This is a genomic window from Mycolicibacter sinensis (genome assembly GCF_001673565.1).
GTDB classification, from domain to species: Bacteria; Actinomycetota; Actinomycetes; order Mycobacteriales; family Mycobacteriaceae; genus Mycobacterium; species Mycobacterium sinense_C.
In genome coordinates this window covers 1-57,017 of record NZ_LZMF01000073.1, presented here as the reverse complement: position 1 = coordinate 57,017, position 57,017 = coordinate 1, and the positions used below count along the sequence as shown (strand labels likewise).

Sequence of the window (57,017 nt, the reverse complement as noted above, 5' to 3'; positions counted from 1 at the left end):
GCGCCCCGGCCGGCCCGGACCAGCCGACCGCACCGGCGTCCAAGGCGCTGCCCGAGGTCTCCAACGCCAGCACGGCGGCGGCCGCGGTGACGCTGGACAAGGCGATCTCCAACGGGCTGACCTACGACTTCACCTTCGACTTCAAGAAGGCGGGCCCGATCCGGGTGGCCGTGCCGATCTCGGCCGGCGCCCTGACGCACCACTGACTCCTCGCGTAGCCCGCACTCACTGTCACACCCACCGGATACCGTCAGCGGGTGGCTAAAACCTCCAGGGCTCGATCGCTGTATCGCTGTGCGGAGTGCGGGCACACCTGCGCGAAATGGCTGGGCCGCTGCCCGGAGTGCGGCAGTTGGGGCGGCATCGATCCGGTGGCCGAGGCGGCCGTACCGTCGCACGGACTGCAGCCGGCAGCGCCGGCCCGGCCCGCCGTTCCGATCAGCTCCATCGCGCCCGGCCGCGCACACCCGCAGCCGACCGGCGTGGCCGAGCTCGACCGAGTGCTGGGCGGCGGGGTGGTTCCCGGCTCGGTGACCCTGCTGGCCGGAGATCCCGGCGTCGGCAAGTCCACACTGCTGCTCGAGGTGGCCCACCGGTGGGCGCTGGCGGGGCGGCGGGCGCTGTACGTCTCCGGCGAGGAGTCCGGCGGGCAGATCCGGCTGCGCGCCGAACGCACCGGGTGCAGCCACGACGAGATCTACCTGGCCGACGAATCCGACCTGCAGACCGTGCTGGGCCACATCGAGGCCGTCCGGCCCACGCTGGTGGTGGTGGACTCGGTGCAGACGATCTCCGCGGCCGACACCGACGGGGTGGCCGGCGGGGTGACCCAGGTGCGGGCGGTCACGGCCGCTCTGACCGCAGCCGCCAAGGGTGGCGATGTGGCGCTGATCCTGGTCGGCCATGTGACCAAGGACGGGGCGATCGCCGGCCCACGTTCACTGGAACACCTCGTCGACGTCGTGCTGCACTTCGACGGCGACCGCAACTCGGTGCTGCGAATGGTGCGGGCCGTGAAGAACCGCTTCGGCGCCACCGACGAAGTGGGCTGTTTCCTGCTGCGCGACAACGGAATCGAGGGCATCGCCGACCCGTCGGGGCTCTTCCTGGAACAGCGCAGCGAACCGGTGCCCGGCACCGCGATCACCGTCGCGCTGGACGGCAAACGTCCGTTGATCGGCGAGGTGCAGGCACTGCTGGCAGACCCGGTGGGCGGGTCGCCGCGCCGGGCGGTCAGCGGCATCGACCACGCCCGGGCCGCCATGATCACCGCGGTGCTCGGCAAGCACGCGCAGCTGCCGATCGCGGCCGCCGACATCTACCTGTCCACCGTGGGCGGCATGCGGTTGACCGATCCGTCGACGGATCTGGCCGTGGCAATCGCGCTGGCGTCGGCCTACTCCGGTCTGCCGTTGCCGGCGACCACGGTGGTGCTGGGCGAAGTGGGGCTGGCCGGCGACCTGCGCCCGGTCAGCGGCATGGATCGCCGGCTGGCCGAGGCCGCCCGGCTCGGGTTCACCACCGCGCTGACGCCGCCGGGCGCCCCGGCCACCGTGGGCGGTCTACGCACGGTCGCGGCGGCCAATATCGTTGCGGCGCTGCGCAGTCTGGTCGACATCGCCGGCCATCGCCCCACCAGGCCGGCGCCGTTACGACTGCTGGACCCGAGTTAGGGCCGATCAGTTGCCCGGCGGCAGGGCGTCCGGCGCCGGGAAGTTCTCGACCGGCGGCGGAGCATCCGGCGAGGCCTCGGTCAGCATGAACGGCACCGTCGCCGATCTCAGATTGCCCAGTTGAACCACGAGGTTGTAGGTGCCCGGACCGATCGGCTGTCGCGGCAGCGGGCATTGCGGCGCCGAACCCATTCCCGTCCAGGTCACCGTGGTCGTCACCTGCTCGCCGGGATCGAAGGTCTTCACCAGGGTCTCGTTCGAGGGCGCGCAATCGAGGTTCGACCACAGCCGCTGGTTGTCCAGCGAGTAGACGTAGGCCGCCAGCACGGCCGCCCCCACGTCCCGCTTGCAGGCGACCAGGCCGATGTTGGTGACCACCATGGTGAACTGGGGCTGCTCGCCCACCACGTACTGGGGACCGGTGATGCCCTTGACCGCCAACGTCGAATCGGGGCAGTCGTCACCCTCCTTGAGCACCGGAGGCGGGATCACCGCCGCGGTCGGGGTCGCCGAAGGCGGCGGCGCCTGCTCGGCAGGCGGCACCACGGGCGTCTTGACCTCTTCTGGTGCGGCGCCTTGCGGGTTGGCGTGCTGCCCGGCGGCCGGCGTCTTCGTGTCGGTGTTCTCGGCGCCCGCGCTGCCGTGGACGACAGCGAAGACGATGGCCGCAATCACCCCGATCACGGCGACGGCGATGCCCAGCGCCAAGCCGCGGCGTCGCCAGTAGATCTGCGATGGCAGCGGGCCCTGCGGTTCCAAATCGAGCACGTTCTCACGGTAGGACGTGCTCAGGCAGAGTTGTCCGACCCTTCCCGGCGTGTCGTTGCCGCGTTGTGACCTCGCCCGAGTAATCGGCGTGAACGCGGCCCGGCCACCAGAACCAGCGGCCCAACAGCCTCACCAGCGATGGCATCACGAAGGTCCGCACTATCAGGGTGTCCAGCAACAACCCGATGCAGACCGTCACACCGATCTGCGAGATACTGCGCACGGTGCTGTCTGCCAGCGCGAACATCGTGATTCCGAAGATGATTCCGGCGGTGGTCACCACGCCGCCAGTGCCGGCGAAGGCACGGATCATGCCGGTGCCGAGGCCGGACCGTGCCTCCTCTTTGATCCGCAACGCCAACAGCAGGTTGTAGTCGGTGCCCACAGCTACCAAGGCGATAAACGCGATCGGGGCCACGGCCCAGTGCAGTGGCATGCCGAGCAGGTGCTGCCAGAGCAGCACGCTGACCCCCAGCGCCGATGCGTAGGAGACGATGACCGTGCCGACCACCACCAGCGCGGCCACCGGACTGCGCAGCATCACCGCGACGATGGCGAAGATCAATGCCAGCGTTGCCACCACCAGCAACACAATGTCGCCCCGGACCAGCCCTTGCAGGTCTCGGGTGGCCGGCCCCACCCCGGCCAGCTGTACCGACGTCGGGGCTACGGTGCCCTCCTTGGTCGCCTCCCGCACCGCGGTCTGGATCAGCTCCGCACGCTGGGCTCCGTCCGCCCCCCATTCCTGACCGTCCCCGTACACCAGCAGCAAGGTCGCCCGGCCGTCCGGTGACATCAACGTGCGGAGCACCTCGGCGTACCTCGGGTCGGATAGCGCGCGGGCCGGCAGGTAGAAGCCGCCTGCCGCACTGCCCTGGAAATCGCCTGCGACCGCGCCCAGGTAAGCGGTGAGTTCATGCAGCTGCGCCGGCAGCGCATCGCCCACGCCGCGCAGCTCGCCGGTAGCGGCCCGGGCCTGGCCCAGCACATCACGCAGTGACGCCACCGCGTCCGGGAGCCCGGCCAACGCGGCCGTCGCGGTACCCGAACCAGACGTCAGTTTGACTGCGCCATCGGACAGTTCGGTCGAACTGCGAACGACGTCGTCGACCGGCTCGATAACCCGTTCCGCGACCGAGCAGATCGGGTTGACCTCGCAGTCGGGAGTGTTGCCGACGAACCTGCGCAGCGGGCCGAGGTATCCCGAAATCGCCTCGACGTTGTGCCGCAGACCGTCCATGCCGGTGCGCATATCGGCGGCTGCCGAATCGATTTCACGCAGGCCGGACGTGCCACCGGTCAGTGCTCGGTCCAGCTGGTCCATCGCCGAGGACACTTGTGATAACACGGAATCCAGATCGACCACCCGGGCCAGCCGGTTAGCCAGTGAATCGACGCCGGCGCCAAGTTGTTCGCCGAGCATCCCGGACTGATGACTCAACGTGGCCTCATGCGGTACAGCGCCGGCCGGACGGCTCGCCGATTGAACACTGCGCACTCCGGGAATTGCCATCAGCGCTCGGGTGATTCGTTCCACAGCGATCAGACCGGCCGGATTACGCAGATCGTGATCGGCTTCGACGGTGACCATGACCGGCAGTAGTTGATTCGCCTCGAAGTGCCGGTCCATCGCGGCGTAGCCCCGGTTGGATTCGATGTCTGCCGGAGTCGCCGACGGTTCGTTCCAGTCGGTCCGCATACCGACCAGCGGCACGGTCAGGACGAGAACCACCCCGACACTGGCGGCCATGATGGGGCCGGGCCAGCGCGCGACGGCAACCCCGAGCCGCCGCCACCGTCGGGTGATCGTCGACCGGCGAGGCTCGAGCAGGCCACGCCGTACGGCCAGCGCGATCAGCGCAGGAGTCAGCGTCAAAGCTGCCGCCACGCCTACCAGAACTCCTATCCCGCAGGGTATTCCGGCGCTGCGGAACATGCTGATCCGGGCTAGGTTCAAACACGCCAACGCCGCTGCGATGGTCAGCCCGGAGCCGATGATGACCGGGGCGACACCGCGATAGGCGGCAGTCAGAGCAGCTGCAGGCTCGATCCCGTGGCGGCGGCCCTCGTGGTAGCGGCCGATCAGAAAGATCGCGTAGTCGGTGCCCGCACCCAGGATCATCGCCGCGATCAGTGCGACGGTGAACAGCGACACCTCGACCATTCCGTGGTCACCGAGCAGCGCGACCACCGGCCGGGCCACAGCCAACGCCAGGCCCACCGAGATCAGCGGGACCGCAGCCGTTACCAGCGAGCGGTAGACGACCAACAACAGCAGCATGATCACCACCACCGTGGCACCGGTGATGGCCAGCATCTGGTGGTCTATCGCCGCAAATTCGTCGACCAGGGTGGCGCCCGGCCCGGCGACGGACACCTGCAGGCCAGCGGGCGGACCGAGCCGGGCCACCGTATCGCGGACCGCGGTGACGGAGTCCGCGGCGGCCGATGTTCCCAACGCCCCGGAGAGCCGCAGCATCAAATTGACCGCCCGATGATCACGGCTCTCGGACGCGGACGCGGTGAGCGGTGACGTCCACAGGTCGGTCACGGCATTCACGTGGCGGGAATCGGCTCGCAGCGCGGCCACCAGCTCCTCGTAGTAGCGGCGATCCGCCGACTGCAGCGGCTGATCCCGCTCCAGCACAACATAATTCAGGTTGTTACTGGGCGCATCGCCGAACAGCTGCGCGGACCGTACGGCCGCGACGTTGTTGGCCGCGTCGGCGGGCATGAACGACCCGGAGTGCGATGCGACCACCCGTTCCAGCTGCGGCACGGCCAGATTGGCGAGACCCGCGGCGGCAATCCACGCCAGCAGAACCGCGGCCGCCCAGCGCTGGGTGAACCGGGCTACCGGGCCCAGCAACTCAGGCAATGGTCTGCAATCCAAAGGGCAGACCGTCGAACAGCATCGCTATGCCGGGTTCTCGGTTCTGCAGCCGACGTACCCTCTCCGATCGGAGGGCCGCGGCATCCAGTAGGGCACGAAGCCCTGGCTGCTGTTCGGCCAGTTCGGCTCTGGCCAGCTCGGCCGGCACGCCGTCATAGTGGGCTTGATCGAGCTTTGCCGCCAACGCGGTCATCCAGCGCTGCTGCAACGCCAGCAGTAGACCTTCCTCGCTGCCGAACAGCCGCTCTACGTCTGAGGCGTTGCCGTTGAAATGCAGTGCCGAACCAGGGTCTTCGGCTGCGCGCTCGATCATGTCGGTCATAAACGCCATCCGCTGGTGAAATTGGTTCCAAGTCATGTCGATAACGCTAGGAATCATCACCGGGCTCGACATCGTGCCGCGGTTCGGTTTTGCTTTTCCTACTCCGGTCGGAATGTGTGTCCGACCGCGGGAGGATGTGTACGGCGGATATCGCTTCTACGATGAGGCGATGTCGGGTGTGGCGTCCGGGTTTGTGCGCGATCGGCTCCAGCAGCGCGGTGCGCTCATCCCATCCGGCTACTCCTGGTCGTTCGTCCTGCTGGTCGACGGCTGCATGGTGATAAGCCTGGTCGCTTCGGCCCTACAGCGTACCCGCGCCGACCTGCCGGCTTCCGCCGCCGCGGCGCTGCTGGCGCTCGCACCGTTGGCGCTGTTTTTTCTGGCCGGAGTCAAGTTCCTCCCCGCCCTGGTGTGGTCGACTTCGTTCGCGGCGACCGCCATTCTGCTCTTCGCGACCTCCACGCCGGTCGAGGGGGATCTGGCGCCGGCCCTGCTGGTGGTGGCGCTGGGGTCGTTCGCGGCACTGGGACCACCGCTTTACGGGCCGCTTGCGCTGGTATCGGCGGTGGCCTTGCTGACGGCGGCGTCCGCGCTGCACCGCCTCGACGCGCTACCGCTCTATCTGGGTATGGCCGCGATGGGTTGGCTGGTCGGGATTCTGACCCGTATTCAGGCCCAGCTGCTCGTAACCCAACAACAGATGCAAATTGATCTGGCCGCGCACGCGGCCTCCGACGAACGGCGGCGCATCGCCCGCGAAGTGCACGACGTCATCGCGCATTCGCTGTCCATTACCCTGCTGCACGTCACCGGAGCGCGGCATGCACTGCAGCAGGACCGCGACGTCGACGACGCGGTGGACGCGCTGACCGACGCCGAGCGACTCGGCCGCCAGGCGATGGCCGACATCCGCCGCACGGTCGGGTTGCTGGAGGACGGCCCGGCCGGCACCGCCCCGGAGCCCGGGATCGCCGACATCGGCGACCTGATCGCCGATTACGCGCAGGCTGGGCTGAAGGTCACGCTGCGCACCGACGGGTCGAGCGATCCGGTGTCGGCGGCCACCGGGCTGGCGTTGTACCGCATCGCCCAGGAGTCGCTGGCCAATATCGCCAAGCATGCGCCTGACTCGAAAGCCATGGTGACCGTGGTCGTTTCTCCCTCCACAGCACTGCTGTCCATTGTCAACGAGATGCCGGCTGCGGTGACCTCGGCATCTCGGGATGGCCGCGGTCTCGCCGGGATGCGCCAACGCGTCGAGTTGCTCGGCGGGACCATCGATGCCGGGCCGTGCCCACAAGGATGGTCGGTGCGGGCCGAAATCCCGTTGACCGAGCCGGGCTCCCGGTTGTGGCGGTGCCCGCGCTGACATGGCCAACCCCGAGATTTCCGTGCTGCTGGTCGACGACCAGGACCTGGTCCGCTCCGGTCTGCGCCGGATTCTGCGTCGCAAGGACGGGTTCGTCGTCGCGGCCGAATGCGCCGATGGTGACGAGGTTCCCGGCGCGGTCGCCGTGCACCGCCCGGATGTAGTGGTGATGGACCTGCGGATGAAGCGGGTCGACGGGATCGAAGCGACCCGCGGACTTGCCGCCGCGCCGGACTCACCGCCAGTCCTGGCACTAACCACGTTCAATGAGGACGAGCTGCTGTCCGCGGCGTTGCGGGCCGGCGCATCCGGGTTCGTCCTCAAGGACTCGCCGGCGGAGGAGCTGATCCGCGCCGTGCGCGCGGTCGCCGGAGGCGACGGCTACCTCGACCAGGCGGTCACCGCGCGAGTACTGAGCACCTACCGGATCGTCGCCGCCGAACATCGCGCGGCGACTGTCACGGAGCTGACCGCGCGCGAGCGCGATGTGTTGAAGCTGATCGCCCAAGGGCAGTCCAACGGTGAGATCGCCGACAACCTCTACATTTCGGAGGTGACGGTGAAAAGCCACATCGGCCGCATCTTCGCCAAGCTCGGCCTACGAGACCGCGCAGCGGCCATTGTCTATGCCTACGACCATGGCGTCGTCACACCGCGGTACGGCAGCTGAGCGGCTGCCTATTCCCCGATGTCGCCGAGATACTCGCGGGCCTGCACGCGCCCGTCGGACAGGTGGTAGGTGGCGCCTACGATCGCCAGCGTCCCGGCCTCGATCTGCTCGGCGATGACGGTCGATCGGCTCGCTAGTTGCCGCACGGTCTCGTTGACGTGGCAGGTCTCGAACTCATCGATGCTGCGCAGGCCTTCGCGCCGGCCCACCAGGATCGACGAAGCCACCCGTTCGGCGATATCACGCAGGTAGCCGCCTGGTACGGCACCGTCGTCGAGAGCCGCCAGCGCGGCCTTGACCGCCCCGCAGCTGTCGTGACCGAGCACCACAATGAGCGGCACGTCGAGGACCGCCACCCCGAACTCGATCGAACCGAGCACAGCTGCATCGATGACATGGCCGGCGGTGCGGACCACGAACATGTCGCCCAGGCCCTGATCGAAGATGATTTCGGCCGCGACCCTGCTGTCGCCGCAACCGAACACCACCGCGGTCGGCTTCTGACCGCCGGCCAGCTCGGCGCGCCGCGCGACGTCCTGGCTCGGGTGGAGGGGTTCGCCGGCGACGAAGCGCTCGTTACCCTCCTTGAGTGCCTTCCACGCGGATATCGGGTTCGAATTCGGCATACCCGACATTGTGCACGGCCGGCCGATGAGCATCGACGCCGGCGACCTGCTCGGCTGGTTCGACGTCGCCGAACGCGACCTGCCCTGGCGCGCGGACGGTGTGACCCCGTGGCAGATCCTGGTCAGCGAGTTCATGCTGCAGCAAACCCCGGTGGCGCGGGTGCTGCCGCTCTGGCCGGAGTGGGTGGCGCGCTGGCCGACACCCTCGGCGACAGCGGCCGCGATCCCCGCCGAGGTGCTGCGGGCGTGGGGAAAGCTCGGCTACCCGCGCCGGGCCAAACGGCTCCATGAGTGCGCGACGGTGATCTCCCGCGAATTCGCCGACGTGGTACCCGGCGACGTCGAGGTCTTGGAGCAACTGCCGGGGATCGGTAGTTACACCGCGCGGGCGGTGGCCTGTTTCGCCTACCGCAAACCGGTTCCGGTGGTCGACACCAATGTGCGCCGGGTGGTGGCCCGCGCCGTGCACGGACGCGCCGACGCCGCAGCCCCATCAGCGAAACGTGACCATGCCGATGTCGGTGCCCTGCTGCCTGATGCCGCTCGGGCCGCCCGCTTTTCGGCGGCGCTGATGGAATTGGGCGCCATGGTGTGCACGGCCCGGACGCCGCGCTGCGCCGCATGCCCCTTGCGTTCCTGCGCGTGGCGAGACCGCGGATTCCCACCCGGCAGCGCCGCCAAGCGGCCCGCCCAGCGCTATGCCGGCACCGACCGCCAGGTCCGCGGGCGCCTACTGGATGTGTTGCGGGACAATGCGTTTCCGGTAACCCGGGCCGAACTCGATGTGGCATGGCCGGTCGATGAGCTCCAGCGCGAACGCGCTCTGGCCTCCTTGCTGGACGACGGCCTGGTCGAACGGCTCACCAACGACCGCTTCGCGCTGCCCGGTCAGGACAGAAACGACTCGACGGCCTCCCGATAGCGCTGCGGCGCCTCGTCGTGCACCAGGTGACCGGCATCGGGAACGCGCAGGTAGGTACTGGCAGAGGCGATGCGATGCATCTCGCTCATCTGGCCCGGGGGCGTCACCGAGTTCCCGGCCTCGATCAGCAACGACGGCACCTGCACCGCACGCCACTGGTCCCAGTAGTCGCGGGTGCCCCACTCGGCGGCGATCTGCACCCAGCGCGCGGGTTGACCGTGCAGCCGCCAGCCGGTCGCGGTGCGGTCGAAGGCCTCCAGGAAGTACCGCCCGGCGATGTCGCCGAACTCGGCCACCACCTCATCTGCCCGGGCGAACTCGACAGGCAGGGCATGCACCCACGGTTCCCACGGCCCGGTGGTGCGGCCCCGGAAGTCTGGCGCCATGTCTTCAACCACCAGCGCGGAGACCAGCTCCGGATGGCGGGCCGCCAGGCACCACGAATGCAGCGCACCCATCGAGTGACCCACCAGGCGCACCGGCCCCGGCAGCTGCTGGACCGCGGCGGCCAGGTCGGCCACGAAGCGCTCGGTGGAGATCGGATGCGGGTCGACGACGTCGCGGCCACGGTGCCACGGCGCGTCGTAGGTGTAGACCGCCCCCAGCCGGGTCAGCCACGGCAGTTGCCGCGGCCAGGTGCTGCCGCGACCCATCAGCCCGTGCACCAGGACCAGCGGCGTCCCGTGGCCACCGCGATAGGTCAGCAGCTCGCTCGGCCCGGTGTCCACCCGGGGCACGGTAGCCTAGGCCGCATGGCAGTGGTGAAGATCAACGCAATCGAGGTCCCCCCGGGCGCCGGTCCCGAGCTGGAGAAACGGTTCGCCAACCGAGCGCACACGGTGGACTCTTCACCCGGTTTCCTGGGCTTCCAGCTGCTGCGGCCGGTCAAGGGCGAGGACCGCTACTTCGTGGTCACCACGTGGGAATCCGATGAGGCGTTCCAGGCCTGGGCTACCGGGCGCAGCGCCGAGGCTCACGCCCAGGCCAGCAAGAACCCCGTCGCTACTGGTGCCAGCCTGCTGGAATTCGAGGTCGTGTTGGACGTTGCCGGAACCGCCGCCCAGGCGTAGGTCCGTGCGGCGACACCTGGCGGTATGGACGGCCACGGTAAGCCTGGCGGCCCTCGCTGCCACATCCGCTGCCGGCTGCGCGCCCTCCCCCGCATCACCTTCGGAGCCGGATACCGGCCCGGTGACGATCTCCACCAAGACCCCGCCCGGGCTGCGCGCCAAGCAGACCATGGACATGTTGAACTCCGACTGGCCGATCGGCCCGGTCGGGGTGGCCACCCTGGCCGCACCGGACAAGGTGGACCAGGTCGTCACCACCATGGAATCGCTGTGGTGGGACCGACCGTTCCGCCTCGACGGCGTCGACATCCGCGCCGGCGCGGCCACCCTGCACCTGACGACCTCCTACGGTGCCCGCCAGGACATCCGGATCCGCACCGACGACAACGGGATGGTGGACCTGTTCAAACCCACCACCGAGGCCCCACCCATCCACTCCTGGCGGGACGTCGACGCGGTGCTGAGTAGGACCGGCGCCCGCTACTCTTACCAGGCCTCGCGCATCGAGGGCGGCGCGTGCACGCCGGTGGCCGGCACCAACACCAGCCAGTCGCTGCCGCTGGCATCGATCTTCAAGCTCTACGTGCTGCTGGCGGTGGCCAACGAAGTGAAGGCCGGAAGGGTGTCCTGGGACGACCCGCTGACCATTACCGGCCGGGCCAAGGTGGTCGGGTCATCCGGGCTGGAGAAACTGCCCGAGGGCGCCCACGTCTCGGTACGCAAGGCCGCCGAGAAGATGATCGCCACCAGCGACAACATGGCGACCGATCTGCTGATCGGCCGGGTGGGCACCCGTGCCGTCGAGCAGGCACTGGTGACGGCCGGGCACCACGACCCGGCCAGCATGACGCCGTTTCCCACCATGTACGAACTGTTCTCGGTGGGCTGGGGCAAACCGGACCTGCGCGAGCAATGGCAACACGGCTCACCGCAGCAGCGGGCGAAACTGCTGCAGCAAGCCAACTCCCGGCCGTATGAACCGGATCCGGTCCGCGCGCACATTCCGGCCTCGGCGTATGGCGCCGAGTGGTACGGCAGCGCCGAGGACATCTGCCGGGTGCACGTCGCGCTGCAAGCCGGTGCGGTGGGCAAGGCCGCGCCGGTCAAGGAGATCCTGTCCGCGGTGCGCGGCATCGACTTGAGCCGCGCCGCCTGGCCCTATATCGGCGCCAAAGCCGGTGGGCTGCCCGGCGATCTGACCTTCAGCTGGTACGCCATCGATGCGACCGGCCAGCCGTGGGTGGTCAGCTTCCAGCTCAACTGGCCGCGTGACCACGGCAAGAGCGTCGGCAGCTGGATGCTGCAGATCGCCAAGCAGACTTTCGGCCTGCTGCCGGTAGCGCGCTGAGCGGGCGAGCAGTCGCGAAAGCCCCCATTTCCGTGAGGAATTGGGGGCTTTCGCGACTGCTCGGCGGCTATTCGGCCGGCGCGCCTGCCTGAGCGAGGTCCGCCTCGGCCGGCTTCTGGCTGCCGACGAAGGTGAACACCGCGCCCTCGGTGGGACCCTCGCCGTCCCAGTTGTCGACGTCGACGGTGACCAGCTGGCCGGGGCCGACCTCCTCGAACAGGATCTTTTCGGAGAGCTGGTCCTCGATCTCGCGCTGGATGGTCCGCCGCAGCGGACGCGCACCCAGCACCGGGTCGAAGCCACGCTTGGCCAGCAAGGACTTGGCCTTGTCGCTCAGCGCGATGTCCATGTCCTTGGCCCGCAGCTGCTTGGCCACCCGCCCGATCAACAGGTCGACCATCTGGATGATCTCTTCCCTGCTGAGCTGGTGGAAGACGATGATGTCGTCGATGCGGTTGAGGAACTCCGGCCGGAAGTGCTTCTTGAGCTCGTCGTTGACCTTGAGCTTCATCCGCTCGTAGTTGTTCTCCCCGCCGCCCTGGGTGAAGCCCAGCCCGACCGCCTTGGAGATGTCGGAGGTGCCCAGGTTGGAGGTGAAGATCAGCACGCAGTTCTTGAAGTCGACCGTGCGACCCTGACCGTCGGTGAGGCGGCCGTCCTCGAGCACCTGCAACAGGCTGTTGTAGATCTCCTGGTGCGCCTTCTCGATCTCGTCGAACAGCACCACCGAGAACGGCTTGCGTCGCACCTTCTCGGTCAGCTGGCCGCCCTCCTCGTAGCCGACGTAACCCGGAGGAGCACCGAACAGCCGCGACGCGGTGAACCGGTCGTGGAACTCGCCCATATCGATCTGGATGAGCGCGTCGTCGTCGCCGAACAGGAACTCCGCCAGCGCCTTGGACAGCTCGGTCTTACCGACCCCGGACGGGCCGGCGAAGATGAACGAGCCGGACGGCCGCTTCGGGTCCTTCAGCCCGGCCCGGGTGCGGCGGATGGCCTTGGAGACCGCGTTGACGGCGTCGTTCTGGCCGATGATCCGCTTGTGCAGCTCGTCTTCCATCCGCAGCAGGCGGGTGGTCTCGGCCTCGGTCAGCTTGAACACCGGGATACCGGTCCAGTTGCCCAGCACCTCGGCGATCTGCTCGTCGTCGACTTCCGCGACCACGTCCAAATCGCCGGAGCGCCACTGCTTCTCGCGCTCGGCGCGCTGCGCGACGAGTTGCTTCTCCCGGTCCCGCAGGCTGGCGGCCTTCTCGAAGTCCTGCGCGTCGATCGCAGACTCCTTCTCCCGGCGAGCGTCGGCGATCTTCTCGTCGAACTCGCGCAGGTCCGGCGGCGCGGTCATCCGGCGGATCCGCATCCGGGCACCGGCCTCGTCGATCAGGTCGATCGCCTTGTCGGGCAGGAACCGGTCGTTGATGTAGCGGTCGGCCAGGGTGGCTGCCGCCACGATGGCCGAGTCGGAGATCGAGACCCGGTGGTGAGCCTCGTAGCGGTCCCGCAGGCCCTTGAGGATCTCGATGGTGTGCTCGACGGTGGGCTCACCGACCTGCACCGGCTGGAACCGGCGCTCCAGTGCGGCGTCCTTCTCGATGTACTTGCGGTACTCGTCGAGGGTGGTGGCGCCGATCGTCTGCAGTTCGCCGCGGGCCAGCTTGGGCTTGAGGATCGAGGCCGCGTCGATGGCGCCCTCGGCCGCGCCCGCCCCGACCAGGGTGTGCAGCTCGTCGATGAACAAGATGATGTCGCCGCGGGTGTTGATCTCCTTGAGGACCTTCTTCAGGCGCTCCTCGAAGTCACCGCGGTACCGGCTGCCAGCGACCAGCGAACCCAGGTCCAGGGTGTAGAGCTGCTTGTCCTTCAGTGTCTCGGGGACCTCGCCGGCCACGATCGCCTGCGCCAGCCCCTCCACGACGGCCGTCTTGCCGACCCCGGGCTCGCCGATCAGCACCGGGTTGTTCTTGGTGCGCCGCGACAGCACCTGCATGACCCGCTCGATTTCCTTCTCCCGGCCGATCACCGGGTCGAGCTTGCCCTCCATGGCCGCGGCGGTGAGGTTGCGGCCGAACTGGTCGAGCACCAAAGAGGTGGACGGCGAGCCGGACTCCCCGCCCCTGCCGCCCGTGCCGGCCTCGGCGGTCTCCTTGCCCTGGTAGCCGCTCAGCAGCTGGATGACCTGCTGGCGCACCCGGGTCAGGTCGGCGCCCAGCTTGACCAGCACCTGGGCGGCGACGCCCTCCCCCTCCCGGATCAGGCCGAGCAGAATGTGCTCGGTGCCGATGTAGTTGTGGCCGAGCTGCAGCGCCTCACGCAGGCTCAACTCGAGCACCTTCTTGGCGCGCGGGGTGAAGGGGATGTGCCCGGACGGCGCCTGCTGGCCCTGGCCGATGATCTCTTCGACCTGGCTGCGCACGCCCTCCAGGGAGATGCCCAGCGACTCCAGCGACTTGGCGGCCACGCCTTCGCCCTCGTGGATCAGGCCAAGCAGGATGTGCTCAGTCCCGATGTAGTTGTGGTTGAGCATCCGCGCCTCTTCCTGCGCGAGGACGACAACCCTGCGGGCCCGGTCGGTAAATCTTTCGAACATCGGCGGCTACCTGCTCTCCCTCACCATCGGTACTTGGTCGGCCTCGGCTCGGCCTCGCGTACCTGCCGTCCACTGTAGTGGGCGGCCGGGCGCGCTGTGACCTGCCGGGCGCTGCGTACTGAATCGACAACATGCGGTGGCAGACCCAGAAGGCCCAGCACCTGATGCAAGAGAGCAACGCTGGGGCCCCGGAATGCGTTCCGATGGGGCACCCGGTTCGCCAGGAGCGAAAAGCCCGGTTCGTCGAGCCTCGCTAAACCGCCGGGTCAGGTGGCAGCGTGAAATGCGTCGATGATATCGGCCGGGATACGGCCGCGGGTCGACACGTTGTGGCCGTTGCGGCGGGCCCATTCGCGGATGGCGGCGCTCTGTTCACGGTCGATCGTTCCGCGGCGGCCGCCCCCGGACCGTCCCCGCCGGCGCCCACCGACGCGACGGCCCGCGTCGGCCCACTTCTTCAACTCCGCGCGCAGTTTCGAGGCATTCTTGCTTGAAAGGTCGATCTCATAGGTGACCCCGTCCAGCCCGAATTCGACCGTTTCGTCGGCGGCACCCTCACCATCGAAATCATCGATCAAGGTGACGGTCACTTTTTTCGCCATTGGTAGCCCCTCGGTTAGCTTTCAGCGTGCAAACTGTGCGCAAAGCCGCATTCGACCTCGCGGACCAATGTGCCATAAAAATACGCCTGCTTCAACACAACCGGCGAGCGGGCCGATCAGTTGCCGTGACGCCGAACAATCGGGAACAAAACAGTCTCGCGAATTGACAGACCCGTCAAGACCATCAGCAGGCGGTCGATACCCATTCCGGTGCCCGTGCACGGCGGCATCGCGTGTTCCATCGCCGCCAGGAAGTCCTCGTCGAGCGGCATCGCCTCGTCGTCGCCGGCCGCCGCGGCACGCGCTTGGGCGGCAAAGCGTTCGCGCTGCACCACCGGGTCGATGAGCTCGGAGTAACCGGTGGCCAGCTCGACGCCGCGCATGTACAGGTCCCACTTCTCGGTGACACCGTCGATACTGCGATGCTGGCGGGTCAGCGGCGTCGTCTCCACCGGGAAATCCCGGACGAAGGTGGGTGCGCTCAGGGCATTGCCCACCGCGTGTTCCCACAACTCTTCGACCAGCTTGCCGTGCCCATAACCACGGTCTCGGGGAATTTCGACTCCCCGCTCGTCGGCGACGGCCCATAACCGATCGACGGGGGTCGCCGGAGTGATCTCCTCACCGATCGCTTCGGACAGTGACGGATACATTTCAACCGTCGCCCATTCGCCGTCAATGTCGTAGATGCTGCCATCGGGCAACGGCAGTTGACGAGTGCCGATCACCTCGTCGGCGACGTCTTGAATAATCTCCCGGGTAGCCACGGCCGAGTCGTCGTAGGTGCCATAGGCCTGGTAGGTCTCCAACATCGAGAACTCGGGCGAATGGGTGGAATCGGCGCCTTCGTTCCGGAACACCCGATTCAGTTCGAAGACCCGGTCGAAGCCGCCGACAACGCACCGTTTCAGGAACAGTTCGGGTGCGATTCGCAGGTAAAGGTCGGCGTCGAGCGCGTTCGAATGGGTGACGAACGGCCGGGCGGCCGCCCCACCGGCCAACGTCTGCAACATCGGTGTTTCGACTTCGAGGAATCCGCGGCGCTCCAGCGCGGAGCGGATGGCCCGAATCACCAGGATCCGCTGGCGGGCCACGGTGCGCGCCTCCGGGCGGACGATCAGGTCGACGTAGCGCTGCCGAACGCGGGATTCCTCGCTCATCTCCTTGTGCGCGACCGGCAGCGGCCGCAACGACTTGGACGCCATCTGCCAGGCGTCCGCCAGCACCGACAGCTCGCCGCGGCGGGAGCTGATCACCTCACCGCGCACGTAGACGATGTCGCCGAGGTCGACGTCCGCCTTCCACGCCTCCAACTCCTGTTCGCCGACGCTGGCCAGGCTGATCATCACCTGCAGCTGGGTGCCGTCACCCTCCTGCAGGGTGGCGAAGCACAGCTTGCCGGAGTTGCGGGCGAACACCACCCGGCCGGCGACGCCGACGACATCGCCGGCGGTGGTGTCGGCGGCAAGGTCGGGGTAGGCGGCCCGGATCTCGGCGAGCGTGTGGGTGCGATCCACCGCGACCGGGTACGGGTCACGGCCCTGCTCCAGCAACCGCGCCCGTTTGTCGCGGCGGATCCGGAACTGCTCGGGGAGGTCGGGATCCTGTTGCGGCGACGTGTCTGGGGTATCGGCGGAGCTCACGACGTGCCAGCTTAATCAACCGGCAAAAGCTCAGCGCGCCGGCCGCAGCCTGCCCCGTCGACTGTCCCGGTTGCGTTCGAAGACCAATCGCAGCCCGTCCAGGGTGAGGTTGGCGTCGTAGTGGCCAACCGTTTCCAGATCGGCGAGCAACAGCGGCGCGGTGTGCCCGGTGGCCACCACGGTGGCGTCGGCCAGACCGGGCGTATCGTCGCGCACCCGGCGCACCAGCCCGTCGACCAGTCCCGCGAAACCGAACACCGCACCGGCCTGCATGCATTCGACGGTGTTCTTGCCGATCACCGAGCGCGGGCGGGTGAGCTCCACCCGGCGCAGCCCCGCCGAGCGGGCCGCGGCGGCATCCGAGGAGATCTGGACACCCGGTGCGATGGCGCCGCCCAGGAACTCCCCCTTGGCCGAGACGACGTCGACGCAGATCGACGAACCGAAGTCGACGACGATCGCCGCCGTGTTGAACTTGTGGAAAGCGGCCAGGCAGTTGACGATCCGGTCGGCGCCGACTTCCTTGGGGTTGTCGACGAGCAGCGGGATCCCGGTGCGGACGCCCGGCTCGATCAGCACCGAGGGAACCGAAGGCCAGTACTGGTCGAGCATCAGCCGCACTTCGTGCAGCACCGACGGCACGGTGGACAACGCCGCAGCGCCGGTGAGCTGTTCGCCGTCGTCACCGATCAGGCCGTCCAGGGTCAGGGCCAGTTCGTCGGCGGTGATCTCCGCTTCGGTGCGAATCCGCCACTGCTGCACGACGTTTCCGTGCTCACCCGACCCGGCGATCAGACCGATGACGGTGTGGGTATTACGGACGTCGATAGCCAGCAGCACGGCTACCCCACGCTTCTGGGCGAAAGCAGGTCGGCTACGTCATCCGGAACGAAGGCCGGGTCGTTGCCGAGGTCGACCTGCTTGTTGTCGGAGTCGACGAACACGATCCGCGGCTGGTAGCGGCGCGCCTCGGCGTCGTCCATGGTGCCGTAGGCGATCAGGATCACCAGGTCACCGGGATGCACCAGATGCGCTGCGGCACCGTTGATTCCGATGACACCGGTGCCGCGCTTCCCGGTAATGGCGTAGGTGACCAGTCGGGCGCCGTTGTCGATGTCGACGATCGTCACCTGCTCGCCCTCGAGCAGGTCGGCGGCCTCCATCAGATCGGCGTCGATGGTCACCGAGCCGACATAGTGCAGGTCGGCGTGGGTCACCGTGGCACGGTGGATCTTCGACTTGAGCATCGTCCGAAACATCAATTCCTCCGGTTTTGTGCGGCGGGATATCCATCCGAACCGACCGACGCCGAGGCGGCGGTGGTGGAAAGTCCGAGCGTTATGGCGGCGTTGTCGATCAATCGGGTGGTACCGACACGGGCGGCGATCAGCAGCCGCGCCGGCCCTTCGTCGGGGACCGGACCGAGATCGACACCGCGCACCTGCACGTAGTCGACGTCGACCCCCGGCACCGCGGACAGCACCGCGTTAGCGGCATCGAGCGCCGCGGCCGCCCCCGCCGACGCGGCGTGCTCAGCGGCGGCCAGCGCCGCCGACAAGGCCGCCGCGGCTTCGCGCTGCACCGGGTCGAGGTAACGGTTGCGCGACGACATCGCCAGGCCGTCGGGTTCGCGCGCTGTCGGCACGCCCACCACGGTCACGTCCAGGTTGAGGTCGGCGACCATCTGCCGCACCAGCACCAGCTGTTGATAGTCCTTCTCGCCGAAGAACACCCGGTCGGGTCGCACGATCGACAGCAGTTTGCCCACCACGGTGAGCATGCCGGCGAAGTGTGTGGGGCGGGCGGCGCCTTCGAGCTCGGCCCCCAGCGGACCCGGGTGCACCGCGGTGCGCGGACCGTCGGGATACATCGCACCGGCGGCCGGGGTGAAGGCCAACTCGACACCTTCGCCGCGCAGCAGCGCCAGGTCGTCTTCGAGGGTGCGCGGATAGGCGTCGAGGTCCTCGCCGGCGCCGAACTGAAGCGGGTTGACGAAGATCGACACCACCACCACCGAGCCGGGCACCTTGCGTGCGGCACGCACCAGCGCCAGATGGCCGTCGTGCAGCGCCCCCATCGTCGGCACCAGCATCACCCTGCGGCCGGTCGAGCGCAGCGCCCGGGTGACGCGGGCGATCTCGTCGGGCCGCGAGTACACGTTGAGCCCACCGGGGGTGAAGCTGGGCGCGTTCGGCCTCACCGGGCCAGCACCGTCAACACGTCGTCGGCGGCGTCCGCGCAGTGCGCCGTGCGCAGCGCGTTGGTGCGGTAGGCCTCGGCCAGATCGGGATCCACGTCGGCCAGCGCTTGCAGGTGCCGGGCCAGGGTGGCCGAGTCGCCCCGGGCCACCGGCCCGGTCAACGCGGCCCGCCCGTCGAGCAGGGTGTTGGCCAGTGCGGCCCGCACCAGCGGCCCGAGCACCCGCTCGGCGACGCCGTCGGGGTCGTTGATCCCCAGGCCACCGGGCAGTGCCGCCCGCAATGCTGCCAGGGCGTCGTCGATCACGGTGACCACGTGGTTGCCGCCGTGACACAGCGCAGCGTGGTAGAGGGTGCGCGCGGTTTCGTCGACCCGGAACGGCTCGGCGCCGATCTCCAGGGTCAGCGCCTCGGCGATGGCATAGCCGATTTCGTCGCCGGCGGTGATGCCGAAGCAACTCTCCGTCAGCCGGTCGATGTCGGAGTCCGCACCGGTGAACGTCATCGCGGGGTGGATCGCCAGCGGCAGACAGCCCTGCTCGGTCAGCGGCGCCAGCACGCCGATCCCGGTGGCACCGGAGGTGTGCACGACGATCGTCCCGGCCCGCACCGTGCCGGTGGCGGCCAGGCCGGACACGATGCCGGCCAGTTCGGTGTCGGGAACCGACAGCAGCAGTAATTCCGCGTCGCCGGCGACATCGTGGGCCGGCCGCACCAGGGAGTCGGGCAGCCGCCGTTGGGCGCGCTGGCGCGACTCTTCGGAGATGGCGCTGCACGCCACCACGACGTGGTCGGCCCGCTCCAGGGCGACACCCAGGGCGGTGCCGACCCGGCCCGCCGAGATGACGCCTACCTTGAGTCGGGCGGGCCGCAGTCCGTCGAACTGCACCATCGCAGACGACCTCGCAAGTTCTCTTGGTTCGTTCCAGTCCCGCGCTGCGGGTACCGGACGGTCGGGCAGAGTCTATCCCGCTCGGCCACGGCTCGGGGAGTGACGTTCGTCGCAGGCGCGGGTGTTACTCCTCGCGACGGCGGCGCCGGCGGCCCTCGCTGGGGGTGGCCTGCAGCCGCGCCAGCAGTTCGGCCACCGACTGTCCGCCGGTGGTCGGGTCGGCCTCGGCTCCCGGCTCGGCGCCGGCGGAATGCCGGGCCGCGGGGGCGCTGGCGGGCTCCGCCGGCACCGGCTGGGCAGGGCTGCCGGGCGCGTCCGCCGCGTGCCGGGAGCGCGCCCGCCGGCGTCCCTCACCGTCACGGGGTGCGGCTGCGTCGGCACCGTTCACCGGACCGCCGGCCGGCTCCCCGGGTTCGGCGTGGCGACCGTGGCGGGACGGTGCCTCGGCGCTGCGCTCCGGCGCCGGTTCGCCGGCATGCCTGGGCTCGGTGACACCGTGCCGGCCGGAGTCCGCGGGAGTAGCTGGGGTTGCCGGGGTTTCTGGGGTTTCTGCGGCCCAGTTGCTGCCCGGCGTGCCCGGCGGAAGCCATTCGCCCTCGGCGCCAACCGGTTTCCAGGTGGGAGCCGATGCCGCCGGCGCGACCCAGGGTGGCGGCGGCGCCGTCGGAGCGGGCGGCGGTTCGGGCTCGCGGCGGGACTCGGACTCCCTGCGGGGCTCGGGCGGGACGAACGGCTGCGGCGGTTGCCCCCAACGACCCGCGGGTTGCTGGACTTCTTCCGCGGCCCGGCGCGGCGGCTCTTCCGCGGCCCGGCGCGGCGGCTCTTCCGCGGCCCGGCGCGGCGGTTCTTCGGCGGCCCGGCGGTGCGAACCCCGGTAGGGGGTCTCGGCGGCCGGCGCCTGGGGCGCCTGGGCCGCCTGCGGCGTCTGCGGCTGAGGCATCGGGATTCCGCCGGTCGGTATCCGCACCTCGGGAACATCGATGATGGGGTTCTCGGCGGTTTGGCTGACCGAGTCCTCGGGGTAGAACGACGCGGCGGCCGGTGTGACCCGGGTCGGGCCGGATTCCCCGCCCGAGCGCGCCCAGTCGCTATAGGCCCGAACTGTGGTGCGGTCGGGCTCCAACGCCGGCCGGTGACTCAGGTCGGCGTCGAAGAGGATCTCCAGATTGGTTCGTAGCGCGGCCAGCTCGCTGCGCAACCCGGCGACCTCGTCGGCGGCCTGAGCCCGCAGCTCGGAGGCCAACTCGCGGCGCAGCTGCGACTCCACCGTCAGCTCGTATTCACGGCGCGCTGAGATCTCCCGGTCCAGTTGCAGGTCGTAGACCAGCTTCAGGTCGCGGGCCCGAGCCTGGTCCACATCGCTTTGCCGCCGGTAGATCACCGAGACGAACGCGGCGGCGACCGCAGCCCACAGCGCCACGATGACGGCGAGCTTCAACAGCTCCACCCGGCTGGTGAACACCAGTGCCGAACTGGCCGCGATCGCAAGGATCAGCAACGCCGTCATCAACGTCCAGCCGGGCCTGCGAGCACCACGCCGACTTGGGGCGCGGGACAGGACCGAATTCATCTGCGCCGCTCCACCTCGTCGCTTCGCTCATCGTTGCCGGCCGGCATTGCCCGACTGTACCTGGACGAGGTCACTTGGCGTGTCGCCCCGCTCCGGCGATTCTCAGCCGGGTTGGTTTCCGGTCAGTTGCCCGGTCTGGCCGGGATCCTGCGGAGACTTGCAGCAGTTCTGCAGCCACAGCGCGGCGACGAGCAAAGCCAGCGCGCTGGCCGCGGCCACCACAGCGCCGGCGGTGTCCTCGGCGGCGACGTGCAGGGTGGACCGGTGCGGCAGCAGGTAGCCCAGCACGCCCAGCCAGAAGCCCAGCACCAGCGCCCCCATCCAGGCCGAGGCCTTGGCAACCACCACGGTGCGGGCCACCGCCAGCGGATGCAGCCACCCGGACCCGACGCCGATCTGGCCATCATCGATCTTGGCGCGGACGTAGCGGCCCCAGGCCGCCTCGGCGATCGCCGCCACCAGCAGCGATATCCCGGTCCACACCGTGATCGGCGGGAACCAGCGGTACAACAGCTGCACCGCCAGGTAGCTGAGGAGGGCGGCAGCCGCGGCGGCCGCGGCCACGTCTCGTTTACGGGTCGGGCCCATCAGCCGTCTCCAGGCACGTCGCGCCGCTGCAGCACCAGATCGGTCCGCCGCAACCCGTCGCGGTCGGCGGGGTCCAGTTGCTCGAGCAGGTCGGTCACCGCGCAGCGCCGGCCGGCCACCATCAGCTGCGCCTCCGGTTCGACCTCCAGCCACGGGATCATGACGAAAGCCCGCAGATGGGCCAGCGGGTGCGGCAGGGTCAGCCCCTGGTCGCGGGAGATCAGCTCGGTCGATGCGCCGGCCTGGGTGTCGCGGCAGCTGATCACGTCCACGTCCAGGGTTCGCGGCCCCCACCGTTCGCCGCGTACCCGGTCGGCGGCGTCTTCGAGTTCGTGCGCCCGGCGCAGCCAACCGTGTTCATCGATCGCCGGATCTTCCACGATCAGCACCGCGTTGAGGAAGCGCCCCTGGTCCAGGACGCCCCACGGTTCGGTCTCATACACCCCCGACACCGCGCGCACCGCCGCGCCGAACCCGTCGAGGGTCGACTGCAGCCGGGCCAGCCGATCACCGAGGTTGGACCCGATAGACAAGACAGCGCGCGTCACGCCGGCACCACCGTCCCGCGCCGGTCGCGCCGGGAGCGCCGCGCCACCACCGCGACGTCGGCGAAGGTCAGCGGGATCGGCGCGTGTGGCTTGTGCAGCGTCACCTCGACGGCCTGCACCCGGGTATCGGCCATGACCTCCTCGGCGATCTCGGCGGCCACGGTCTCGATGAGATCGCGGGCCGGGCCGGTGATGATGTCCGCGGCCCGCTGGGCCAGCACCCCGTAGTCGTAGGTGTCGGCCAGGGCGTCGCTGGCGGCCGCGGCGGACAGGTCCATCCACAGCGTGATGTCGACGATGAAATCCTGACCGTCGGCCCGCTCGTGGGCGAACACGCCGTGGTTGCCGCGAACCTTCAGGCCCCGCAATTCGATTCGATCAGTCATCGCTTGTGCCTCCTTGACCCCGGGCTGCAGTCCAGGCTTCGACGACCTTAAGCGCTTCGACAGAGCCCCGCACGTCGTGCACCCGCACACCCCAGGCGCCGTGCAGGGCGGCCAGCGCCGAGACCACCGCGGTGGCCGTCTCCCGCTCGTCGGGCGGCCGCGGCGCGCCATCGGCCCCGGACAGCAGCGTACCGAGGAACCGCTTGCGTGACGCCCCGACGAGCACCGGTAGGCCGGCATCGACCAGCTGCGGCAGGCCGTTCAGCAGAGCCCAATTGTGTTGCGCCGTTTTGGCGAAGCCCAGTCCCGGATCGACGATCAGCTTCGCCGGATCCACGCCGGCGGCCACCGCGGCGTCAACGGAGGCGAGTAGGTCGTTGCGGACCTCGGCGACGACGTCGCGGTAGTCCGGGACGCGATGCGGGTGTCCGGGATCGACCGGGCGCCAATGCATCAGCACCCACCGGGCGCCCGAGGAGGCCAGCAGCGACGCCATCGCCGGATCGGCGCACCCCCCGGAAACGTCGTTGACGATCCTGGCACCGCAGTCCAGCGCGGCTCCCGCCACCGCGGCGTTCATCGTGTCGATGCTGACGGTAATACCCTGGGCGGCAAGTTCTTTCACTACCGGAATAACCCGTTGCGCTTCCGCGCGCGGATCGGCACGCACCGCGCCGGGTCGGGTCGATTCACCGCCGACGTCGATGATCGCCGCGCCCTGGGCTGCCAGTGCCAAGCCGTGTTCGACGGCGCGACCGGCGTCCAGATAGCGGCCGCCATCGGAGAACGAGTCGGCGGTGACGTTGACCACCCCGACGACCTGGGCGCGTGTGGGGCTCACCTCCGCCGGATGAGTTCCAGGGCTTCGGCGCGCGACGCGCTGTCGGACTTGAACTGGCCGCGCACCGCCGACGTCGTGGTGATCGCGCCGGGCTTGCGCACACCCCGCATCGCCATGCACAGGTGCTCGGCCTCCACCACCACGATGACGCCGCGCGGGTCGAGTTTGCGCATCAGGGCGTCGGCGACCTGACCGGTCAACCGCTCCTGCACCTGGGGCCGCTTGGCGTAGAGATCGACGACCCGAGCCAGCTTGGACAGGCCGGTGATCCGGCCGTCGTCGCCCGGGATGTAGCCGACGTGGGCGACGCCGTGGAACGAGACCAGATGGTGCTCGCAGGTCGAGTACAGCGGGATCTCCTTGACCAGCACCAGTTCGTCGTGCTGCTCGTCGAAGGTGGTCTCCAGCACCGTGTCCGGGTCGGTGTAGAGCCCGGCGAACATCTCCTGGTAAGCCCGAGCCACCCGCGCCGGGGTGTCGAGCAGACCCGGGCGGTCCGGATCTTCCCCCACCGCATACAGCAGTTCGCGCACCGCCGCCTCGGCGCGCGCCTGATCGAAGACTGTCGAAGCCATCGCCGATCCCACTTTCTCAGTCGCCGGAAGGCGGTTCAGACCGGTTCTTCTCGGCGCCACGCTGATGGCCGTCGCCCTCGCCGGGCGGTCCCGGCGGTGGCGGCGGGGCTGCGGGATACGGCTGATAGGGCGGGTAGTGCTGAGCGGGCGGGTAACCCTGCTGCGGCCACTGCTGAGGCGGGTACCAGTACCCGCCCTGCTGCCCCTGCTGCTGCGCGGGCGGTGGCCAGCCCGGCGCATGCCAGCCCGCCGGGGCGCCGTAGTCGGGCTGAGTGCCCGCCGCGGCGTCGCCGGTGGGCGAGCCGTTGCTGCCACTGGGCGGGCGACCGGCGTCTTCGGAAGACCGAGCCGCCTCCCGCGAGGCCTGGGCGATAGCGGCCTTGAACGCCGGCTCCGGGATCGGCTGCGGCCACGGCTCGCCGCGCTCGATGGCCAGCTCGCCGGGAGTCTTGATCGGCGGCTTGTCGGACGGGACCCGCCCGCCGAAGTCGTCGAACATGGTCAGCCGGGGCCGCTTGCCGACGTCGCCGAAGATCTTCTCCAGGTCGGCGCGGTGCAGCGTCTCCTTCTCCAGCAGCTCCCCGGCCAGGGTGTCGAGCACGTCGCGGTACTCGGTGAGAATCTCCCAGGCCTCGGTGTGGGCCGCCTCGATGAGCTTGCGCACCTCGTCGTCGATGTCGCGGGCCACCTCGTGGGAATAGTCGGGCTGGGTGCCCATGGTGCGGCCCAAGAACGGGTCGCCGTGTTCGCTGCCGTAGCGCACCGCGCCGAGCTTGGCGCTCATGCCGTACTCGGTGACCATGGCCCGCGCGACCGCGGTGGCCTTCTCGATGTCGGAGACCGCGCCGGTGGTCGGCTCGCGGAACACCAGTTCCTCGGCGGCGCGCCCGCCCATGGCGAAGACCAGCTGGGCGATCATCTCCGAGCGGGTGCGCAGTCCCTTGTCCTCCTCGGGCACCGCCACCGCGTGCCCGCCGGTGCGGCCGCGGGCCAAGATGGTGACCTTGTAGACGGGGTCGATGTCGGGCATCGCCCACGCCGCCAGGGTGTGGCCGCCCTCGTGGTAGGCGGTGATCTTCTTCTCGTGCTCGCTGATGATGCGGCTCTTGCGGCGCGGACCGCCGATCACCCGGTCCACCGCCTCCTCCAGTGCCGCGCCGGTGATGACGGTGCCGTTCTCCCGCGCGGTCAGCAGCGCGGCCTCGTTGATCACGTTGGCCAGGTCGGCACCGGACATGCCGACGGTGCGCTTGGCCAGCCCGTCCAGGTCGGCGTCGGGACCGATCGGCTTGCCGGCCGAATGCACCCGCAGCACCGCGCGCCGGCCGGCGATGTCGGGGTTGCTGACCGGGATCTGCCGGTCGAAGCGGCCGGGGCGAAGCAGGGCCGGGTCGAGGATGTCGGGCCGGTTGGTGGCCGCGATCAAGATGACCCCGGCGCGTTCCCCGAAGCCGTCCATCTCCACCAGCAACTGGTTGAGGGTCTGCTCGCGTTCGTCGTGCCCGCCGCCCATCCCGGCGCCGCGCTGGCGGCCGACGGCGTCGATCTCGTCGACGAAGATGATGCACGGATTGTTCTGCTTGGCCTGCTCGAACAGGTCACGCACCCGGGACGCGCCCACCCCGACGAACATCTCCACGAAGTCCGAGCCGGAGATGGTGAAGAACGGCACGCCCGCCTCACCAGCCACCGCGCGCGCCAGCAGCGTCTTGCCGGTGCCGGGCGGGCCGTAGAGCAGCACGCCCTTGGGGATCTTGGCGCCCAGCGCCTGGTAGCGCGACGGGTTCTGCAGGAAGTCCTTGATCTCGTAGAGCTCCTCGACCGCCTCGTCGACGCCGGCGACGTCGGCGAAGGTGGTCTTGGGCATGTCCTTGCCGAGCTGCTTGGCCCGCGACTTGCCCATGCCAAAGCCCATCCGGGCGCCGCCCTGCATCCGGGAGAACATCACGAACAGCCCGATCAGCAGCAGCATCGGCAACATATAGATCAGCAGTGAGCCCAGCATGCTGCCCTGGTTGACGACGGTGTTGATCTCCGCTTTCTTCTTGGTCAGCGCGGTATAAAGCGGCACCGCGTACCCGGTCGGGTACTTGGCGATCAGCTTGTCGACCTTCTCGGCCTTGCCGGATTTGGCGGGCTTCCCGTCGGTGTCGGACACCTCGGCGCTGTCCAGCGGGTTCTTCAGGACCAGCCTCAGCTGCTGCTCACGGTCGTCGATCTGGGCGCTTTTGACGTTGCCGCTGTGGATCTGGGCGACCGCGAGCGAGGTGTCGACCGGCTTGTATCCGCGGGTGTCGTCACTGAAATAGAAGAACGACCAACCGAGCAGCAGCACCACTGCGATCGCGGTGATGGTGCGGATCACGTTTTTGCGATTCATCAGACATTGGCCGAACTCGGCCCAAATCCTTCCAGTACATGCAGCTGGGCATGTTCAGGCTACCGTTCCGTGGCAATTGCCAGCTCGGCGGAGCCGAGCGCAGCAGTTTGCCACTATCAGGTCGGGTTCATGCGTCGGGTTCAGACCGGGCAATCCCTTCTCCGCCGGAGTCCGGGTGTGCTTTGGTGAGACCGTGGTCGGTACAACCCAGCGCCTTGTCGACACCAACGGCGTGACCCTGCGGGTCACCGAGGCCGGCGAACGCGGCGCCCCGGTGGTGTTGCTGGCGCATGGTTTCCCGGAGCTGGCCTACTCCTGGCGACACCAGATTCCGGCGCTGGCCGACGCGGGCTTTCGTGTGCTGGCCCCCGATCAGCGCGGTTACGGCGGTTCGTCGCGGCCGGAGGACATCGCGGCCTACGACGTGGCCGCGTTGACCGGGGACCTAGTCGGCCTGCTCGACGACGTCGGGGCCGACCGAGCGGTCTGGGTCGGTCACGACTGGGGCGCTCCGGTGGTGTGGAGCGCCGCGCAGCTGCACCCCGAACGGGTCTCGGGTGTGGTCGGCCTCAGCGTCCCGCCGGTGCCTCGTCCCCAGGTTCCGCCGACGGCCGCCTTCCGCAGCATCTTCGGGGAGCACTTCTTCTACATGCTCTATTTCCAGCAACCCGGTGTCGCCGACGCCGAACTGGATTCCGACCCGGCGCGCACTATGCGCCGGATGATGGGCGGGCTGCGGCCCCCCGACGCCGACGCGGCGGCGCGGATGGCGGCTCCCGGGCCGATGGGCTTCATCGAGCGGCTGCCCGAGCCGGCTGCCTTACCGGACTGGATCAGCACCGAAGAGCTGGACCGCTACATCGCCGAATTCACTCGCACCGGTTTCACCGGCGGACTGAACTGGTACCGCAACCTCGACCGCAATTGGGAGATCATGGCGAATCCGCCGTCGGCCACCATCGACGTCCCCGCATTGTTCATCGCCGGCACCGCCGACCCGGTGCTGGCTTTCACCCGGCGCGACCGGGCCACCGAACTGGTGAGCGGCCCCTACCGGGAGGTGATGATCGACGGCGCCGGCCACTGGCTGCAGCAGGAACGGCCCGGCGAGGTCAACGCGGAGCTGCTGGAGTTCTTGGGTGGGGTGCAGCTGTGAGCCAGCCGCTGCGCTTCGGGGTTTTCATCACCCCCTTTCACGCGCTGGGGCAATCACCTACGGTCGCACTGGAATACGACCTGGAGCGGGTAGTCGCCCTGGACCGGCTGGGCTTCGATGAAGCCTGGTTCGGCGAGCACCACTCAGGTGGCTACGAGCTGATCGCCTGCCCCGAGGTGTTCATCGCGGCGGCCGCCGAACGCACCAAGCACATCCGGCTCGGTACCGGCGTGGTCTCGCTGCCCTACCACCACCCGCTGATGGTGGCCGATCGCTGGGTGCTGCTGGATCATCTGACCCGCGGCCGGGTGATGTTCGGCGCCGGGCCGGGCGCGCTGCCCACCGACGCCTACATGATGGGTATCGATCCCGTCGAGCAGCGCCGGATGATGCAGGAGTCCCTGGAGGCGATCCTGGCGCTGTTCCGTGCCGAACCCGGCGAACTGGTCACCCGGCACTCGGACTGGTTCACGTTGCGCGACGCCGCGCTGCACATCCGGCCCTACACCTGGCCTTACCCGGAAGTCTCCTGCGCGGCAATGGTTTCCCCGTCCGGTCCGCGGCTGGCTGGTGCGCTGGGCACCTCACTGCTGTCGCTGTCGATGTCGATCCCGGGAGGCTTCGCCGCGCTCGAGAGCGCCTGGGAGGTGGTGCGCGAGCAGGCCGCAAAGGCCGGCCGCGACGAGCCGGACCGGGCCGACTGGCGGGTGTTGAGCATCATGCACGTCGCCGACACCCGCGAGCAGGCCCTGGACGACTGCACCTACGGCCTGCAGGATTTTGCGAACTACTTCGGCGCGGCCGGGTTCGTCCCGCTGGCCAGCTCCGTCGCGGGCGAATCGCAGTCGCCGCGGGAGTTCGTCGAGGCCTACGCCGCCGCCGGCAGCTGCTGCATCGGCACCCCCGATGACGCGATCGAACACATCACCGACCTGCTGGACCGCTCCGGCGGGTTCGGCACCCTGCTGTTCCTGGGTCACGACTGGGCGTCTCCGGAGGCCACCTATCACAGCTACGAGCTGTTGGCCCGCAAGGTGATTCCGCACTTCAAGGGCCAACTCACCGCCCCCCGGGCGTCGCACGAATGGGCCAAGGGCATGCGCGACACCTTGTTCGGCCGAGCCGGCGAGGCGATCAAGAACGCCGTGGTGGAGCACGCCGCCGAGCACACGGACGGAACCGGACCGCGTTGATGCGTGCGGCGGTGCTGCGCGACGGCCGCATGGTCTACCGGGACGACGTTGCCGAACCCACGCCTGGCCCTGGCCAGGTGCTGGTCGAGGTGACCGCCTGCGGGATCTGCGGTTCCGATCTGCACTTCGCCGCGCACGGCGAGGCGGTGCTGGCCACGACGAAGTCGATGAGCGGCATCCCCGCCGCCGACGCCGCCGTCGACCTGGGTGCCGACATCTTCATGGGCCACGAGTTCAGCGCGCGGGTGCTGCAGGCCGGGCCCGGCACCGATACCTTCCCCGCCGACACGCCGGTCACCTCCATTCCGGTCCTGTTGGGCGCGAAAGGTATTGAACCGATCGTCTACTCCAACATCACCATGGGCGGCTACGCCGAGAAGATGTTGCTGTCGGCTCCGCTGCTGCTGCGGATTCCCAACGGCCTCGATCCACGACATGCCGCGCTAACCGAACCGATGGCGGTGGGACTGCACGCGGTCAACAAGTCCGGAATCACCCCGGGCGAGACGGCGCTGGTGCTGGGCTGCGGCCCGATCGGGATGGCGATCGTTGCCGCCCTGCGCGCCGGTGGCGTGGAAGACATCGTGGCCGCGGATTATTCGCGCACCCGACGTGAACTCGCGAGCGTGATGGGGGCGCATCGCTGCATCGACCCCGCCGAGGGGTCGCCGTTCGACACGGTCAAGCCGAAGGTGATCTTCGAGGCGGTCGGTGTGCCGGGCATCATCGACGACGTGCTGCGGCGCGCGCCGGCCGGCAGCCGGCTGGTGGTCGCCGGGGTGTGCATGCAGCCCGACACCGTGCACCCGTTCTTCGGTATCGCCAAAGAGATCAGCGTGCAGTTCGTGCTGGCCTACGAGCCCGCGGAATTCGCCGCGTCGCTGCAGGCCATCGCCGAGGGGAAGGTCGACGTGTCGCCGCTGATCACCGGCGAAGTCGAACTCGACGGCGTCGGGGCGGCGTTCGATGATCTGGCCGACCCCGACCGGCACTGCAAGATCCTGGTCACACCTTAGGGCCCGTCATCCCCTGGGAAAGGCGCCGGCCGCACGCAGCCGCTTCGACCACCCGCCGACGAGTTCGACCAGCTCACCCAAGTCGTCGCCGAGGCGGGCGACGATCGGGGCACACGCCGCATCGGTGGCCGTCTCGACCGACTCGCGGGCCGCGCGCCCCGCGTCGGTGAGTGCGCCGTCGCGCGCCAGGCCCCGCTGCGCCAGCCGCTCCTCACCGGCGCTGAGTTCGTCAGCGGACCAGGCCCTGGACCGGACGTAGGTGCGCGGCCGAAAACCGCGGTAGAGCTCGGTGATCAGGCCGATCTCTACTCCGTCGAATCCCTCTGCTGTCCAAGCGTTCACGTGCGCGTCGCCGCGGTATTCGCGCAGTTGATCGGCCAGCTGCCAGGCATCGGTGAGCGGATCGCCTGCCAGTCCGTCGGCGACGAGCCCGGCGAATAGTGGCTTGCCGGCCAACGCGAGTCCGTCCGCGGCGCGGCGCAGCAGCTCTACCGCGCGAGCGAGGCCCTCCGGGGACTCACCGAGGACCCGCCGCAGCTGGGCGACTGAACCGTCGGTGCGGGCCGCCCGGATGGTCGGCGCGTCGGTCAGCGTCCAGCCATAGTCGACGGCCGGCACCACCACCGCCGGGTTGAACACCGCGAACGTCGCGGCGATCACCGCACCGGGTGCCTGCCCCAGCGCCGAGCCACGGCTGCAGAAGTAGGCCGGCCCGTCCGGCATCTCCACGCCACCGGAGGTTGCGGGGCTGGGCCGAAAACCCAGGGCCGCGTAGCCGCGGTGACACTCCGGGGCGAAGTACACCTGCCCGGCGAAGGCCTCGATGGCCGTGGACAGTGCTCTCGCGGGAGCGGCGGTCATCGGTTCAGTGTGCCGCATCCTTTGGCGCAGACTTGCGATCGACTCCGCTAGGGTGCCACTCATGCCGACACGCAGCGCCCGGAAGGTTCTCCGCTGGTCGACGACGCTGGCCCTGGCCAGCCTGGTAGGCGTCGCGACCGCCGGCTGCGACGCCGCGCCGGGTGTCGTCGGCGCGGACCAGGCCCGGCAGGTGACCGTCGTGGGAACCGGTGAGGTACAGGGCATTCCGGACACGTTGACCACCGAGGCGGGTATTGAGTTCGTCGCCGGCGATGTCACCAACGCGATGAACCAGACCAGTGAGCGCCAGCAGGCGGTGATCGACGCACTGGTGGACGCCGGGGTGGACCGCAAGGACATCAGCACCACCCAGGTGAGTCTGCAACCGCAGTACGGCAACGCCGAGGCGGGCGGGTCGGCGAACATCACCGGCTACCGCGCCAGCAACACGATCCGGGTCAAGGTCGAACGCGATTCCGCCTCCCAGGTGCTGGCCGTGATCGTGCGGGCCGGCGGGGACGCCACCCGGATCAACGGGGTCAGCTACTCCATCGAGGACGATTCGCAGCTGGTGCGCGACGCCCGCGAGCGGGCCTTCCACGACGCCAAGGACCGGGCCGAGCAGTACGCGCACTTGTCCGGGTTGCGCCTGGGCCGGGTGCTCTCGATCTCCGAGGTGGCCGATGGCACGCCGCCGCCGTCGCCGGTCGGCATGCCGATGCCGCGCGCGATGGCCGCTCCCCCCGTGGAGCCCGGCCAGCAGACGGTGAGCTTCTCGGTGACCGCGGTGTGGGAGCTGGACTGAGCGCTGCGTGTTCCGGGCTGCCGCGCTTCGGCGTCGGAATGGCAAACCGCGGTATGCTGGCATACATGAAGCGGACAACCGTCAAGATCCCCGACGCGTTGGATGCCCGGCTGCGACACGAGGCTCGTCGACGGAACTTGAGCATCTCAGAGGTCAGCCGTGAAGCACTCGAGGCATACCTCGGCGAAACCAGTGGCCGCCGGCGCCTGAACGCAGCGGCTGCCGGCCGCAGCGGCCGAAGCGATATCTCCGAACGTATCGAAGAGATTCTCGCCGCCGAGGTCCGACGATAGGGGCCATTGTCGTCGATGCGGGCCCCCTGTACGCCTACGTCGACGCCGACGACGCGCACCATGCGTCGTCGCTGGAGCTTCTGCAGACCCATCCGGGCCCGTTGATCGTCCCGACGCTCGTCATCACCGAGGTGGTTTACCTACTGGGTACCCGGCTGGGCGTCGAAAGCGAGGTGCGGTTCCTCGGCGACTTGGCCGATGGTGCTTTCGCGGTCGAGTCGGTCGCAGCAGGAGATTGGCTGCGGATCGCGGAACTTGTTGCGCGGTACCAAGACCTCCCTCTGGGGACCGTAGACGCCTCCGTGGTAACCGTGGCTGAACGGTTAGGCATCCATGAGGTCGCGACCGTCGACCGTCGTCACTTCAGCATCGTCCGTCCGTGCCACATCGAGGCCTTCACCCTCCTTCCATGACGCCTCAGACACCGGCGTTTTCGACGCAGGAGGTAACACTGCTGTTGCGTCCAATCGACTGATAGGCGGGCGCTTCCGCGTGGTCCAACGAGCGGCCGACGGCATCTCAAGCAGTGCTAGCCTCGCGATGTCGTATGCCACATGGAGCACTTCTCCGTATCCATACGCTGAGCAGGGTTGGCGTACCGCTTTTCCATTCCATACGACAGCCGCGGAATAAATAGCGGCTTCTTCGCTGGGAGTTCCAGCAACGGCGGTCGAAAGGATTGAATATGCTGCGCGGATCGCTGCGTCCAAGTTCCAGGGACCGTCCGCGATTTGTAAGGGCCCGCGGGTGATTGGCTTTCGTAGACTCCTTGGCACCGCTGTCGACACGATCCACTCGGCAACACGACTTACGGCAGGGCGTTGATGCATCTCGATGAGAAGAATGGAGGCTAGTAACGCCAAGACATCGACTGGCCCCGCATCGCCTGATGCATCGTCCAGCCGAGAGGCCTTGATTTGCGCGAGCTTCTCTCGATACGAACGCGAGTTGGCGAGTATTTCCAACTGCCATCGGAACATGTCATCGATCATCGCCGCCCGGCCGGCCTTTCTCCACCCTTATCGCGGTTCCAGATCGACGTTTGCGCACGTGCCCGAAAGGCGGTGACGAGCAGGGCTCCAATGAGTGTGAGCACCCACGATAGCAGGCTTCCGCGCATGAACTTCCATGGTTCGTCACCGGAAATTGCGCCAATGAGCGCCCACGACCGCGCACCAAATAGGCCGAAGAGCACGACACTCGCAACGTATGCGGCCCAGACAGCCAGCACATGCCAGTCTGACTTCCGTGCTGGGACTGGCAGTGGGTGACCAAACGCTGGCCAAATCATCAAGAACCCTGCGACAAGAAAAACCGCCGCTACGTCGATGAGCCGATAGTGAAATGCGTTTAGCAACAGGCCGACCCCGATGATGTACGCGACGCGTCGAACGAACGACAGTAGAATTTCTTTGTCGTACCAATGATAGCCGGATCCGAAGTCCCCAAAGACTACGTCCACAATCGCGAAGTACGGGCCTCGCAACCTATTGTCAAGCGCGATAGCAGCCGCAACCACTATTGCTGGGCCTATGATGAACACCCAACTAGGATGCTCTGGGTCGAAGAACGGCACTGATCACAACTCTACGACTGTGTCAGGCGTCACCCACATACCGTGGCCGGTTTGTTCATTGATGAAGCGAAGGCCGTCATCCTCCACCGCGGTTATCGTCCATCCGAGTGCATGGTACACTCGATGATCGATTTTTGTTCTGGCCAAGGCGCCGATTTGGCCATCGGACCATTCGATGGACCCGTTGGCGTCACACTTTACGCCATGAAACGGCGTTCCGTCTTCGTGGCATTGCCAGTTCTTCTCCGGTGTTTCACACCCGATCCAACCGTCCGTGACGAGGCAGCTTATTAAACCGGACGCGGTCTCTACTGCGAGGTAGCCGTGGGTGCCTGGTTCAAGGCTGACCGCATCTTCCACTTGCCTGCCTTCCTGTTCATACGGGGTGGTCCAGGAGATCTAGCGCTGACATAGCATCGTCCGCAGTGCAATCTTCGTCGGTTAGGTATGCACCGTCGCCTGAGAACAGCTACACCGAGACATACCACGTCACCGCACAGGGCGGAACTTCATCCGGCAACCCGGCCGAAGCTAGCTCGCTTCATATGCGCTTCCTGTCCCATCGCTTTACTGCCGCTAGAGGTCCGGGCCCGGGTAACCGGGTAGACGTAATCCGGCACCCGGAACGTTCAGCTCTGGTAGATCCGCGGGTCCAAGGTGCCGATGTAGGGCAGGTCGCGGTAGCGCTCGATGTAGTCCAGGCCGTAGCCGACCACGAAGTCGTTCGGGATGTCGAAGCCCACGTAGGCGATGTCGACGGCGGCGCGCGCCGCGTCGGGTTTACGCAGCAGTGTGCACACGCGCAGCGACCGCGGCCGCCGGGCGGCCAGGTTGCGCAGCAGCCACGACAGGGTCAGTCCGGAGTCGACCACGTCCTCGACGATCAGCACGTCGCGGTCGCTGATGTCACGGTCGAGGTCCTTGAGGATGCGCACCACTCCCGACGACGACGTGGATGACCCGTAGGAGCTGACCGCCATGAACTCGAACTGGGTGGGCAGCGGGATCGCCCGGGCCAGGTCGGTGACGAACAGCACCGCGCCCTTGAGCACGGTGATCAGCAGCAGATCCCCGCTCTCGGCGCGGTCGCGCCCCTCCGCGTAGTCGGCGGCGATCTGTGCACCGAGCTCGGCGGTGCGGGCCCGGATCTGCTCTTCGGTCAGCAGTACCGACTTGATGTCACCGGCGTATGACTCGGGTGTCTCTCCCGGCGAGAACGCAGCCACCAGCACAGCGTGCCATGCGCGATGTTCGACAACCAACTTCCACCGCACAAAATCACGCCCGATGCTCAGATCGGCTCCGGGTGCAGCCGCAGCACACCCTCGCCACGAACCGCGAACAGCCGCTGTTCGCGCAGCTCCGATCCGACCGCCACACCGCCCTGTCCGCGCCAGTGCGTGACCAGCCGCTCCACCGCCCGGATCTGCTGGTCGGTCAGCCCGCGGCCGCCGCCGGCCAGCAGCCAGCGCCGGATCACCGCGCGGCGCACCGGGCCGGGCAAGGCGGCCAGCGGGGCGGTGTCCAGGCCGTCCGCGACATCGGGCAGCGCTTGGGCGGCCAGCGCATCGATGAGCTCGGTGTTCTCCCGCAACGCGGTCGCGGTGCGGGCCAGCGCCTGCGCGACCCCGCCACCGAGTACGTCCTCCAGCAGCGGCAGCACCTCGGAGCGCAGCCGCGCCCGGGTGAACCGCCGATCGCTGTTGTGCGGGTCGAGCCACGGCGTCAAGCCCAGCTCGGCGCAGGCATCCTGGGTCACCTCCCGGCGCACCCCCAGCAGCGGCCGGCACCACGGTGGGTCGTAGGGCCGCATCCCGGCCATCGAGCGGGGCCCCGAGCCGCGGCCCAGCCCCAGCAGCACCGTCTCGGCCTGATCGTCGAGGGTGTGACCCAGCAGCACGGGAGCCTGGTCGCGGGCCTGGTCCAGGGCGGCGTACCGGGCAGTGCGTGCCGCCGCCTCCAGGCCGCCCCGAAAACCGTCGATAGTCACCGGGATGATTTGTGCGGCAACGCATCCCAGCTCAAGGGCGTGGCTTTGGGCGAACTCGGCCACCTGCGCCGAGCCGGCTTGCAGGCGGTGGTCGACGATGAGCGCCGTGGTGGGTCGCTCGCGCGCGGCGACGGCGGTCAGGGCCAGCGAGTCCGGGCCGCCCGACAGCGCCACACACCAGCGGCCGGCCTCGGGCAGCTGCTGGTCGGCGAATGCCACCAGCGCGGCGCGCAGCCGGGCTAGAGCACCCGATCGATCCACTGCTGCGGCTCTTCGATCTCGGCGGGCAGCGGCAGGGTCTGCGGACCCGACCAGACCGCGTTGAACCGGTCCATGCCGACCCGGCCGACCACGGCGTCGACGAACGCCTTGCCGCGGGTGTACTGACTCAGCTTGGCGTCGAGGCCGATCAGCGCCCGCACCAACCGTTGCAGCGGCGGCTGGCTGCGCTGACGACGTTCCTCGAAGCGGTCGCGGATCATCGCCACCGAGGGCACCGCGGCCGGCCCGACGGCGTCCATCACGTGGTCGGCGTGACCCTCGAGCAGCGTGCCCAGGGTCAGCAGCTGGTCCAGGGCGGTGCGCTGCTCCTCGGACTGCACGGCCCGCACCAGACCCAAGATCCCCGTCGGCGCAGTGCCATCGGCGGCATTTCGGCCGCGGCGCAGGTAGTCGGCCAGCCGGCCCACCACCTGGGTGACATCGGGGGTGCTCTCGCCGGTCAGCACCGCCAGTGCGTCTGACATGTAGCCCGGCAGCCAGGGGTTCACCGAGAACTGCACCCGGTGAGACACCTCGTGCAGGCACACCCACAGCCGGAAGTCGGCCGGTGTCACCCGCAGCTGCCGCTCGACGGCGATCACGTTGGGGTAGACCAGCAGCAGCGCGCCGCCGCCGGGACAGAACGGGTCGTACTGGCCGAGGATGCCCGAGGAGACGAACGCCAGCAGTGCACCGGTCTGCGCCCCGGCCAGCCGGCCGGTGAGGAACCCGGCGGACTTCTCGGTGCCGCCGGTCATCAGCCGCATCGACTCCGCCGCCGCGGCGATCCACTGGGGCCGGTCGATAACACGCGCCTCCGGGACCGGACCGTCGGAGCCCAATCCGGTCACCTCACGCACCAGCGGTTCGGCGGACGCGGCGCTGCGGTACAGGTCGCCGATCACCTGTTCGCGGGTGTAGTCGGTCATCGGCGGCGCCGGGCGCGCCAGCCAGCCGCCGACGGTTGCGGCGAACCCCCAGTCCACCGCGCGTCCGATATCGAGCTCGCTCATCCGCATCCGCAGGTCCGTAGCACCGCGGCCAGCGCGTCGATCGCGGTGCGCCCGGTCGGCCCGGCATCGTTGGAGATGAACGCGAACGTCAGCACCCGGCGGTCGCGGTCGGTGACGACTCCAGCCAGCGCGTTCGTGCGGGTCAGCGAGCCGGTCTTGGCCCGCAGCCAGCCGGCCGCGCCACGCCCGGCCTTCGGGTTGAGGAAACGCTCGGACAGGGTGCCGCTGCCGCCGGCGACCGGCAGCATGTCCAGCAGCGGCCGCAGCTCGGGCTGGTCGGGACCGGCCGCCGCCTGCACCACGGCGTCCAGCGTTCGCGCCGACAACCGGTCGTCGACGGATAGCCCGCTGGCGTCCATCAGCGTGGCTCCGCTGACCGCGATGTGGGCGGTGGCCAGCCGGTTGGTGACTGCCTCGACCGCACCGGCGAAGGACCGCGGCCGGCCCATCGCCGCGGCCACCTCCCGGGCGATGCTTTCGGCCATCACGTTGTCCGAGGCGTTCATCATCTCGCCCAGCCGCACCACCAGCGGCGCCGAGGAGACCGCAGCCAGTTCGCGGCCGGTCACCGAAGTTGTTGCGATGCTGACCTTGTCGGTGTCGACGCCGAGCGCCGCGGCCAGCGCCTGTCCGGCGTCCAGAGCCGGGGTCAGCGACCGCCGGGACTCCACGGTGGTCGGCTGGGTGCGGCCGCCGTCGACCATCACCGACTCGATCGGGGCGATGTCGCCGCCTTCGATGTCGTCGGGATCCCAACCCGGCGCCATGCTGGGGCCGGTGAACGCCGACGTGTCGACCTGGACCTCGGTAGGCGTCACTCCGCTGCGGCGGACCTGATCGGCCAGGTCGCTGATCCGGGCGGCGTCGCGGTACCAGGTGTCTTGGCCGACCTCGGCCGTCGACAGCGTCGGGTCGCCGTCGCCGACCAGCACCACGACGCCGGGCTGGTCCCCGGTGATCACCCTGGTGGTGACGCGGGCGCCGAGATCCAGCGCCAGCAGTGCGGCCGCCGCGGTGAGCACCTTGTTGGTCGACGCCGGCTGCATAGGCAGATCTTCCTGCTGCGTCCACAGCGCCTTGCCACTCAGCGCGTCGGTGATCCGGCCGGTGAGCCGGCCCAGGTTGGGGTCGGCCAGCGCGGCCGACATGGCCGCCGCCAAGGCGCTGCCCGTCGGGACCGGGGCATCGTCGGTGACCGGCACCACCCCCGGGTTGGCGGTCGCCAACGGCGCCGGCGGCATGGAATGCGCGCCCGCACCGGACTCGTCCGGAAGCACGACCGCTGCCAGCACCACCACGGCTGCGGCCAGCGCCAGGACCGCTGCGGCAATACCCAGACGGGTGCTGCTGCGTCGCCACCGAGTGGAGTCCATGTCTCTCCTGCCTGTCGGGGCCAATTGTGCCGGACGGGCGGAGTCCGGGCATGAATCCGCGCCGCTCTAGACTGACGCGGTGCAATTCGACGTGACCATCGAAATCCCCAAGGGCCAGCGCAACAAGTACGAGGTCGACCACGCCACCGGGCGGGTCAAGCTCGACCGCTACCTGTACACGCCGATGGGTTACCCCGCCGACTACGGCTTCATCGAGGACACCCTCGGCGAGGACGGCGACCCGCTCGACGCCATGGTGCTGCTGCCGCAGTCGGTGTTTCCCGGCGTGCTGGTGGAGGCCCGCCCGGTCGGGATGTTCCGGATGACCGACGAGGCCGGCGGCGACGACAAGGTGCTGTGCGTGCCGGCCGGTGACCACCGCTGGGACCACATCTCCGACATCGGTGATGTCCCGGAGCACGAACTGGACGCGATCAAGCACTTCTTCGTGCACTACAAGGACCTCGAGCCGGGCAAGTTCGTCAAGGCCGCCGACTGGGTGGGCCGCGCCGAGGCCGAAGCCGAAGTCTCCCGGTCGATCGAACGGTTCAAGACCTCGGGTCACTGATCCGGCGGTTTAGCGAGGCTCGACGAAGGAGAGCCGAAGCTGGAACCGCCGCATGAACCGAGCGGTTTAGCGAGGCTCGACGAAGGAGAGCCGAAGCTGGAACCGCCGCGTTAATCCGGCGGTTTAGCGAGGCTCGACGAAGGAGAGCCGAAGCTGGAACCGCCGCGTTGATCCGGCGGCTGCGCGAACACCCCGAGCAGCAGTCCGAGCTGGGCGTCGAACACCGCCCCCGGTTGCGTCAGGGTGTCGTCGCCGTACCCACCGAACACTTCCAGGCTGGTCGCGCCGACGACGGCGGCCCAGAGCAAAAAGCACTTCGCGACGACGGCGTCATCGCCGGCGAAGCTGAATTCCTCGCGAACGCGATCGAAGTCCGACGACATTGGTTGCGCTGCAACGGGTTTCACGGAGGCGATGTCTCCGGCGTCGATGCCGTCGCAGACCGCGTCGAAGAACACCCGCACCACCCGGGTGCCCGGGGCGACGGTGCGTTCAGCGGGCGCGTGATATCCAGGGACCGGGCTGCCGTACAGCAGTGCCCACCGGGCCGGGTGCGCGAGCGCCCAGTCCCGCACGGCGTGGGCGATGGCGACGATGTCGCCGCGCCACGATGACGTCGGCGGCGCCGAGGCGCGGGCGGCGTCGACCGTGTCGGCCAAGTCCGAATAGGCGTCGACCAGCAGCAGGGTGAGCAACTCGTCGCGGCTGGCCACGTAGCGGTAGACCGCCGATGACACCATTCCGACGTCGCGCGCGACGGCGCGCAGGGACAGCCCCGCCGCCCCGTGGCTCAGCAGATGGCGCCGACCGACCTCAACGATCTGCGCTTCGATGCGTTCCCGCGACTCCTGCCGTTTGCCCACTCGGGCCAGTCTGCCAGATCCGCGAGCACTGCTCTTGTTTTTCCAAGGCCGCCGTGTCAGGATCACCCCTTAACGAGAGCACTGCTCTCATAACGGAAGGACGCGAGATGGCCACCCGATACGACCGACCCAGCGCACCGGCCCGCTTCGCCAACGCCGTGATCCGCCGGCTCGCCGAAGCGGGCCTCAGCATTGCCGGCACCCGCGCACTCGCCGTCCGCGGCCGCAAGACCGGCAAGCGCCGCGGCGTCGTGGTCAACGTGCTGACCGTCGACGGCATCGACTACCTCGTCGCGCCGCGCGGCAACACCGAATGGGTCCGCAACGTGCGGGCCGCCGGCCAGGTGCAGCTCGGCCCACGCTGGCGCCCCGCAACCACCCGGGTCACCGAAGTCGGCGACGACGACAAACCGGCGCTGCTGCGCGCCTATCTGCAGCGCTGGTACTGGCAAGTCAAGGGGCACATGGCGGGTCTGACGCCGCAGTCCAGCGACGACGACCTCCGTCGTGCGGCGGCCTCGCTGCCGGTCTTCTCACTCGGGTGACGGGCTCGTGGAGGCCCCCCGGGTCCGGTACAAGCTGGCCACGGTCGTCAGCACCAGCACCCCGACCACGACAGCCAGACTCGCCGGCGTGGGAATCTCCGGGACGTTGAAGTTCCGGCCGCCGTTGATGAACCACACCTCGTTGGTGCGCAGCGCGTGCAGCACCATCCGCACCCCGATGAACCCCAGGATCAGGGCCAGGCCCATGGACAGGTACACGAACCGGTTCAGCAGCTTGCCGAGAATGAAGTAGAGCTGACGCAACCCCATCAGGGCGAACACATTGGCGGTGAACACCAGGTAGGGCTGGCGGGTCAGCCCGTAGATGGCCGGGATGGAGTCCATCGCGAACACCAGGTCGGTGGTGCCCAGCGCCAGCGCCACCAGGAACATCGGGGTGACGGCCCACGCCCCGCTGCGGTCGCGGACGAAGAACCGCACCCCGGCCCACCGATCGGTGACGTTGAAGTGGGTGCGGGCGAACCGCACCACGATGTTGTTGCCGCCGGTTCCGCCGCCGTGGTCGCCGCCGGCCACACCGTGGTCGCTGTGGCGCAGCAGTTTGATCGCGGTGTAGGCCATAAAGGCGCCGAACAGGTAGAACGTCCAGGACAGCCGTTGCACGGCGACACCGCCCAGCGCGATGAACACCGCCCGAAACGACAGCGCCAGAACGATGCCGACGAACAACGCCTCCTGCCGGTACTTCTTGGGCACGTTGAAGCTGTTCATGATGATCACGAAGACGAACAGGTTGTCCACCGACAGGCTGTACTCGGTGAGCCAGCCGGCGAAGAACTGCATGCCGTACTTCGCGCCGTGGTGCCACCACACCCAGACGCCGAACGCCACCGCCAAGCTGATGTAGAACGTCAGCCGGGTCGCGACCTCACGGATCGACGGCTCATGCACCCGGCGGGCGACCAGGAACAGGTCGAAGCCGAGTACCGCGGCCAGTCCCGCGAACGTGACCAGCCATTCCAACAGCGACAGGTCCAAGGTGGCCTCCGGTCGTTGAGCAGTGTCGAATTGGGGCTTGTGCCACCTTGTGCAGCGGGACGCCCGACCGTACCCCGCAGCCCGCTTAGTATTTTCGCCGTGGTGACCGATATCGGGGGTACCGGCGTCCCCAGTGGCGTGCCCGCCGGCCCCGTCACCCGCGCAAGTGTGGCCCGGGTCGGTACCGCGACGCTGCTCAGCGCATTGTGCGGCTACACCGTGCTGTACCTGGCGGCACGCGACCTGGACCCGGCCGGCTTCTCGGTATTCAGCGTGTTCTGGGGGGCATTCGGCCTGGTCACCGGGGCAGCCAACGGCCTGCTGCAGGAGACCACCCGCGAGGTCCGGTTCGCCCGGGAGGGCGGGGCGAGCCACCCATCGACTCGGCCTCGGCACACCCGGCCGCTGTGGGTGGCCGGGCTGACCGGACTGGTGGCGGCCGGGCTGGTCGCCGCCAGCTCGCCGCTGTGGAGCAGCCATGTCTTCGTCGAGGCGCGCTGGCTGTCGGTCGGGCTGCTCAGCTTCGGACTGGCCAACTTCGCCGTGCACGCCGCCCTGCTGGGCACGCTGGCCGGCACCAATCGGTGGACCCAGTACGGGGCGTTGATGGTGACCGACGCGGCAATCCGGGTGGCGGTGGCCACCGCGACCTTCGTCATCGGCTGGGGCCTGGTGGGGTTCTTGTGGGCCACCGTCGCGGGCGCGGTGGCTTGGCTGCTGCTGCTGGTCACGTCTGCCGCGGCCCGATCGGCGGCACGGCTTTCGACCGCGGTGGGCACCGCGGACTTCCTGCGCGGCGCGGCGCATTCGATCACCGCGGCCGGGGCCAGCGCGATCCTGGTGATGGGTTTTCCGGTGCTGCTGCAGGCCACCTACGGCGAACTGGGCGCCGAGGGCGGCGTGGTGATCCTGGCGGTCACCGTGACCCGCGCGCCGCTGCTGGTGCCGCTGACGGCGTTGCAGGGCAACCTCATTGCGCACTTCGTCGACCAGCGCGGACGGCGACTGCGCGCGCTGGCCACGCCGGCAGCCTCCGTCGCCGCGCTGGGCGCGGCAGGTACGGTCGCAGCCGGCCTGGCCGGCCCGTGGCTGCTGCGCACCGTATTCGGCCAGGACTACAACGCCGGCGGGCTGCTGCTGGCCGGCCTGACCACCGGGGCGACCGCGATCGCGCTGTTGACGCTCACCGGCGCAGCGACCGTGGCCGCGGCGCTGCATCGCGCCTACGCGCTGGGCTGGGTAGGCGCGACGGTGGCGTCCACGTTGCTGTTGCTGCTGCCGCTGGACCTGTCAACCCGAACCGTCGTCGCACTGCTGTGCGGGCCGCTGGTGGGAATCGCCGTGCATCTGGCCGCGTTACGCGCGGCGCCCTGAGTGCGGACGTGTATTTTTTAGGCATCGATACCAGGTCAGAGACCCCTCACCCCGACGTCTGGATCATCGTCCCGGCCTTCGGCGAGGCAGCCGTCATCGGCGACGTGATCGCCGGAATCCGGTCGGTTTTCGCTTCGGTGGTCTGCGTGGACGACGGCAGCACCGACGACACCGCGGTGATCGCCCGGCGCGCCGGCGCCTACGTCGTGCGTCATCCGGTCAACCTCGGCCAAGGCGCGGCCATCCAGACCGGGGTGGAGTTCACCCGCCGACAACCCGGCGCCCGGCTGTTCGCCACCTTCGACGCCGACGGTCAGCACCGGGTGGCCGACGTGGTACGCATGATCGAGCGTCTCGACAGCGCGGACCTCGACATCGTCATCGGCACCCGGTTCGCCGCGCCCGAGGCCGCCGCCGCGGTGCCGCTTCTCAAACGTCTGGTGCTGCGGGCCGCGGTGGCGCTGAACCCGCGGATCCGCCGGCTGGGGCTCTCCGATGCCCACAACGGCCTGCGGGTGTTCAACCGGCGGGTCGCCGACGGGCTGGACCTCACCATGAACGGGATGAGCCACGCCGGGGAGTTCATCGCGTTGATCGCCGAAAACGGTTGGCGGGTAGGCGAAGAACCGGTCGAAGTGCTCTACACCGACTACTCCAAGGCGAAGGGCCAGCCGCTGCTCAACGGCGTCAACATCATGTTCGACGGCTTGCTGCGCAAGAGGATGTCGCGATGAACTGGATCAAGGTGTTGCTGATCGCAGCGGTGATGGCGCTGTTGATCTACCTGCTACTGTCCCGGCGGTCCGCCCAATCGCGAGCCTGGGTCAAAGTGGGATACCTGGTGTTCGTGGTGGCCGGCATCTACGCGGTGCTGCGCCCGGACGACACCACCGTGGTGGCGAACTGGCTGGGGGTGCGCCGCGGCACCGACCTGATGCTTTACGTCCTGATCATCGCGTTCGCCTTCACAACGCTGAGCACCTACATGCGCTTTCGGGACCTGGAACTGCGCTATGCCCGGCTGGCGCGGGTGATGGCGCTGGCGCAGGCCCAGCCGCCGGAACCGCCGCATCAACCACAAACACAGTAATTCGGCGACTCTTGGCCTGCTGGTAACAAAAGATTTGCCCCGCGTCTCGCTGCGGCGGCCACCCTGGGGCTCATGAAGGCGACCGAAATCCTGGCGGATCCGCTGGTCGAAGTCACGGCGACGTTATTGACGGTGCCGGCCCGGGAGTTGTACGCGTTGCTCTGGCGTGCCGGGGTGCTCGAGGTGCGGCATCCCGCACCCGCGCGCCCAGCGGCCGAAGTCCGAGAACTTCGGCCGGCCGGATGAAGCGGCTGGGTCTTAGCGCACCAGTTCGAGCTTTGCGGACGTCTTCTTCGCGGACGTCTTCGTCGCGGTGGCCTTCTTCGCGGTGGCCTTCTTCGCGGTGGCCTTCTTCTTGGCCGCCGCGGTCTTCTGCGCCGGAGCTTTCTTGGCCGGAGCCTTCTTGGCCGCCGGAGCTTTCTTCGCCGGGCTCTTCTTGGCCGCCGCAGCTTTCTGCGCCGGGGCCTTCGTGGCCTCCAGCGCCTTGTTCGGCGTAGCCGCCTCGACCGGGGCCGCTACCAGGCCGGAGTCCTCTTCCGCGGGGGCCGCGAACCGGCTCGCCACGGCCACCGCGGCGGTGGCTGCCGCCGCCGTGCCCAGGGCCTGCGCCCAGCCGATCGGACCGACCGGCGTGCAGCCCAGCAGCTGACTGACACCCGGGGTGCTCACCATCGCGGCGAACGCGGCGAACGAGCCGGCCGCGGTGAGCAGCACCAGCGGCGCCCGCGAATCGACCACGGTCTGGCCCAGTTCGGTGGAGACCAGCGAGATCAGGGCCACCGTGGCGGCCCGCTGCGGCATACCCGTCACCGAGGCCATCGCCCAGGCAGCGGTGCCCGCGGCCGCGGTGACACCGCCCCGGAAGGCCACCGCGCGCCACAGCTTCTTCTCGTCGAGACCGCGGACCGCACCGCCGATCGGGCCCGCCGGCGTGCTGACCGCCACCGCGGTGGCCGGCAACGCGTCGGTCAAGGTGTTCATCAGCAGCAGCTGCCGAGTGTTCAGCGGTGAGTTACCGGTGACCGCCGTGCCGATGACGGAGAAGATCACCTCACCGGCGTTGCCGCCGAGCAGCCCGGAGATCGCCAGCTGGACGCCCTTCCACAGCCGGCGGCCCTCGTCGATCGCGTCGATCAGCGACCCGATCTTGCCTTCGGTCAGCACCACGTCGGCGGTGGTGTGCGCCGAGTCGCTGCCGTGCGCCACCACACCGAGTCCCACCGTGGCGGCCCGGATGGCGGCGGCGTCATTGGCGCCGTCACCGACCATCGCCGAGACCCGCCCGGCGCGCTCCAGCGTCTGGACGATCTGCACCTTGTTCTCCGGGGACATCCGGGCGAAGATCACCCGCTCGCAGACCACCCGCTCTTGTTCCTTGCGGTTCAACGCATTCCACTCCGAGCCGGTGATGACCTGGTCGGCGTCGACGGTGACACCCATCTCGGCGGCGATCGCGGTCGCCGTGATCGGGTGGTCGCCGGTGATCATCCGGATGTCCACCCCGCGGGCGGTGAGATCGGCCAGCAGCTGCGGCGCGTCGGCCCGGGGCGTGTCGGCCAGACCGAGGAACCCGATCAGCGTCAGCCCCGAGCCGGCCACCTCGACGATCCGGTCGGAGTCCTGCGACACCGTGCGCACCTGCGTGGCGGTCAGCGTGCCCTGCGCCACCGCGATCACCCGCAAACCCTGGGCGGCCATCGCGGCCACCTGCTGTTCCTCGGCGGCACCGGCGTTCTTGCAGGCCTGCAGCACCACTTCCGGTGCTCCCTTGACCAGCAGCTCCGACCCCAGCACCGACGCCGAGAACGCCCGGCCCGACCGGAACGGCAGGTGCGCGTCGGGCTCGGTCCATGCGCGGGCGCCGGACGCGGCGGCCGCACCCTCGACGATGGCCTGGTCGGTGGCGTGCGCATGCGCCGCACCGTCGGGCGCCGGCGCCGCCTGAGCCGCGGTGCCGAGCACGTCGTCGTCGGAATATCCGCGCAGCGGGCGCACCGTGGTGACCCGCAGCCGGTTCTCGGACAGCGTTCCGGTCTTGTCGAAGCAGACCACGTCGACCCGGCCGAGCGCCTCCACCGAGCGCGGGATCCGCACCAGCGCACTGGATTTGCTCAGCCGCTGCGACGACGAATGCTGGGCCAGGGTTGCCATCAGCGGCATCCCCTCCGGGACCGCGGCGATCGCCACCGCGATCGCGTTGCCGAGCGCCACCCGCAGCCCGCCCTGGCGCAGCAGGCCCAGCGCGCCGACCGCCACGCCGCCGGCCGCACTGACCGGGAAGGTCCGGTACATCAGTTGCGACAGGTGGTGTTGCAGACCGACCTCGGGCAGCTCACCGGAGGCCAGTTCGGAGGCCCGGCGGGTCTGGGTGTCGGCGCCCACCGCGGTCACCATGGCCAGCGCCTTCCCGGCGATCACGGTGGAGCCCGCATAGAGCATGGAGCTGCGCTCGGCCAGTTCGGCGCCCGGCGTGGGTTCGAGTTGTTTGCCGACCGACAGCGATTCGCCGGTCAGCGACGACTCGTCGACCTCGACGTCGGTCTCCTCGATCAGGCGGGCGTCGGCGGGCACCACCTCGTTGCTGCGCACCTCGATCAGGTCACCGGGCAGCAGTTGCTCGGCGACGATCTCGCGATACTCCCGGGTGCCATCGGCACCGGTCAGCACGACCCGCGCCGGCGGGGCCTGCTGCGCCAGCAGGATGTTCAGCCGGTTCTCGGCCCGCAGTCGCTGATAAGCCGCCAGCATGGCGTTGCCGGTGAGCACCGTCCCCACCATGACGGCGTCGATCGGCGAACCCAACATGGCCGTCGCCGCCGAACACAACGCCAGGATCGGGGTCATCGGGTCGGACAGTTCGGCGCGCACGGCGTGCAGGAACGGCCAAAACATGCCCTGCGACGCCGTCTCGGCCGGCGCCCGCTCGGCCAGTGGTGTCAGCTGCTCCGGGGTCAGCAGTTCCCGCACCTGCTCGACCGACATGGCGTGCCACTCGTAGGCCGGCGCCGGCTGCGGTGCGCGAGCCCGCAGCGTGCGGCGGGCCAGCAGGTAGCCCGACAGCATCCCGGCGCCCGCGCCGATGGTCACCGGTCCGGGGCCGCGGCCCTGGCCAGACCCGAGACCGGGGATCGTCGCCCGGACCCCGCGCACCAGCAGCAGCCCGGCGATCGTGGAGGCGCCGATCGAGATCGCGACACCGCGCTCGCTGGCCTCGCGCGCAGCCGGCAGTGCGCGCAGCACCTGCCAGGCGCCGGCCAGGTCGGCCAGCAGCAGGTCTGCGTAAAACGGCGGCGCGGTGTCGGCGCCGGCCTCCGGCATGACGCCCAGGCCCAGATCGGCCGACGCCAAGGCCTGCGCCGCGACACCGGATAGCACCGCCACGGTGCGGCCGGCCTGCTGCAGCTCGGTCACCGCCGTGGCCAGTGCCGCGTCGATGTCCTGGTCGGCGGGCAGCGCATGCACGTCGTCGAAGCCGGGGCGCAGCTCGCCCAGGATGTCGGTGTCCACCGTGACCAGTTCTGCTCCGGAGGCACGCGCCTCGAGCACCACCGCCGAGGCCAACGCGTGGTGCGCGGGCAGAATCAGCGCCTCCACCGGGTCCTTGCGACCCGAGCCTCGTGCGGTCATGCGCGGTACCCGGTGCCAGCCCGGACGCAGCCCGGGCTTGTCGAGCAGGCTCTGCGCGTGACGCCACGCCAGCGGCAGCTCATGCTCACCGGCGCCGCGGATCTGCACCACCCGGCCTTGTTCGCCGGCCAGCACCCGCGGGTCGATGAGCAAGGTGTCGACCTTGTCGAGGCGGCGCAGGCTGTCCGGCCTCAGCGGCAGCACGCCGTGCTGGTCCGCCAGGCCCTGGCCCAAAGTCGCGGCGAAGGACTCGCAGCTGGTGCGCACCGCTTTCGGGGAGGCCGCCAGGATCGCATTCGAGGTCATGTCCAGGTTGCGGGTCAGCGCCCCCACCACTCCGGCCCCGACCACCTGCGCCAGCGCCGTACGTTTCAGGTGGCGTTCCACCGCGCCGTCCGGACGCGGGACCGGACGCGCAGCGGTGTAGACGTCGGGGTGCTCGGCATAGCGGGCCAGTTCCGGCTCGTAGCGGTTCCACGCCACCGCGCCGGCGCGGGACTCGGCGGCTTTGAGGCCCTCCACCATCAGGTCCACCGCGAGGATCGCCGGGGACATGGTGATGACGTGCGATCCGAGCGAGGCCAGTGAGAGCACGGTGTCGGTTCTGGTGCGCCCGATCCGGCTTTCCAGCGCGTTGCGGACCAGCGGCTGATAGCGGGCCACCGACGCTGCGGCATCGAAGATCTTGGGCGCGGCCGGCCAGCGCAGCACGCTGCCCGCCGTCGCGATCGCCAGCCCGACCGCGTTGGCGCCGACCATCGCGCCCTTGGCGGCCAACAACAGCCCGTCGCCCGGCAGCGCAGCACCGTCGGTTGCGCTGAGCTCGGCAGCCTTTTCGACGCCTTCGACCGCGGCGCACAGCTCCGCCAGGGATGTGTCGTCATCGATCTCGACGACCACCCGGGACAGCGGGCGGTTCAGCCGCACCGAGGTGACACCCGGCCGGTCCTGCAGGGCTTCGAGCACCGCGGGGCCGAGGTCGGGGCCGTCGCCGTCGAGCCCGCGGACTTCGATCCAGGCCCGCCCGGCGCCGCGCCAGCTACGCCGGCGGGTCAGGTCGGAGCGCTCACCGGCCAGGATTTTGGCGCCTTCGCGCAGCGGGATGGCCGCGAGGTCCAGGCTGGCCGATGCCACCGTGCCGACGGCGTCCAGACCGAAGCGTCCGATCGAGAACACGTCCATGGGTTACCTCCAGCGTCTGTGATGCGCTGGAGGTCTCTTCCGCCGGCCACCGGCCCGCAGCACCGGTCGTCCGATGACGGGCGACGAGTTGACGACACTGCAGCGAAGGAATACTCCCCTCCGTCGAGGAAGTATGCCACAGAAGTTCAGGCCGACTTCACCTGCCGGAAATAAGCCACCGTGCGCGCCACCCCGTCGGCCAGCGCGACCTGCGGTTGCCAACCCAGCACCTCACGCGCGCGGTCGATGTTCAGACACGACCGCTTCAGGTCGCCCAGCCGCGGCGGGTGGAACTCCGGGTCATCGGGTGCGCCGACCGCGGCGGCTACCGCCGAATGCAGTTGCCGGTCCGAGGTTTCCACCCCGGTCCCGACGTTGAACCGCTGCCCGTCGCCTCCCCCGCCGGCCGCCCGCACGAAGGCGTCCACCACGTCGTCGACGAACACATAGTCGCGGGTGTTGGATCCGTCCCCGAACACCTTGGTCGGCGCGCCCTTCAGCAGGGCCTGGGCGAAGATCGCCACCACACCGGCCTCGCCGTGCGGATCCTGCCGGGGGCCGTAGACGTTGGCCGGCGCGATGTGCGAACACTGCAGCCCGTAGAGGTGCCGGAAGGTGTTGAGGTAGATCTCACCGGCCACCTTGCCGGCGGCATACGGCGAAGCCGGGTCGGTGGGGTCGTCCTCGCGGGTCGGATAGCGCGGCGGGGTGCCGTAGATCGACCCGCCCGAGGAGGTGTGCACGATCTTGCGCACGCCCGCGGCGCGGGCCGCCTCGGCGAGCCGGATGGTCCCGACCACGTTGACCGAGGCGTCGTGCTGTGGGTCAGCCACCGAATGGCGCACGTCGATCTGGGCGGCCAAATGGAAGATCACCTCCGGGCGGGAGCGCTCCAGCACTTCGCCCAGGTCGGCGGTGACGATGTCGGCTTCGACGAAGCTGAAGTCGGCGTCGCCGGTCAGGTGCTCGATGTTGGTGGCCCGCCCGGTCGCGAAGTTGTCCACTCCGACGACCGGGTGCCCGTCCGCCCGCAGGCGGTCGACCAGCGTTGATCCGATGAATCCGGCTGCTCCGGTGACCAGTGCTCGCACCGGGCCACAATACCGACAGGTAAGAAAGACGGATGCGCACCCGGATGGCCGCCCTGCCCTGGGTCTGCTGGGCGGCGGTGGTGTTGCTGGCCGCGCAACTGGTGGTCCGGGCGGTGGTGGCCTTCGGCGGCTACTTCTACTGGGACGACCTGATCCTGATCGGCCGGGCCGGCACCCACGATCTGCTGTCACCGGCATATCTGTTCGACGATCACGACGGTCATGTGATGCCGGGGGCGTATCTGGTGGCCGGTGCGCTGAGCCGGGCCTGGCCGTTGCAGTGGGCGGCGCCGGCGGCCAGCCTGGTGGTGCTGCAGCTGCTGGCGTCCGGTGCGCTGCTGCGGGCGCTGTGGGTGATTCTGGGCTGGCGGCCGGTGCTGCTGGTGCCGCTGACCTTCGCGCTGTTCTGCCCACTGGGTCTGCCGGCGTTCGCATGGTGGGCGGCGGCGTTGAACTCACTGCCCATGCTGGCGGCGCTGGCCTGGGCGTGCGCCGACGCGATCCTATTGGCGCGCACCGGGAATCGGCGCTACGCGCTCACCGGCACCTTGGCCTACGCAGGCGGCCTGCTGTTCTTCGAGAAGGCCGCGGTGATCCCGTTCGTGGCGTTCGGTGTGGCGGCACTGCTGCGCTATGTGGCCGGGGAACGGCCGGGGAGTGCGATCGCGCAGGCCTGGCGGGCCGGGGCCCGGCTGTGGACGGCGACGCTGGCGGTGACCGGTGGCTGGATCGCGGTCTACCTGGCGGTGGTCAACCAGAAGCGCTGGACCTTCGACCTGGACATGACCCGCGAGCTGTTGTGGCGCTCGATCACCCACGGCATCATCCCGAGCCTGGCCGGTGGCCCGTGGACGTGGGCGCGCTGGGCGCCGGCCTCGCCGTGGGCCCTGCCGGGCCCGGTGGTGATGACGATGGGCTGGCTGGTGCTGGCGGGGCTGCTGGCGGTGTCGCTGGCGCGCAAGCACCGGCTGGCGCCGGTGTGGCTGGCCGCGCTTGGCTACGCCGCGGCCTGCCAGGTCCCGATCTACCTGATGCGGTCCTCGGCGTTCACCGCGCTGGAGCTGGCCCAGACCCTGCGCTACCTGGCCGATCTGGTCGTGGTGCTGGCGATCCTGGGCGCCGTCGGATTGTGTGCGCCCAACCGGGAGTCATCGCGGTGGCTGGACGCCTCGCCGTTGCGCACCGTGGGGGTGACCGGCCTGGCGGTGGCCTTCACCGCCAGCAGTCTGTACTCGGCGGTGACGTTCCTGGCCCGCTGGCGCGATGACCCGGCCCGGGCGTATCTGGCCAACGCCCGGGACGCCCTGGCCGCGGCCCGCGCCGACTCCGATGCGCCGCTGCTCGATCAGGAGGTCGACCCGCTGGTGCTGCAGCGGGTCGTCTACCCGGAGAACCTGGCCAGTCACCTGTTCGCGCTGGTTCGTGACCGGCCGGAATTCGCTTCGGCGACAACGCAGTTGCGGATGCTCACCAGCGCGGGGATGCTGACCGACGCGCAGGTGACCTGGGTTCGGTCCATCGTGGCCGGGCCGGTGCCGCGCTGCGGCTATCTGGTGCAGCCGGACCTGCCGGCCACGCTGGGGCTCGACGGTCCGCTGCTGCCGGCCGACTGGACCGCCGAGATCAACTACCTGGCCAACGTCGACGGTGCGATGACGCTGGCGCTGTCCGACGGCCCCGAGGTCCGGGTCAGGGTGCGCCCGGGACTCAATCGGGTCTACGTGCGGCTTCCCGGCGCCGGCTACAACCTCACCGCGCGCGCCGACACCGCGGCACTGTCGGTGTGTATCGCGTCGGGACCGGTCGGCTACGTCGCACCGCGCTAACGCGCTGCGAACAAGCGCAGATATGCGTTTCCTATGAGTCTCGGCTCTTGAGTTGCCCGGCCACTGCGGCCGGAAATACCTTCGGATATCGGCGATTTGAGGAGTAGCCGATGAATTTTGCAGCGTTGCCGCCGGAGGTCAACTCTGCGCTGATGTATTCCGGGGCCGGATCCGGCCCGATCCGCGCCGCCGCCAGCGCCTGGAAAACCATGGCCGCCGAACTGGAATCAGCAGCCAACTCCTACCGCACCGTCATCGCCGGACTCACCGACGAAACCTGGCAAGGCCCCGCCGCCACCGCCATGGCCGCCGCCGCAGCCCCCTATGCCGCCTGGATGAGCACCACCGCCGCCCAAGCCGGCCAAGCCGGCACCCACGCCAACGCCGCCGCAGCCGCCTACGAAACCGCCTTCGCCATGACCGTGCCACCGGCCGTCATCGCCGCCAACCGAACACAACTGACCACCCTGGTCGCCACCAACTTCCTCGGCCAGAACACCGCCGCCATCGCCGCCAACGAAGCCCTCTACGGGCAAATGTGGGCCCAAGACGCCACCGCCATGTACGGCTACGCCGGCACCGCCGCCACCGCCACCCAACTGCCCACCTTCACCGCACCGCAACACAATTCGCAGCCCATCGGCCCCGCCGACGCATCGGGGTCGTACGAAGGCGCCGGCGCGCCCGGCTTGTTGCTGGACCTGCTGGTCGCGGTCATCGAGGTGGACAGCATCGCGCCCTTCGAAGGCGGCGGAGCGGGTCTGGAATTCGGCGGGCTGGCGATCGAAGCGGCCAGCCTGGGGCCGTTCGCCGGTCTGGGCATCACCGGTGAGTTCGGCGCCGCGAGCGGTCTGGGCCTGATCGGCCAGACGACACCGGCCGGCGGGCTGTTGGGGCTGGCCCCGCCGGTGGGCGGTCTCAGCCCCGCCGCCGCACTGCCGGCGGCCGGCCTGAGCGGTGCCGGCCGGGTGGGTGCGACCTGGGCCGGCATGGGCAAGGCGGTGCCGCTGGGCGGGCTGTCGGTGCCCCAGGCGTGGGCGGCCGCCGCCCCCTCGGCGCTGCGCGAAGTCGCCTTGCTCTCAGCACAATCCAGTACCGCCGCAGCAGCCGCCGCGGCTGCCGGAGCCGAAGCGCCTTATGCCGAGATGGCGCTGGCCACCATGGCCGGCCGCGCCATGGCCGCCACGGTGGCCCCGGGCCGTCGAGCAGCGGTGATCACCCAGCCCAATCCCACCGCGGCGGCCAAAGCGGTCCCAGAAGACAACGAACCCGCAGCACGCCCCGATGAGGTGACCGGCGTCGAGGTTCTCGCCGAACTGCGCGGCCTGGCAGAACTGCGCGACTCCGGTGTGCTGACCGACGAGGAGTTCCACCAACAACGCGAACGCGTCATCGAACATTTTGTCGACCAATGAATTTCACAAGGGAGGTAAATAGATGTCTTTCGTGGTTACCCAACCGGAGATGCTGTCCGGGGCGGCCGGCGATCTGCAGGGAATCGGTTCGGCGGTGCAGGCACAGAGCGCAGCGGTGGCGACACCGACCACCGCGATGGCCGCACCCGCCGCCGATGCGGTCTCGACGTCGATTGCCGCGCTGTTCAACGCCAACGGTGCGCTGTTTCAGAGCGTGGCCGCTCAAGCGGCAGCCGTCAATCAGATGTTCGTCGCCGCGCTGAACGGCGGTGGCGTCTCGTATGCGACCGCTGAGGCGGCGAACGCGGCCGCTGCCGGCTGATCGCGGAGTAGCCGATGAATTTTGCAGCGTTGCCGCCGGAGGTCAACTCTGCGCTGATGTATTCCGGGGCCGGATCCGGCCCGATCCGCGCCGCCGCCAGCGCCTGGAAAACCATGGCCGCCGAACTGGAATCAGCAGCCAACTCCTACCGCACCGTCATCGCCGGACTCACCGACGAAACCTGGCAAGGCCCCGCCGCCACCGCCATGGCCGCCGCCGCAGCCCCCTACGCCGCCTGGATGAGCACCACCGCCGCCCAAGCCGGCCAAGCCGGCACCCACGCCAACGCCGCCGCAGCCGCCTACGAAACCGCCTTCGCCATGACCGTGCCACCGGCCGTCATCGCCGCCAACCGAACACAACTGACCACCCTGGTCGCCACCAACTTCCTCGGCCAGAACACCGCCGCCATCGCCGCCAACGAAGCCCTCTACGGGCAAATGTGGGCCCAAGACGCCACCGCCATGTACGGCTACGCCGGCACCGCCGCCACCGCCACCCAACTGCCCACCTTCACCGCACCGCACAACACCGCCACGCCCAACCCCACCACCACCAGCTCGGCCGTCCAAACCGCCGGCAACGCCGCTGCCAGCCACGCCCTGAACACCGCCGGCCACCTTGCCGGCTCCACAGCCGAATCCGCCGATGCCATCTCCCCCGGCTTGGCCTTCGATCTGGCCGGCGCGGTTCTGGAGGTGGCCAGCGTCGGCCCGTTCGGCGGAATCGGGCTGGGTGGGGCGTTCGGTGGTCTGGCGATCACCTTGGGCGAGTTGGCCTTTCCCGAAGGCGCGGAAGGCCTGGGAGCGCTAGGCGGCTTGGGTCTGATCGGCCAGGCCACCCCTGGCGTCGGCGCGCTGGGATCCGCGTCCGGCCCGGTCGGTGCGACGTGGGCCAGCGTGGGCAAGGCGGTGCCGCTGGGCTCGCTGTCGGTGCCGCAGGCCTGGGCCGCCGCCGCACCCTCGGCCCTGCGCGAAGTCGCGTTGGTCTCAGCGCAATCGGGCACCGCCGCAACGGCCGCTGCCGGAGCCGAAGCCCCCTACGCCGAGATGGCCCTGTCCAGCATGGCCGGGCGCGCCATGGCCGGCTCGGCGGCACCGGGGCGCGGAGTAGCGATCGCCAGCCAGCCCAATCCCAAGCCGGCGGCACCACCCAAGCCCGCCGAGGAACCCGAAGAGCCGGACAAGCCGGACAAGGCGAAGGCGATCGGCGTCGTCGCCGAACTCCGCGCCCTGGTCGAGCTGCGGGACTCGGGAGTTCTGACCCAGGAGAGGTTCATTCAGCGGAAGCAACGGCTCCTGGGCGAATGATCTCGACTCCGGGGTGGAAAATGGGGACCGATGTCGGGTAACACGGACCACCGGAGTCCGCGCAAGGCGATCCTCGGCCAACTGCCGCGGATCAATCGGCCCGACGGGTCACCGATCCGGGTGCTGCTGGTCGACGACGAGCCGGCGCTGACCAATCTGGTGACGATGGCCCTGCACTACGAGGGCTGGATGGTCGACGTCGCGCACAACGGCCGCGACGCCGTCACCAAATTCCACAGCGGCGAGCCCGATCTGCTGGTTCTCGACATCATGCTGCCCGACGTCGATGGGCTGCAGATTCTGCAGCGGGTCCGCGAATCCGACGCCTACATCCCGACGCTTTTCCTCACCGCCCGCGACTCGGTCACCGACCGGGTCACGGGTCTGACCTCCGGCGCCGACGACTACATGACCAAGCCGTTCAGCCTCGAGGAGTTGGTGGCGCGGCTGCGCGGACTGCTGCGCCGCTCCGCCCAGCTGATGCCACCGGTCGACGAGGTGCTCACCGTCGGCGATCTGACACTCGACGGCGCCAGCCGGCAGGTCAGCCGCCGCGGTGTTCCGGTGTCGCTGTCCACCACCGAGTTCGAGCTGCTGCGGTTTTTGATGCGCAATCCCGGGCGGGCGCTGGCGCGCGCGGAGATCTTGGACCGGGTCTGGAATTACGACTTCGCCGGCCGCACCAGCATCGTCGACCTGTATATCTCCTACCTGCGCAAGAAGATCGACGTCGACCCCCCGATGATCCACACCGTGCGCGGGGTGGGGTACATGCTGAAGCCGCCGCAATGACGCACTCCTCGCCGTGGTGGCGCCCGCGGGCACTGCGCCGGCAGTTGGTGCTCGGCGTGTCAGCCGTGGTGACGGTGGCGTTCGTGGCCGTGGGCGTGGTGTCGGTGCTGAGCCTGCGCAGCTACGTCACCGCGACCAGCGACGCCGATCTTTCCGAGTCGCTCAACGCCTTCAGCCACTCCTTTGCCAAGTATCGCCGCGTCGAGAACGTCACCGGCCCCGACGGTATGTCGAACATCGGGCGGGCCATGTTGGGTTTCAACGATCAGACGCCGGGCAACGTGCTGGCGGTGCTGCGCAACGGCAAGGTGATCGGTTCGGCGGTGTTCACCGAGGAGGAGCCTTATCCGGCACCCGCGAATGTGGTCGCCGCCATCGACGCCCACCACTGGCACAACGGCCCACCGCAGTCGATGGAGTTGGGCGGTCTGGGGTCCTACCGGGTGGAGACCCGCGTCGCCGACGAGGACGACCTGTTGTTCATCGGCGGGTCGCTGAACCTGGCGAACCGCACCGTTGCCCGCCGAATGGCCTCGGCGGCAGGTCTTTACACGGTGGCGCTGCTGATCACCGCCGGTCTGACGATCACTGTGGTCAGCTACGCGTTGCGCCCACTGCGCCGGGTCGCGGCCACCGCCGCCTCGGTGGCCGCGATGCCGCTGACCGACGGCGACGAACGCATCACCATCCGGGTCGCCGCCACCGATGTCGACCCCGACAACGAGGTCGGTATCGTCGCCGGCGCGTTGAATCGCTTGCTGGACAACGTCGATAGCGCACTGGCGTATCGCAGTGAAGCCGACCGGCGGATGCGGCAGTTCATCACCGACGCCAGCCACGAACTGCGCACGCCGCTGGCCGCCATCCAGGGCTACGCCGAGCTGACCCGTCAGGACAGTTCCACGCTGCCACCGACCACCGAATACGCGCTGGCCCGTATCGAATCCGAGGCGCAGCGGATGGCGTCGCTGGTCGACGAGCTGCTGCTGCTGTCCCGGCTCAGCGAAGGCCAAGACCTGGACATCGAAGACGTCGACCTGGCCGACCTGGTGCTCGACGCGGTCAACGACGCCGCGGCGGCCGCGCCGAGCCACCACTGGGTCAAGAACCTGCCCGAGGCCCCGGTGTGGGTGCGCGGTGACCGCGCGCGGCTGCACCAGGTCGTGACCAACCTGCTGAAGAACGCCTGGGTGCACACGCCGCCCGGGGTGACAGTCACCACCGCCATCGCCGAGGACCGCTGCGGGGTGGGCGGGCCGGTCGCGGAGTTGACGGTGGCCAACGACGGCCCGGCGATCGATGCCGACATGGTGCCGCACCTGTTCGAGCGGTTCGTGCGCGCGGACAAGGCCCGCTCCGGCGAGCTGGGCAGCACCGGGCTGGGGCTGGCGATCGTGGCCTCGATCGTCGGCGCGCACCGCGGCTCGGTGGGGGTGGAATCCGCCGACGGCGCCACGGTGTTCCGGGTTCGGCTGCCGGTGGTAGGTGGAGCCGCTGTTGGACTTCGGGTGATGCTTGACGGATCGTCTTCGGTTGATCCTTGACACTCCAGGTTAGTGGTTAGGCCTGTTCGCGGCTGCGGAAGGCCCGTTTGTTTCTTACCTCACCGCGGCTGGTGCGGGCGGCGGTCTTGACCAGGTCGTCGCCGATGAAAAACCGCAGCAGATCCCCGTCGACATGCACGTCGCAGCGGGAGCCGGCGTGATGGGCTCCCACGCTGACTTGCTGCCATGCCACGCTGACGACGCCGTTGGTGGTGACCCGGCGCGACACCCAGTGATCACCGCTGCGATCGGTACCGGCTGCACTCGAGGGGCTCGCTACCGCAGCGTCGGTCGCGCCCGCGCTGAACCGCTCAGCAGGGGCCACCATGGCGATGGCTTGGTGGGGCCGGGCCGTGTTGTAGTAGCCAACCCACTCATCCAAGGCCTGCTGAGCACGTTTCAGAGTAGCGAAAGGCTTTCGGTCGCTGAGGAACTCAGCACGCAAACTGCGATGGAAACGC

Annotated in this window: 56 protein-coding genes (1 of these 56 running past the window's edge); 25 read left to right on the top strand and 31 right to left on the bottom strand. The window is 69.2% G+C overall.

The window, feature by feature from the left end:
• Together A5648_RS11890 and radA are read left to right on the top strand one after the other, a co-directional pair.
• Positions 1-206: the end of a hypothetical protein gene (locus A5648_RS11890; protein ID WP_065024732.1), read on the top strand. The gene continues 331 nt to the left of window position 1, outside the view; the window shows 206 of its 537 coding nt (coding positions 332-537); its start codon lies beyond the left edge, outside the window; its stop codon occupies positions 204-206.
• Positions 207-257: 51 nt separating this feature from the next.
• Positions 258-1,673 carry a DNA repair protein RadA gene (gene radA / locus A5648_RS11885; RefSeq protein ID WP_065024731.1) on the top strand — a complete coding sequence of 472 codons (1,416 nt, stop codon included), beginning with the start codon at positions 258-260 and terminating at the stop codon, positions 1,671-1,673.
• Positions 1,674-1,679: 6 nt separating this feature from the next.
• On the opposite strand, the gene A5648_RS11880 is transcribed toward radA, so the two are convergent.
• Genes A5648_RS11880 through A5648_RS11870 form a run of 3 tightly spaced genes read right to left on the bottom strand, consistent with a single transcriptional unit; the run spans position 1,680 to position 5,656 of the window.
• A complete protein-coding gene (locus A5648_RS11880; protein ID WP_065024730.1) occupies positions 1,680-2,441 on the bottom strand; it encodes a hypothetical protein in 762 nt (253 codons plus the stop codon).
• A gap of 4 nt (positions 2,442-2,445) precedes the next feature.
• Positions 2,446-5,319: an RND family transporter gene (locus tag A5648_RS11875; RefSeq protein ID WP_082966447.1), complete on the bottom strand. Its 2,874-nt coding sequence runs from the start codon at positions 5,317-5,319 to the stop codon at positions 2,446-2,448.
• Positions 5,312-5,656, bottom strand: coding sequence for a hypothetical protein (locus tag A5648_RS11870; RefSeq protein WP_131810557.1), 345 nt, complete (start codon positions 5,654-5,656; stop codon positions 5,312-5,314). Before A5648_RS11870 ends, A5648_RS11875 begins: the two co-directional genes overlap by 8 nt.
• A gap of 169 nt (positions 5,657-5,825) precedes the next feature.
• Here A5648_RS11870 and A5648_RS11865 point away from each other — a divergent pair, with 169 nt between their 5' ends.
• The gene (locus tag A5648_RS11865) at positions 5,826-7,025 is read left to right on the top strand and encodes a sensor histidine kinase (RefSeq protein ID WP_065024772.1); all 1,200 of its coding nucleotides are present in this window, start codon (positions 5,826-5,828) and stop codon (positions 7,023-7,025) included.
• 1 nt (position 7,026) lies between these two features.
• Positions 7,027-7,695 (top strand): response regulator, encoded by a 669-nt coding sequence (locus A5648_RS11860; protein ID WP_065024727.1) that lies wholly within the window; start codon positions 7,027-7,029, stop codon positions 7,693-7,695.
• Between the two features lie 8 nt (positions 7,696-7,703).
• Here the strand turns inward: A5648_RS11860 and A5648_RS11855 are convergent, their stop codons facing one another.
• Positions 7,704-8,321, bottom strand: a complete 618-nt coding sequence (locus A5648_RS11855; protein ID WP_065024770.1) for a carbonic anhydrase — start codon at positions 8,319-8,321, stop codon at positions 7,704-7,706.
• Positions 8,322-8,346: 25 nt separating this feature from the next.
• Here A5648_RS11855 and A5648_RS11850 point away from each other — a divergent pair, with 25 nt between their 5' ends.
• Positions 8,347-9,243, top strand: coding sequence for an A/G-specific adenine glycosylase (locus tag A5648_RS11850; RefSeq protein ID WP_065024771.1), 897 nt, complete (start codon positions 8,347-8,349; stop codon positions 9,241-9,243).
• On the opposite strand, the gene A5648_RS11845 is transcribed toward A5648_RS11850, so the two are convergent.
• The gene (locus A5648_RS11845) at positions 9,210-9,971 is read right to left on the bottom strand and encodes an alpha/beta fold hydrolase (protein ID WP_065024726.1); all 762 of its coding nucleotides are present in this window, start codon (positions 9,969-9,971) and stop codon (positions 9,210-9,212) included. The genes A5648_RS11850 and A5648_RS11845 overlap by 34 nt on opposite strands.
• A 24-nt stretch (positions 9,972-9,995) precedes the next feature.
• On the opposite strand from A5648_RS11845, the gene mhuD reads away from it, so the two are divergent.
• Both mhuD and A5648_RS11835 read left to right on the top strand, forming a co-directional pair.
• Positions 9,996-10,313 (top strand): mycobilin-forming heme oxygenase MhuD, encoded by a 318-nt coding sequence (mhuD, locus tag A5648_RS11840; RefSeq protein WP_064856072.1) that lies wholly within the window; start codon positions 9,996-9,998, stop codon positions 10,311-10,313.
• A 4-nt stretch (positions 10,314-10,317) separates the two neighbouring features.
• Positions 10,318-11,661 (top strand): serine hydrolase, encoded by a 1,344-nt coding sequence (locus tag A5648_RS11835; protein WP_065024725.1) that lies wholly within the window; start codon positions 10,318-10,320, stop codon positions 11,659-11,661.
• 67 nt (positions 11,662-11,728) lie between these two features.
• Here the strand turns inward: A5648_RS11835 and clpC1 are convergent, their stop codons facing one another.
• From clpC1 to ftsH, 14 genes are all read right to left on the bottom strand, one after another.
• Complete coding sequence (gene clpC1 / locus A5648_RS11830) at positions 11,729-14,248, bottom strand: ATP-dependent protease ATP-binding subunit ClpC (protein WP_065024724.1); 2,520 nt, start codon at positions 14,246-14,248, stop codon at positions 11,729-11,731.
• A gap of 266 nt (positions 14,249-14,514) precedes the next feature.
• Complete coding sequence (lsr2, locus tag A5648_RS11825) at positions 14,515-14,850, bottom strand: histone-like nucleoid-structuring protein Lsr2 (RefSeq protein WP_064856070.1); 336 nt, start codon at positions 14,848-14,850, stop codon at positions 14,515-14,517.
• A 116-nt stretch (positions 14,851-14,966) separates the two neighbouring features.
• Positions 14,967-16,493, bottom strand: a complete 1,527-nt coding sequence (gene lysS, locus A5648_RS11820; RefSeq protein WP_065024723.1) for a lysine--tRNA ligase — start codon at positions 16,491-16,493, stop codon at positions 14,967-14,969.
• Between the two features lie 30 nt (positions 16,494-16,523).
• The gene (locus tag A5648_RS11815) at positions 16,524-17,333 is read right to left on the bottom strand and encodes a type III pantothenate kinase (RefSeq protein WP_065024722.1); all 810 of its coding nucleotides are present in this window, start codon (positions 17,331-17,333) and stop codon (positions 16,524-16,526) included.
• Between the two features lie 2 nt (positions 17,334-17,335).
• A complete protein-coding gene (gene panD / locus A5648_RS11810; protein ID WP_064856067.1) occupies positions 17,336-17,752 on the bottom strand; it encodes an aspartate 1-decarboxylase in 417 nt (138 codons plus the stop codon).
• Positions 17,752-18,693 carry a pantoate--beta-alanine ligase gene (gene panC, locus A5648_RS11805; RefSeq protein ID WP_065024721.1) on the bottom strand — a complete coding sequence of 314 codons (942 nt, stop codon included), beginning with the start codon at positions 18,691-18,693 and terminating at the stop codon, positions 17,752-17,754. Before panC ends, panD begins: the two co-directional genes overlap by 1 nt.
• Positions 18,690-19,583 (bottom strand): Rossmann-like and DUF2520 domain-containing protein, encoded by an 894-nt coding sequence (locus tag A5648_RS11800; RefSeq protein WP_065024720.1) that lies wholly within the window; start codon positions 19,581-19,583, stop codon positions 18,690-18,692. The genes panC and A5648_RS11800 overlap by 4 nt, the downstream gene beginning before the upstream one ends.
• Positions 19,584-19,707: 124 nt before the next feature.
• The gene (locus tag A5648_RS11795; RefSeq protein ID WP_065024719.1) at positions 19,708-21,153 is read right to left on the bottom strand and encodes a DUF6779 domain-containing protein; all 1,446 of its coding nucleotides are present in this window, start codon (positions 21,151-21,153) and stop codon (positions 19,708-19,710) included.
• 102 nt (positions 21,154-21,255) lie between these two features.
• Entirely contained in the window at positions 21,256-21,741 is a 486-nt protein-coding gene (locus A5648_RS11790; RefSeq protein WP_065024718.1) for a DUF3180 domain-containing protein, read from the bottom strand.
• Positions 21,741-22,289, bottom strand: coding sequence for a 2-amino-4-hydroxy-6-hydroxymethyldihydropteridine diphosphokinase (folK, locus tag A5648_RS11785; RefSeq protein ID WP_065024717.1), 549 nt, complete (start codon positions 22,287-22,289; stop codon positions 21,741-21,743). The genes A5648_RS11790 and folK overlap by 1 nt, the downstream gene beginning before the upstream one ends.
• A complete protein-coding gene (folB, locus tag A5648_RS11780) occupies positions 22,286-22,675 on the bottom strand; it encodes a dihydroneopterin aldolase (RefSeq protein WP_065024716.1) in 390 nt (129 codons plus the stop codon). The genes folK and folB overlap by 4 nt, the downstream gene beginning before the upstream one ends.
• On the bottom strand, positions 22,668-23,516 hold the full coding sequence (folP, locus tag A5648_RS11775) for a dihydropteroate synthase (protein ID WP_065024715.1): 849 nt from the start codon (positions 23,514-23,516) through the stop codon (positions 22,668-22,670). The genes folB and folP overlap by 8 nt, the downstream gene beginning before the upstream one ends.
• Positions 23,513-24,091: a GTP cyclohydrolase I FolE gene (gene folE, locus A5648_RS11770; RefSeq protein ID WP_065024714.1), complete on the bottom strand. Its 579-nt coding sequence runs from the start codon at positions 24,089-24,091 to the stop codon at positions 23,513-23,515. The genes folP and folE overlap by 4 nt, the downstream gene beginning before the upstream one ends.
• Positions 24,092-24,107: 16 nt before the next feature.
• Positions 24,108-26,471 (bottom strand): ATP-dependent zinc metalloprotease FtsH, encoded by a 2,364-nt coding sequence (gene ftsH / locus A5648_RS11765; RefSeq protein ID WP_065024713.1) that lies wholly within the window; start codon positions 26,469-26,471, stop codon positions 24,108-24,110.
• A 193-nt stretch (positions 26,472-26,664) separates the two neighbouring features.
• On the opposite strand from ftsH, the gene A5648_RS11760 reads away from it, so the two are divergent.
• Genes A5648_RS11760 through A5648_RS11750 form a run of 3 tightly spaced genes read left to right on the top strand, consistent with a single transcriptional unit; the run spans position 26,665 to position 29,836 of the window.
• Positions 26,665-27,627 (top strand): alpha/beta fold hydrolase, encoded by a 963-nt coding sequence (locus A5648_RS11760; RefSeq protein ID WP_065024712.1) that lies wholly within the window; start codon positions 26,665-26,667, stop codon positions 27,625-27,627.
• Positions 27,624-28,820, top strand: a complete 1,197-nt coding sequence (locus tag A5648_RS11755; protein WP_065024711.1) for an LLM class flavin-dependent oxidoreductase — start codon at positions 27,624-27,626, stop codon at positions 28,818-28,820. Before A5648_RS11760 ends, A5648_RS11755 begins: the two co-directional genes overlap by 4 nt.
• Positions 28,820-29,836 carry a zinc-binding dehydrogenase gene (locus A5648_RS11750; RefSeq protein ID WP_065024710.1) on the top strand — a complete coding sequence of 339 codons (1,017 nt, stop codon included), beginning with the start codon at positions 28,820-28,822 and terminating at the stop codon, positions 29,834-29,836. Before A5648_RS11755 ends, A5648_RS11750 begins: the two co-directional genes overlap by 1 nt.
• Positions 29,837-29,842: 6 nt before the next feature.
• Here A5648_RS11750 and A5648_RS11745 read toward each other — a convergent pair whose 3' ends face one another.
• Positions 29,843-30,697: an SCO6745 family protein gene (locus tag A5648_RS11745; protein ID WP_109470775.1), complete on the bottom strand. Its 855-nt coding sequence runs from the start codon at positions 30,695-30,697 to the stop codon at positions 29,843-29,845.
• Between the two features lie 61 nt (positions 30,698-30,758).
• On the opposite strand from A5648_RS11745, the gene A5648_RS11740 reads away from it, so the two are divergent.
• From A5648_RS11740 to A5648_RS11730, 3 genes are all read left to right on the top strand, one after another.
• A complete protein-coding gene (locus A5648_RS11740) occupies positions 30,759-31,502 on the top strand; it encodes an SIMPL domain-containing protein (RefSeq protein ID WP_065024708.1) in 744 nt (247 codons plus the stop codon).
• Between the two features lie 65 nt (positions 31,503-31,567).
• Positions 31,568-31,795: a CopG family transcriptional regulator gene (locus A5648_RS11735; protein WP_234787402.1), complete on the top strand. Its 228-nt coding sequence runs from the start codon at positions 31,568-31,570 to the stop codon at positions 31,793-31,795.
• Positions 31,792-32,208: a type II toxin-antitoxin system VapC family toxin gene (locus tag A5648_RS11730; RefSeq protein WP_029249268.1), complete on the top strand. Its 417-nt coding sequence runs from the start codon at positions 31,792-31,794 to the stop codon at positions 32,206-32,208. The genes A5648_RS11735 and A5648_RS11730 overlap by 4 nt, the downstream gene beginning before the upstream one ends.
• A gap of 575 nt (positions 32,209-32,783) precedes the next feature.
• Here A5648_RS11730 and A5648_RS23785 read toward each other — a convergent pair.
• The 6 genes from A5648_RS23785 to dacB all read right to left on the bottom strand — a co-directional run bounded on the left by A5648_RS23785 (position 32,784) and on the right by dacB (position 38,008).
• Positions 32,784-33,371: a hypothetical protein gene (locus tag A5648_RS23785; protein WP_131810556.1), complete on the bottom strand. Its 588-nt coding sequence runs from the start codon at positions 33,369-33,371 to the stop codon at positions 32,784-32,786.
• A 3-nt stretch (positions 33,372-33,374) separates the two neighbouring features.
• Positions 33,375-33,731, bottom strand: coding sequence for a hypothetical protein (locus A5648_RS23780; protein ID WP_131810555.1), 357 nt, complete (start codon positions 33,729-33,731; stop codon positions 33,375-33,377).
• A gap of 269 nt (positions 33,732-34,000) precedes the next feature.
• A complete protein-coding gene (hpt, locus tag A5648_RS11725) occupies positions 34,001-34,645 on the bottom strand; it encodes a hypoxanthine phosphoribosyltransferase (RefSeq protein WP_109470771.1) in 645 nt (214 codons plus the stop codon).
• Between the two features lie 17 nt (positions 34,646-34,662).
• Positions 34,663-35,622, bottom strand: a complete 960-nt coding sequence (gene tilS, locus A5648_RS11720; RefSeq protein WP_065024707.1) for a tRNA lysidine(34) synthetase TilS — start codon at positions 35,620-35,622, stop codon at positions 34,663-34,665.
• A complete protein-coding gene (locus A5648_RS11715; protein ID WP_082966451.1) occupies positions 35,601-36,635 on the bottom strand; it encodes a zinc-dependent metalloprotease in 1,035 nt (344 codons plus the stop codon). Before A5648_RS11715 ends, tilS begins: the two co-directional genes overlap by 22 nt.
• A complete protein-coding gene (dacB, locus tag A5648_RS11710; RefSeq protein WP_065024705.1) occupies positions 36,632-38,008 on the bottom strand; it encodes a D-alanyl-D-alanine carboxypeptidase/D-alanyl-D-alanine endopeptidase in 1,377 nt (458 codons plus the stop codon). The genes A5648_RS11715 and dacB overlap by 4 nt, the downstream gene beginning before the upstream one ends.
• Before the next feature lie 79 nt (positions 38,009-38,087).
• On the opposite strand from dacB, the gene A5648_RS11705 reads away from it, so the two are divergent.
• Positions 38,088-38,576, top strand: coding sequence for an inorganic diphosphatase (locus A5648_RS11705; protein ID WP_065024704.1), 489 nt, complete (start codon positions 38,088-38,090; stop codon positions 38,574-38,576).
• A 110-nt stretch (positions 38,577-38,686) separates the two neighbouring features.
• Here the strand turns inward: A5648_RS11705 and A5648_RS11700 are convergent, their stop codons facing one another.
• Entirely contained in the window at positions 38,687-39,439 is a 753-nt protein-coding gene (locus A5648_RS11700) for a TetR/AcrR family transcriptional regulator (protein ID WP_065024703.1), read from the bottom strand.
• 107 nt (positions 39,440-39,546) lie between these two features.
• On the opposite strand from A5648_RS11700, the gene A5648_RS11695 reads away from it, so the two are divergent.
• The gene (locus A5648_RS11695) at positions 39,547-39,984 is read left to right on the top strand and encodes a nitroreductase/quinone reductase family protein (RefSeq protein WP_065024702.1); all 438 of its coding nucleotides are present in this window, start codon (positions 39,547-39,549) and stop codon (positions 39,982-39,984) included.
• Here A5648_RS11695 and A5648_RS11690 read toward each other — a convergent pair.
• A complete protein-coding gene (locus A5648_RS11690; RefSeq protein WP_065024701.1) occupies positions 39,973-40,983 on the bottom strand; it encodes a TerC/Alx family metal homeostasis membrane protein in 1,011 nt (336 codons plus the stop codon). The two genes, A5648_RS11695 and A5648_RS11690, sit on opposite strands and share 12 nt — an antisense overlap.
• 102 nt (positions 40,984-41,085) lie before the next feature.
• On the opposite strand from A5648_RS11690, the gene A5648_RS11685 reads away from it, so the two are divergent.
• The 4 genes from A5648_RS11685 to A5648_RS24035 all read left to right on the top strand — a co-directional run bounded on the left by A5648_RS11685 (position 41,086) and on the right by A5648_RS24035 (position 43,693).
• Positions 41,086-42,357, top strand: a complete 1,272-nt coding sequence (locus A5648_RS11685) for a hypothetical protein (protein ID WP_065024768.1) — start codon at positions 41,086-41,088, stop codon at positions 42,355-42,357.
• 8 nt (positions 42,358-42,365) lie between these two features.
• The gene (locus A5648_RS11680; RefSeq protein WP_065024700.1) at positions 42,366-43,091 is read left to right on the top strand and encodes a glycosyltransferase family 2 protein; all 726 of its coding nucleotides are present in this window, start codon (positions 42,366-42,368) and stop codon (positions 43,089-43,091) included.
• Complete coding sequence (locus tag A5648_RS11675) at positions 43,088-43,447, top strand: DUF2304 domain-containing protein (protein ID WP_065024699.1); 360 nt, start codon at positions 43,088-43,090, stop codon at positions 43,445-43,447. The genes A5648_RS11680 and A5648_RS11675 overlap by 4 nt, the downstream gene beginning before the upstream one ends.
• 72 nt (positions 43,448-43,519) lie before the next feature.
• A complete protein-coding gene (locus A5648_RS24035; RefSeq protein WP_165607336.1) occupies positions 43,520-43,693 on the top strand; it encodes an Rv1535 domain-containing protein in 174 nt (57 codons plus the stop codon).
• A gap of 12 nt (positions 43,694-43,705) precedes the next feature.
• Here the strand turns inward: A5648_RS24035 and A5648_RS11670 are convergent, their stop codons facing one another.
• Both A5648_RS11670 and A5648_RS11665 read right to left on the bottom strand, forming a co-directional pair.
• Positions 43,706-48,256: an HAD-IC family P-type ATPase gene (locus tag A5648_RS11670; RefSeq protein WP_065024698.1), complete on the bottom strand. Its 4,551-nt coding sequence runs from the start codon at positions 48,254-48,256 to the stop codon at positions 43,706-43,708.
• 146 nt (positions 48,257-48,402) lie between these two features.
• A complete protein-coding gene (locus A5648_RS11665) occupies positions 48,403-49,347 on the bottom strand; it encodes an NAD-dependent epimerase/dehydratase family protein (RefSeq protein ID WP_065024697.1) in 945 nt (314 codons plus the stop codon).
• Positions 49,348-49,379: 32 nt separating this feature from the next.
• On the opposite strand from A5648_RS11665, the gene A5648_RS11660 reads away from it, so the two are divergent.
• The 6 genes from A5648_RS11660 to A5648_RS11635 all read left to right on the top strand — a co-directional run bounded on the left by A5648_RS11660 (position 49,380) and on the right by A5648_RS11635 (position 56,556).
• Positions 49,380-51,173: a hypothetical protein gene (locus tag A5648_RS11660; protein ID WP_082966444.1), complete on the top strand. Its 1,794-nt coding sequence runs from the start codon at positions 49,380-49,382 to the stop codon at positions 51,171-51,173.
• Positions 51,174-51,283: 110 nt separating this feature from the next.
• Positions 51,284-52,588: a PPE family protein, SVP subgroup gene (locus A5648_RS11655; protein WP_065024696.1), complete on the top strand. Its 1,305-nt coding sequence runs from the start codon at positions 51,284-51,286 to the stop codon at positions 52,586-52,588.
• Positions 52,589-52,610: 22 nt separating this feature from the next.
• Positions 52,611-52,910 carry a PE family protein gene (locus A5648_RS11650; RefSeq protein ID WP_065024695.1) on the top strand — a complete coding sequence of 100 codons (300 nt, stop codon included), beginning with the start codon at positions 52,611-52,613 and terminating at the stop codon, positions 52,908-52,910.
• Positions 52,911-52,924: 14 nt separating this feature from the next.
• Positions 52,925-54,220: a PPE family protein, SVP subgroup gene (locus A5648_RS11645; protein ID WP_065024694.1), complete on the top strand. Its 1,296-nt coding sequence runs from the start codon at positions 52,925-52,927 to the stop codon at positions 54,218-54,220.
• Between the two features lie 30 nt (positions 54,221-54,250).
• Positions 54,251-55,012: a response regulator transcription factor gene (locus A5648_RS11640; protein ID WP_065024693.1), complete on the top strand. Its 762-nt coding sequence runs from the start codon at positions 54,251-54,253 to the stop codon at positions 55,010-55,012.
• Positions 55,009-56,556 carry a sensor histidine kinase gene (locus tag A5648_RS11635; protein WP_065024692.1) on the top strand — a complete coding sequence of 516 codons (1,548 nt, stop codon included), beginning with the start codon at positions 55,009-55,011 and terminating at the stop codon, positions 56,554-56,556. The genes A5648_RS11640 and A5648_RS11635 overlap by 4 nt, the downstream gene beginning before the upstream one ends.
• A 16-nt stretch (positions 56,557-56,572) precedes the next feature.
• Here A5648_RS11635 and A5648_RS11630 read toward each other — a convergent pair.
• Positions 56,573-57,017, bottom strand: a 445-nt coding sequence (locus tag A5648_RS11630; protein ID WP_165607335.1) for an integrase core domain-containing protein, incomplete at its 5' end; no start/stop codon positions are given.

Coding starts and splice junctions, on each gene's coding strand:
- A5648_RS11860 (WP_065024727.1), top strand. CDS start 7,027: ATGGCCAACCCCGAGATTTCCGTGCTGCTGGTCGACGACCAGGACCTG.
- A5648_RS24035 (WP_165607336.1), top strand. CDS start 43,520: ATGAAGGCGACCGAAATCCTGGCGGATCCGCTGGTCGAAGTCACGGCG.
- A5648_RS11695 (WP_065024702.1), top strand. CDS start 39,547: ATGGCCACCCGATACGACCGACCCAGCGCACCGGCCCGCTTCGCCAAC.
- A5648_RS11870 (WP_131810557.1), bottom strand. CDS start 5,656: ATGACCGACATGATCGAGCGCGCAGCCGAAGACCCTGGTTCGGCACTG.
- folB (WP_065024716.1), bottom strand. CDS start 22,675: ATGACTGATCGAATCGAATTGCGGGGCCTGAAGGTTCGCGGCAACCAC.
- clpC1 (WP_065024724.1), bottom strand. CDS start 14,248: ATGTTCGAAAGATTTACCGACCGGGCCCGCAGGGTTGTCGTCCTCGCG.
- A5648_RS11855 (WP_065024770.1), bottom strand. CDS start 8,321: ATGCCGAATTCGAACCCGATATCCGCGTGGAAGGCACTCAAGGAGGGT.
- panD (WP_064856067.1), bottom strand. CDS start 17,752: ATGTTTCGGACGATGCTCAAGTCGAAGATCCACCGTGCCACGGTGACC.
- A5648_RS11850 (WP_065024771.1), top strand. CDS start 8,347: ATGAGCATCGACGCCGGCGACCTGCTCGGCTGGTTCGACGTCGCCGAA.
- A5648_RS11670 (WP_065024698.1), bottom strand. CDS start 48,256: ATGGACGTGTTCTCGATCGGACGCTTCGGTCTGGACGCCGTCGGCACG.
- A5648_RS11740 (WP_065024708.1), top strand. CDS start 30,759: ATGCCGACACGCAGCGCCCGGAAGGTTCTCCGCTGGTCGACGACGCTG.
- A5648_RS11655 (WP_065024696.1), top strand. CDS start 51,284: ATGAATTTTGCAGCGTTGCCGCCGGAGGTCAACTCTGCGCTGATGTAT.
- A5648_RS11715 (WP_082966451.1), bottom strand. CDS start 36,635: ATGAGCGAGCTCGATATCGGACGCGCGGTGGACTGGGGGTTCGCCGCA.
- A5648_RS11645 (WP_065024694.1), top strand. CDS start 52,925: ATGAATTTTGCAGCGTTGCCGCCGGAGGTCAACTCTGCGCTGATGTAT.
- A5648_RS11795 (WP_065024719.1), bottom strand. CDS start 21,153: ATGAATTCGGTCCTGTCCCGCGCCCCAAGTCGGCGTGGTGCTCGCAGG.
- A5648_RS11640 (WP_065024693.1), top strand. CDS start 54,251: ATGTCGGGTAACACGGACCACCGGAGTCCGCGCAAGGCGATCCTCGGC.
- A5648_RS11660 (WP_082966444.1), top strand. CDS start 49,380: ATGCGCACCCGGATGGCCGCCCTGCCCTGGGTCTGCTGGGCGGCGGTG.
- ftsH (WP_065024713.1), bottom strand. CDS start 26,471: ATGAATCGCAAAAACGTGATCCGCACCATCACCGCGATCGCAGTGGTG.
- A5648_RS11635 (WP_065024692.1), top strand. CDS start 55,009: ATGACGCACTCCTCGCCGTGGTGGCGCCCGCGGGCACTGCGCCGGCAG.
- A5648_RS11745 (WP_109470775.1), bottom strand. CDS start 30,697: ATGACCGCCGCTCCCGCGAGAGCACTGTCCACGGCCATCGAGGCCTTC.
- A5648_RS11675 (WP_065024699.1), top strand. CDS start 43,088: ATGAACTGGATCAAGGTGTTGCTGATCGCAGCGGTGATGGCGCTGTTG.
- A5648_RS11790 (WP_065024718.1), bottom strand. CDS start 21,741: ATGGGCCCGACCCGTAAACGAGACGTGGCCGCGGCCGCCGCGGCTGCC.
- dacB (WP_065024705.1), bottom strand. CDS start 38,008: ATGGACTCCACTCGGTGGCGACGCAGCAGCACCCGTCTGGGTATTGCC.
- A5648_RS11800 (WP_065024720.1), bottom strand. CDS start 19,583: ATGGTGCAGTTCGACGGACTGCGGCCCGCCCGACTCAAGGTAGGCGTC.
- mhuD (WP_064856072.1), top strand. CDS start 9,996: ATGGCAGTGGTGAAGATCAACGCAATCGAGGTCCCCCCGGGCGCCGGT.
- A5648_RS11750 (WP_065024710.1), top strand. CDS start 28,820: ATGCGTGCGGCGGTGCTGCGCGACGGCCGCATGGTCTACCGGGACGAC.
- A5648_RS11735 (WP_234787402.1), top strand. CDS start 31,568: ATGAAGCGGACAACCGTCAAGATCCCCGACGCGTTGGATGCCCGGCTG.
- lsr2 (WP_064856070.1), bottom strand. CDS start 14,850: ATGGCGAAAAAAGTGACCGTCACCTTGATCGATGATTTCGATGGTGAG.
- A5648_RS11865 (WP_065024772.1), top strand. CDS start 5,826: ATGTCGGGTGTGGCGTCCGGGTTTGTGCGCGATCGGCTCCAGCAGCGC.
- folE (WP_065024714.1), bottom strand. CDS start 24,091: ATGGCTTCGACAGTCTTCGATCAGGCGCGCGCCGAGGCGGCGGTGCGC.
- A5648_RS11650 (WP_065024695.1), top strand. CDS start 52,611: ATGTCTTTCGTGGTTACCCAACCGGAGATGCTGTCCGGGGCGGCCGGC.